The organism is Actinomadura rugatobispora, from assembly GCF_042656285.1.
Taxonomy (GTDB): domain Bacteria; phylum Actinomycetota; class Actinomycetes; order Streptosporangiales; family Streptosporangiaceae; genus Spirillospora; species Spirillospora rugatobispora.
This window is the reverse complement of the sequence record NZ_JBHSON010000049.1, coordinates 1-57,671: the sequence shown is the minus strand read 5'-3', so window position 1 is coordinate 57,671 and position 57,671 is coordinate 1. Positions and strand designations below refer to the sequence as shown.

Here is a 57,671-nt window from a genome sequence, read left to right as displayed (position 1 = left end):
GGCGATCTCGTAGCTGAGCCAGTCGCCGGAGAAGTAGACGTGGCCCTGAGCCTGGTTCAGCAGCGTGTACTCGGCGCCGCGGGACGGCCAGGAGATCCAGCCGCCCTCGATGTGCGGCTGCCGGATCCAGGCGATGGAGGCGGAGGAGGCCAGGTTGCGCCGGTACCGGTCGCCGTGGATCTTGGCGCCCTGGTCGAGGGCGCGGCGGAGCCGGTCGGCGTGCGTCATCCGGGCGTAGGCGTCGGCGTTGGCGCCGAAGTTGTAGTAGCCGACGACCAGGCCGCGCTCGGCGTGGAAGTCGTGCGAGGGGTACCAGATGGTGGACAGGTCCAGGTCGGTGTTGGTGATGCCGCCGTAGATGCGCTCCTCGTCCTCCCACCAGCGGCCCCGGTACTCCAGGCCGATCTTGCCGGTGGAGTTGGGGACGGGGGTGCCCAGGGCCGCCTGCACGCCGGCGCCGAGGTTGTGCGGGATCTTGGCGAGGATCTGCGGCGGGAGGGTGGCGATGCAGTAGTCGGCGGCGAGCTTGCGGGTGCGGCCCTCCCGCTCGTACTCGATCTCGACCCCGCCGGACTGGTTGGTGATCTTGGTGACCTTGCAGCCGGTGCGGATCTTCCCGGACCCGACCGCCTTGGCGAGCGCGCGCGGGATGGCGTCCATGCCGCCGACCGGCTGGAACATCAGCATGGCCTGGCTGTAGCCGAACTCGAAGGAGAAGTTGCGGCCCACGCCGCTGGCGAAGACGTCGGTGAGGGAGGGCACGGGGCCCAGGACCGTTCCGGCGGTGTCGGCGGCGCCGGGGTTCACCGAGTAGCCGCGCCTGCCGTCGGTGCCCCTGTAGGCGAATCCGTTGGCCTTCGATCCGATGGCGCCGAAGCCGGAGAGGAAGGAGAGCAGCCTCTCCTTGTCGGTGCCGGTGAGGCGCTGGTCGAGGGCGCCCTGGTCGGTCGCCTTGGCCAGCAGTTCGGAGATGTAGCCGTACACGTCGGCCTTGGCGGTGCGCCACCGCACCGGGGCCGTCATGCCGGCGGACTCGTTGAAGATGTAGGCGTCGGCGTTGGAGTTGGTGAAGACCTCCAGGGGGACGCCGAGTTCGCGGCAGTAGTCCATGGTGGTCATCCACTGGGCGATGCGCGCGGGCCCGGCGTTCATGTACGTGCCCTTGCCGAACTTCACCTCCTGGGTGGCGCCGCCCATCTCGGTGAGCCGGTCGCCGCCGCGCAGGGTGCGGTTGCGCCCGCCCACGCGGTCCTGGGCCTCCAGGATCGTCACGTCGTACCCGGCCTTGCCCAGCTCGTAGGCGGCGGCGAGGCCGGCCACGCCCGCGCCCAGCACGGCCACCTTCGCGGCGCCGCGGCCGCGCAGCCGGAAGTCCGAGGCGCGCGGGGGCTGGAACGGCGTGCGCGTGGCCGCCTCGGCGCTCGGGGCCAGGCCCAGCGCGCCCATGGTGGCGAACATGGCGCCCGCCCCGCCGGTGGCGCCGACGCGCGTGAGAAAGCCACGGCGGCTGACCCCGGTCCCGTTCGATTCGTCCGTCATGGCCAAGGGGGACCTCCAAGATCTCGTCGGCTGGAGTCTCGGAGCGCTCCATTTCGGCGGACGACGCGCCCGGTAAGGGCTGCGTTTCGGGCCTGCCCCGGGGGTTAGCGAATGGTTTCTAACTCCTCACCCTTAATGTCCGATACGCCGGAGTTAGCCGACCTTCACGCTCCGTACGGCCCCGCGCGGGGCGCGTACCCGCCGGTAGCGGGCCCGCGCACAGCGCTGTTGCGCGGAGATGAGATCGGCGTGACGACCCCGTTTCCGGTCCCGGACATTGTGAAATGGGCGTTAAATGCGCAACGCGACCGTTCCTTCGCAGGTCAGCGGGGGGATAGCGTCCTGAGGTGTGCTGATCACCCCACACGAGCAGGAACGCCTGCTGATCCACGTGGCCGCCCAGGTGGCCCGCGATCGCCGGGCGCGCGGGCTGCGGCTCAACCATCCCGAGGCGACCGCGATCATCGCGGTGCACATCATGGAGGGCGCCCGCGACGGGCGCACCGTGGCCGAGCTGATGGAGTCCGGACGCGCCGTCCTCACCCGTGACGACGTCATGGAGGGCGTGCCGGAGATGCTGGACTCGGTCCAGATGGAGGCGACCTTCCCCGACGGCACCAAACTCGTCACCGTCCACCGGCCGATCCCGTGACGGCCGCGGAACCGCTCGTCCCGGGGCAGATCGTACCGGGCGCGGAGCCGGTGGAGCTGAACCCGGGCCGGCCGCGCGTCACCGTGACCGTGGTCAACACCGGCGACCGGCCGGTCCAGGTCGGTTCGCACTACCACTTCGCCGTGGCCAACCCGGCGCTCGACTTCGACCGCGACGCCGCGTGGGGCCACCGGCTCGACGTCCCGGCCGGCACGGCCGTGCGGTTCGAGCCCGGCCTCACCCGCGAGGTGGACCTGGTCCCGCTGGCCGGGGCGCGCGTCGTCCCCGGCCTGCGGCTGGAGAAGAACGGACCCCTGGATGACTGAGCGGCCGCGAAGCGCCGAGCGGAGGCGAGGCAATGAGCACTGAGCTGGGGCGGGCGCGGTACGCCGGGTTGTACGGGCCGACCGCGGGCGACCGGGTGCGGCTGGCCGACACCGACCTGTTCGTCGAGGTCACCGAGGACCGCAGCCGCGGTCCGGCGGGCGCCGGGGACGAGGCGGTGTTCGGCGGCGGGAAGGTGATCCGCGAGTCGATGGGGCAGGCCCGCGCCACCCGGGCGGAGGGCGCCCTCGACCTGGTGATCACCGGGGCGGTGGTGCTCGACCACTGGGGCGTGGTCAAGGCGGACGTGGGGGTGCGGGACGGCCGGATCGTCGCGCTCGGCAAGGCCGGCAACCCCGACACCATGGACGGCGTCCATCCCGACCTGGTGATCGGGCCGTCGACCGAGGTGCTGGCGGGCAACGGGAAGATCCTCACGGCGGGGGCGGTGGACTCCCACGTCCACCTGATCTGCCCGCAGCTGCTGGACGAGGCGCTCGGCGCCGGGGTCACCACGCTCATCGGCGGCGGCACCGGCCCCGCCGAGGGCACCAAGGCCACCACCGTGACCGGCGCCTGGTACCTGCACCGGATGCTGGAGGCCCTGGACGGCCACCCCGTGAACGTGGCGCTGCTCGGCAAGGGCAACACCGTGTCCGAGGACGCGCTGTGGGAGCAGCTGCGCTGGGGCGCGTCCGGGTTCAAGCTGCACGAGGACTGGGGTTCCACGCCCGCCGCGATCGACGCGTGCCTGCGGGTGGCGGACGCGTCCGGGGTTCAGGTGGCGCTGCACACCGACACCCTGAACGAGGCCGGGTACGTGGAGTCGACGCTGGAGGCCGTGGGCGGCCGGTCGGTCCACGCATACCACACCGAGGGCGCGGGGGGCGGGCACGCGCCCGACATCATCACGGTGGCCTCGCATCCGAACGTGCTGCCCTCGTCCACGAACCCGACGCGGCCGCACACCGTGAACACGCTCGACGAGCACCTCGACATGCTGATGGTGTGCCATCACCTCAACCCGTCGGTGCCCGAGGACCTGGCGTTCGCCGAGTCCCGGATCCGGCCGACGACGATGGCGGCCGAGGACGTGCTGCACGATCTGGGCGCGATCTCGATGATCGGGTCGGACTCGCAGGCGATGGGCCGGATCGGCGAGACGGTGATCCGCACGTGGCAGACCGCGCACGCGATGAAGCGGCGGCGCGGCGCGCTGGAGGGTCCGGCCGACAACCTGCGGGCCCGCCGCTACGTCGCCAAGTACACGATCAACCCGGCGATCGCGCACGGCCTGGACGCGGAGGTCGGGTCGGTGGAGCCGGGGAAGCTGGCCGACCTGGTGCTGTGGGATCCGGCGTTCTTCGGCGTCCGGCCGCAGGTCGTGCTGAAGGGCGGGGTGATCGCGTGGGCGGCGATGGGCGACGCGAACGCCTCGATCCCGACGCCGCAGCCGGTCCTGCCGCGGCCGATGTTCGGGGCGGCGCCGCCGGTCGCGGCGGCGACGTCGCTGCACTTCGTGTCGCAGGCGGCGCTCGACGACGGCCTGGCGGAGCGGCTGGCGGTGCGGCGCGCCCTGGTCCCGGTCGGCGACACCCGGCGGCTGGGCAAGGCCGACATGCCGCTGAACGACGCGCTGCCCGCGATCGAGGTGGATCCCGACACCTTCACCGTCTCCATCGACGGTGACGTGGTCGAGCCCGCCCCGGTGGACGAGCTGCCGATGGCGCAGCGCTACTTCCTCTTCTGATGGCCGTGACGTCCCTTCCCGCGCACCTGCTGCTGCTGGCCGACTCGCGGCTCCCGGCGGGCGGGCACGCCCATTCGGGCGGGCTGGAGCCCGCGGTCGCGGCGGGGGCGGTGCGGGACGTGGACGGGCTGGCCGACTTCCTGCGCGGGCGGCTGGCGACCTCGGGCCTGGTGTCGGCCGCGCTGGCCGCCGCCGCGTGCGCGCACGCCGGGGCGACGGAGCCGTCGTCGTGGGAGTGGGTGCGGCTGGACGCGGAGGCCGACGCCCGCACCCCGTCCCCGGCTCAGCGGAGGGCGTCCCGGGCCCAGGGCAGGTCTCTGCTGCGGGCCGCGCGGCGGACGTGGCCGCATCCGGCGCTCGACGCGCTCGCCGTCCTGCGCGAGCCGCACCACCCGCTCGTCCAGGGCGCGGCGGCGTCGGCGGCGGGCGGGACGCCGGAGCAGGCCGCCGCGATCAGCGCCTACGGGGCGGTGACGGGACCGGCGTCGGCCGGGGTGCGGCTGCTCGGGCTGGACCCCCTCTCCGTGCACCGCGTTCTCGCGGACCTCGCCCCGGACATCGACGCGGTCGCGGCGGAGGCGGCCGCCGGCACCGGCGACTGGGCGGCGCTGCCCGCGCCCTCCGCGCCCGCGCTCGACCTGTACGCCGAGCTTCATCTGGGCGCCGACCTGCGCCTTTTCGAATCCTGAACCGGGAGGTACCAGAGCCATGGGCGCCGTCCACGCACACGACCACGGGCATGACCACGCGCACGACCCGTACGAGGCACCGGTGCCGGAGGGCCGGGCGCTGCGGCTGGGCATCGGCGGCCCGGTCGGCAGCGGCAAGACGGCGCTGACGGCCGCGCTGTGCCGGGCGCTGCGCGACGAGCTGGAGCTGGCGGTGGTGACCAACGACATCTACACCACCGAGGACGCCGACTTCCTGCGCCGCGAGGCGGTGCTCGCCGACGACCGGATCACCGCGGTGCGGACCGGCGCGTGCCCGCACACCGCCATCCGCGACGACATCTCGGCCAACCTCGACGCGGTCGAGGAGCTGGAGGAGCGGCACGGCGGCGCGCTCGACCTGATCATCGTGGAGAGCGGCGGCGACAACCTCACCGCCCTGTTCAGCCGGGGCCTGGCGGACCGGCAGATCTTCGTGCTGGACGTGGCGGGCGGTGACGACGTGCCGCGCAAGGGCGGGCTCGGCGTCGCCGCGGCCGACCTGCTGGTGATCAACAAGACGGATCTGGCGCCGCTGGTCGGGAGCGATCTGGACCTGATGGCCCGGGACGCGGCGCGGGTCCGGGACGGCCGGCCGGTGGCGTTCACCTCGCTGCGGCAGCGTCCCGGCGCGCCCGAGGTCGCGGAGTGGGTCCGCGGCGTCCTGGGCCGGGCGGCGCCGCGGGCCGCCGCGTCATGACCCGCGCCCGCCCCGCCCGTTCCTACACGGCGTGCGCGGCCGTCACCGCCGAGCGCGGCCCGTCCGGGGCGACCCGGTTGACCCGGCTGCGTTCGGACGGCCCGCTGGCGCTGCGCGAGACCCCCGGGGCGGTCCACATGGTGGGCGCGGCGGCGGGGCCGCTCGGCGGCGACGAGCTGGAGCTGGAGGTGCGGGTGGGACCGGGTGCGCGGCTCGTGGTCCGTTCGGTCGCCACCACGCTCGCGCTCCCCGGCGACGGGGAATCCAGGATGACGGTGCGGGCCGAGGTCGGTGAAGGCGGGCACCTGGACTACGCGCCCGAGCCGACCGTGGCCGCGGCCGGCTGCCGCCACCGGGCCCTCGCCCGCATCGATCTGGCCGAGGGGGCGACGCTGCGCTGGTACGAAGAGCTGATCCTGGGCCGTCACCGGGAACCCCCGGGCCGCCACATCAGCCGCTTCGACGTGACGGCCGCCGGCGTGCCGCTGCTCCGCCACGAGCTGCGGCTGGACGATCCGGCCGTGCACGGCAGCCGGGCCGTGCTGGCGGGCGCCCGCGCCGTGGGCAGCGTGCTGCTGGCGGGCCCGGGGTTCACCGGGACGCCGCCCCGCACGGGTGAGGGGTGGGCGGTGCTGCCCCTGGCCGGTCCCGGCGTGCTGGTCACGGCCGTCGCGCCCGACTCGGCCGCCCTGCGCCGCCGACTGCGCGCGGGGGAGAATGCCGCGACGGACGCGGATATGTCGGTTTCTGCGCTGCGGTCCGGTACGTCCTGACGCGACAATGTGCCGGTGGATCTCAACGGGGCGCGCTGGCCGGGTGAGCTGAGGCCGTACCAGGCGAAGGCGCTCGACCTGCTGGACGCCGCGTGGGACGAGGGCCGGTCGCGCGCCTGGGTGGTGCTCCCGCCCGGCACCGGCAAGACCCTGGTCGGGCTGGAGGCGGCGCGGCGGCTGGGACGGCGCACGGTCGTGCTCGTCCCCAACACCGCGATCCAGCACCAGTGGGCCGAGCACTGGCGGCGCTGCGGCGGCGAGGCGGGCACCGACCGCGACCTGCGGCATCCCGTCACCGTCCTGACCTACCAGTCGCTGGCGGTCTTCGACCCCGACGCCGAGACCGACGAGGAGGGCCGCCAGAAGAGCCGCCGCGGCGGCCTGGTGCGGCTCCTGCACGACAACGGGCGGGCGCTGGTCGCGGCGCTGCACGACGCCGGGCCGCTCACCCTCGTCCTGGACGAGTGCCACCACCTCCTGGACGTGTGGGGGCGGCTGCTCGCCGAGATCCTGGAGGAGCTGCCGGACGCCCGCGTGGTCGGGCTGACCGCCACCCCGCCCGAGTCGCTGACGCCCGAGGAGTCCAAGCTGGTGGACGCCCTGTTCGGGGTGCCGATCCTGGGCGCGTCCATTCCCGCGATGGTGCGGGAGGGCTATCTGGCGCCGTTCGCGGAGCTGGCCTGGCTGACCACCCCGACCTCGGTGGAGGCCGACTACGTCGAGGGCGAGGCGGAGCGGTTCGCGGAGCTGACCGCCGGGCTGCTCGACCCCGGGTTCACCTCGACCGGTCTGCTGGAGTGGCTGGACGCCCGCATGGTCGAACGCACGGCCGAGGCGGGCGGGGCGGTGGCGTGGGCGCGGGTGGAGACGGCCGAGCCGCGGATCGCCGCCGCCGCGCTGCGCTTCCACCACGTGGAGCTGCTGGCGCTGCCGCCCGGCGCGCGGCTGCGCGAGGAGCACCGGCACGCCCCGACCGCCGAGGACTGGGTCGCGCTGCTGAACGACTACGTGGTGCACTGCCTGCTGCCGAGCGGGCACGCCAAGGACGCGGCGGCGCTGGAGGCGATCAAGAGGGCGCTGCCCGCGGTCGGCTACCAGCTGACCAAGCGCGGGATCCGCGCCGCCCGCTCGCCGGTGGACCGGGTGCTGGCGCGCAGCGCCGCCAAGACGCTCGGCGCGGTGGAGATCGCCGCGACGGAGGCGATCTCGCTCGGCGCACGGCTGCGCTGCCTGGTGCTGTGCGACCACGAGCGCGCCGGGGCCACCCTCCCCGCCCGGCTGCGCGAGGTGCTCGACGCCGAGGCCGGGTCGGCCTGGCTGATGCTGCGCGGGCTGGTCGCCGACCCCCGCACCAGGGAGCTGGCCCCGATGCTGGTCACCGGCCGCACGGTCGCCGCCGCCGAGGAGACCGCGCGGGCGTTCGCGCTGGAGCACCACGAGCGCGGGCTGACCGTCGAGCCGGTCGGCGGCGGCGTCGCGGTCATCACCGGGTCGTGGACGTCGCGGACCTGGGTGCGGCTCATCACCGCGTTCTTCGAGTCGGGCGGCTGCCAGATCCTGGTCGGGACGCGGGGGCTGCTCGGCGAGGGCTGGGACGCCCGCGGCATCAACACCCTCATCGACCTCACCACCGCGACCACGCCCACCGCCGTCGTGCAGACCCGCGGCCGGGCGCTGCGGCTGGACCCGTCCTGGCCGGAGAAGTCGGCCAACACCTGGACCGTGGTGTGCGTGGCCGACGGGCATCCCAAGGGCGCCGCCGACTGGGACCGGTTCGTCCGCAAGCACGGCGGCTACCTGGCCGCCGCGCCGAACGGGGAGATCGTGTCGGGGGTGGCGCACGTCGACGCGTCGTTCTCGCCGTACGCGCCGCCCGATCCCGCGGACTTCGACCGGCTCAACCAGGAGATGCTGGCGCGTGCCGCGGACCGCGCGGCGACCCGCGAGGGGTGGCGGCTGGGCGAGCCGTTCCGGGACGAGCTGGTGCACACGCTGCGGATCCGCCCGGCCCGCGCGCCCGCGGTGACCGCCCCGGCCGCCGCCGCGGCGGCCGTGCCGGGCGCGCCGCTGTCGGTGCCTGCGCGTCGGCATGCCACGGGCCGTCCCGAGTTGCCGGACCTGTACGTGCCGAGGCAACTCGGCGCGCTCGGCTGGATGGGGTCGTATCTGGCCTTCTTCGCCGCCGTGACAGCGGTCGCCATCGGGGCGACACACGGCGATTTCATGATGTGGGTGGGGGGCTGGGCCGCCTGCGTGGTCCCGGCGGTGCTGGCCGCGACGACCTGGCAGGCGCGGGAGAACCGACGGCTCGCCGCCTCCAGGCGGGTCCGGGACCGGGCCGTCGAGGAGGCCGCGCGGCGGCTCGACGGGCTGGCCGGCGAACCGGCGGTCACCAGCCTCGCCTACGCCGTCGCCGACGCCCTCAAGGGCACCGGCCTGTCCCGGCGCGGCGCGGAGGGCGTCGTGGTGCGTCCGGAACCGGACGGCACCTACCGCTTCTCCCTCGCCGACGTCGACGCGGCCACGTCGCAGCGCTTCGCCGTGGCGCTGGACGAGGTCCTCGCCCCCATGGCCACGCCCCGGTACGTCGTGCCCCGCTACGTCGTCCACCCGCTCAAGGGCGAGGCTCGCCTCGAGCGCGCTCTGGCGTGGCTCGAGGACAGGCCGGGGGGCAATGGGGTCGTCTACCACTCGGTGCCCGCGCTCTTCGGGCAGAACCGCAAGCGCACCGGCGCGTTCGTCGGCGCCTGGAACACCTGGGTGTCGGCGGGAGACGCCGTGTTCATCTCCTCCCCCGAGGGGGAGGGCATCCTCGCGACCCACCGCGGCCAGGACCCGCTGGAGGCCACCACCGTCCTGCGCGTCGCCTGGGACTGAGGCGCCCACCGAACACGACGCGCACTGGACAAACCGGCGATGAGCACGGTGTGATCGGTGGCCAACGTTCCGCTCCGCTGCCAAGGTGGCCCCCGATGACGGAAGTCGTGCTGAACGGTGTCGGCAAGGTGTTCCCCGGCGACGTGCACGCCGTGCGCGACGTCCACCTGCGGATCGGCGACGGGGAGCTGTTCGTCCTGCTGGGACCGTCGGGCTGCGGCAAGTCCACCATCCTGCGGATGATCGCCGGGCTGGAGGAGGCGACGTCGGGCGAGCTGTGGCTGAACGGCGGCGTGGCCAACGACCTGTCCCCGCGCGAGCGCAACGTCGCGATGGTCTTCCAGGACGGCGCGCTGTACCCGCACCGCACCGTCGGGGGCAACATGATGTTCCCGCTGGAGGTCGCGGGCGGCGACCGGGCCGAGGCGCGGGAGAGGGTCGCCGAGCTGACCCGGGCGCTGGGCATCGGCTCCATGATCGACCGGCTGCCGGGCACGCTGTCGGGCGGGCAGCGGCAGCGCGCCGCGATCGGCCGGGCGCTGATCCGCCAGCCCTCGCTGTTCCTGATGGACGAGCCGCTGTCCAGCCTGGACGCCGGGCTGCGCACCGAGCTGCGGCTGGAGATCACCGGACTGGTCCGCTCCACCGGCACCACCACCGTGTACGTCACCCACGACCAGGTCGAGGCGATGACGATGGCGGACCGGATCGCGGTCCTGCGCGACGGGGTGCTGGAGGACGTGGGCACGCCCGAGCAGATCTACCGGGACCCGGCGACGGTGTTCGTGGCGGCGTTCCTCAGCTCGCCCCCGATCAACCTGCTGCAGGCCACCGCGTGGGCCGTCCAGGACCGGGGCGTGGTGCTGGACTTCGGCCCGCAGCAGGTCACCGTCCCGTGGAACGACGCCCGCTCCCCCGCGCTGATCAGCCATCACGGCGGGCCGGTGATCGTGGGGCTCCGGCCGGACGCGCTGACCCCGGTCGCGGCCGGGGAGGCGGGCCGCACGCTCGCCGGGCGGGTGCGGGTGCTGGAGTTCCACGGGCACGACTGGCTCGCCTACGCCGAGGCGGGCATCCCCACGGTGGACGCCGCCGCGGTCGGGCCGGGCCCGGCAAGTCCGGGCGCGGCGAGCTCCGGCACGGCGGGAGCGGGGCCTGGACGGGAACGTCCGGGGCCGGGCGGGCTCGCCGGACGGGTGCGCGGGCTGATCCGCAGGCCCGCCCCGCCCGAACCGGTCGAGGAGGAGCACGCCGGGCACCACCGCCGTTCCGACCTGGTCTTCAGCACGGGGTCGCGGCGTCCGGAGCGGGGCGCCGAGGTACGGCTGGACGTCGACCTGGACCGGATGCTGGTCTTCGGGCCGGACGGCCGCCGGATCACGGCCGTGCGGCGCTGACCTCCGCCTGCCCGTTCCGCGCCGCGGCCCCGGCCTGCGGCAGGAGCGCGGCGCATCCCCCGGCGACCTCCCGGTAGAAGCCCAGCTTGCGCTGGATCTGGCCCTGCTGGACGCGCAGCCGCTCGATCTGCTCCTCGACGCGGCGGTCGTGGGTCTGCAGCAGCTCGATCCGCTCCTGGACGGTCTCCTCGCCGGCCCGGGTCAGCTCCGAGTAGCGCAGCATCTCCGCGATCGGCATGCCCGTCTCGCGCAGGCAGCGCAGCATGTTCAGCCACGCCAGGTCGTCGTCGCTGAAGACGCGGCGGCCGGAGGCGTTGCGGGCGATGTCCGACAGCAGCCCGATCTTCTCGTAGTAGCGCAGGGTGTCGATGCTGAACCCGCTCTTCTCGGCGGTCTCCGCGGGAGAGTAGGAGGTCACCGGGCAAGGATCGCACCTGGAGCGCACTCCAGGTCAACCGGGGCGGCCGGGATGCCGGGGCGCGCCGCCGGGCATGGTCCTTGACCTGGAGCGCGCTCCAGGTCGCAGAGTGGTGCGCGCAACCCGATCACGAAGGACCACACCATGCGCATCGGACTTCAGGTACCCAGCTTCACCTTCCCCGGCGGGCCCGAGCAGATCGCCCCCACCTACGGGCGGATGGCCCGCGATGCCGACCAGGCCGGGCTGCACTCGTTCTGGGTGATGGACCACTTCTTCCAGATCTCGATGGTCGGCCCGGCCGAGGAGCCGATGCTGGAGGGCTACACCGCGCTGGCGTACGCGGCGGCGCTCACCGAGCGGATCACGCTCGGCACCATGGTCACCGGCGTCACCTACCGGCACCCCGGGATCCTGGTGAAGACGGTCACCACGCTGGACGTGCTGTCGGGCGGGCGGGCCTGGCTGGGCATCGGCGCCGCGTGGAACGACGAGGAGTCGCGCGGGCTCGGCACCCCGTTCCCGCCGACCGCCGAGCGGTTCGAGCGGCTGGAGGAGGCCCTCCAGATCGCCCACCAGATGTGGAAGGGGGACGAGAAGCCGTTCCAGGGCGAGCACTTCCAGCTCGAACGGCCGCTGAACTCGCCGCAGTCGATCCGGCGCCCGCACCCGCCGATCCTGATCGGCGGCACCGGGGAGAAGAAGACACTGCGGTTCGTGGCCAAGTACGCCGACGCCTGCAACATCTTCGACGGCGAGGAGCTGCCGCGGAAGCTGCAGGTGCTGCGCGAGCACTGCGAGCGCGAGGGCCGCGACTACGCCGACATCGAGAAGACCTCGCTGACCTTCCTCCAGACCCCCGAGCCGTCGGTGGACCAGGCGGTGGACACCGTCGGCAGGCTCGCCGAGGCGGGCGTCGACCACGTGATCTTCTCCCAGGGCACCGGGCAGGACCTCGTCGGGCTGCTGGGCGAGACGCTGGCGCAGACCGAGAAGATCGTCCCCGCGGGGCGCTGAGCGAGGCGGTGCGCGGAGCGGTGGCCGTGACCACGGCCACCGCTCCGCCGCACCTCAGTCCTCGGGCACGCGGCTCAGTCCTTGGGCATGATGGCGCGCATCCGGTTGATCTCGGCCTGCTGGCCCGCCTCCACGTCCCGGGCCAGCTCCTGCACGGTCACGTCGGTGCCCTTGTCGATCACGTCCTTGGTCATGGTGAGGGCGCCCTGGTGATGGGTGATCATCAGGGTCAGGAAGAGCCGGTCGAACTCGGCGCCGCGGGCCGCCCGTAGCCGTCCCATCTGCTCGGGGGTCGCCATCCCGGGCATCCCCGTGTGCGCGGTCGCCTGCGCCGAGGGCCCGCCGTGGCCGCCGTGCCCGCCGCCCGGGCTCCCGGTCGGCCGGCCGTTCTTGCCCAGCCACGACTGCATGGCGGCCATCTCCGCCCGCTGCCCGCCCCCGATCCGCTCCGCCAGCGACTTGATCTGCGCGGCGGCCGCCTGGCCGGGCGCCAGCCCGGCCATCTCCACGGCCTGCCGGTGGTGCGGGATCATCATCTCCACGAACCGGATCTCCGCCGCGGTCGGCGGCGCGGGCGTGGCCGGGCCGCGCACCGCGGTCTTGTTCGGCTCCCCCGGGCGCCCCGGCACCAGCACGGTGCTCTTGGGCGCCGCCTCCGACTCGTCCCCGCCGCTGCACCCGCCCAGCAGCCCCGCGGCCAGCACCGCGGCCGCCCCCGCCGCCAGCACCGCGCGCACGCTCACGGGCCCGATCCGATCCCGCATCCGACGTCCCACCACCCTCGGCCCTCCCGCCCCTCGGTCACGGCGACCGTATCCGCTGTTCGCGCCACGGTGAACGTCCGGCAGATCTCAAGAAGCTCACAGATGTGTTCAGACCTGTTCATACATATTGAAACCGTTCATACTCCGGATGATCTATGCCGTATCCATGGGGGCAGTAGCGAAGGAGTCGGAGTGGCGCCAGCGCCTGGACGAAGAACGCGAAGAACACTGTTGGGCACGCTGACGGGGATGCTCCTGGCGATCTCGACGGTCATGGTCGCCCCGGCGGCCTCGGCCGAGATCCCGGGCAAGGACGAGATCGCCAAGTCGCCCAACTTCACCCACCTGGCGAACATCCCCAAGCAGGGGCCGCTCGCCGGAGCCGGCAACCTGGGCTCCGACTGGGCGTTCAAGGGGAACTACGCCTTCGGCGGCAACTACGCGGGCTTCACGGTCTACGACATCAGCAAGCCGCAAGAGCCCAAGGTCGTCACCGTCGTGAGCTGCCCCGGGTCGCAGAACGACGTCTCACTCGCCGGGAACCTGCTGTTCCTGTCGACCGACGCCTCGATGAGCGATGACTCCTGCCAGGCCGTGCCGAAGCCGGCCACGGAGAAGTCCGCCTGGGAGGGCATCAAGATCTTCGACATCAGCGACGTGCGCAACCCGCGCTACGTCAAGGCCGTCGAGACCAAGTGCGGCTCGCACACCAACACGCTGGTCCCGGGCAAGAAGGGCACGAGCTACATCTACGTGTCCTCCTACCGCCCGGACGGGACGTTCCCCGACTGCCAGCCGCCGCACGACCTGATCTCCATCATCAAGGTGCCGCACAGCGACCCGGCCGCCGCGGCGGTCATCGCGGAGCCGAACCTGTTCCCGGACGGCGGCAACCCCGGTGACCCGGCCGGCACACCGTGGCCGAACGGCACCTCGGCGACCTCCGGCTGCCACGACCTCACGGCCTACCCGGACGAGGAGATCATGGCCGGGGCCTGCATGGGCGACGGCGTGCTGTTCGACATCTCCGACCCGGAGAAGCCGTACACCATCACCAGCGTGCGGGACGACGAGAACTTCGCGTTCTGGCACTCGGCCACGTTCAACAACAAGGCCAACAAGATCGTCTTCACCGACGAGCTGGGCGGCGGCGGCGCGGCCACCTGCAACACCACCATCGGGTCGGAGAAGGGCGCCAACGCCATCTACGACATCGTCGGCTCGGGCGACAAGCGCAAGCTCCGCTTCCGCAGCTACTACAAGATCCCGCGGCCCAACGCCGACACCGAGAACTGCGTGGCCCACAACGGCTCGCTGATCCCGGTGAAGGGCAAGGACATCATGGTCCAGGCCTGGTACCAGGGCGGCATCTCGGTCTGGGACTTCACCAACTCGCGCAAGCCGAAGGAGATCGGCTGGTTCGAGCGCGGGCCCTGGTCGGACACGCTGCAGACCGGCGGATCGTGGTCGGCGTACTACTACAACGGCTACATCTACTCCAACGACATCCAGAAGGGACTCGACGTCCTCCAGATCAAGGACGCCGCCACCGACAAGGGCGCGCGCGTGAAGCTGCCGCTGCTGAACGCGCAGACCCAGCCGGACTACTTCGACTTCGACTAGACGACGTCGTAGCGAGGAGCCCGGACGGAGGGCCCCGGTGGTCACGCAGCCCGCGTGACCACCGGGGCCCTCCCCCTTTTCGACACCGTTTCCCGGCTCAGGCGGCGGCGGGGGTGAAGACCCACTTCTTGTACGACCAGTAGCGGAACGCCGACCCCAGGCCCAGCCCCACCAGCAGCCCGGCGTTGTAGGACAGCCCGCCCTGAAGCCCGAGCGTGTAGAAGGTGACGCCGGTGCACAGCACCTGGATGGCCATCCCGATGCCGTTCAGCCCGAAGAAGATCACGACCTCCCGGCCGGACCCGTCGCTGTCGCGGTGCCGGAACGTCCAGTGCCGGTTGAGCAGGTAGGAGGTCAGGGTGGACACCACGGTCGGCACGACCACGCTGGTGACCGGGCCGCCGCCCAGCCAGTGCCGCAGCAGGTTGGCCCCGCCGATGGTGATCACGGTGCCGAGCAGCCCGACGCAGCCGAAGGTGAGCAGCTCGCGCACGAACCTGCGGTGCGGGAGGACGGCGGGCGGCAGAGCGGGCGGCGGTGCGGGCGCCGCGGCGGCCGGCTCCGGGAGTGCCGGGCGCGGCGCGGGCGGCTCCGGTTCGACCGGCTCCGTTCCGGCCGGAACCGGCCCCTGCATGGTGCTCACTCGCCCAGACCTTACCTGAAGCGGACATAAGCAGAGTTGGCCCTGGCCGAAAATCAGGGGCGGGGCGGTCAGCGGCCCGCGGTCGAGGTCGCCCCGGCCAGCGGGACGATCAGCGCCACCAGCGCCACCGGCACCGCCAGCGCCCAGCCGAGCCCGACACCCTGCGCCACGAACCCGATCACCGGGGGCCCGCCCAGCAGTCCGAGGTAGCCGACCGCCGTCACCCGCGCGATGCCGTGCGCGGCGGGCACCCCCGGCAGGTTGCCCGCGGCGCTGAAGGTGACCGGCGCCACCGGCGCCACGCCCAGCCCGAACAGCGTGAACCCGAGCACGGCCGCGGCCGGATGCCCGGCCGCCAGCCCCAGCCCGAGCCCCAGCGCGGCGATCAGCGCCCCGGCGCGCAGCACCGGGACGGGCCCGAACCGCGCCACGATCCGGTCGCCCGCCAGCCGGCCGACCGCCATCGCCACCGCGCACCCGGCGTAGCCGAGGCCCGCGACGCCCGCCCCCGTCTCCAGGGTCTCGCGCAGGTAGACCGCGCTCCAGTCGGCCATCGCGCCCTCGCCGACGAACGAGCACAGCCCGATCACGCCGAGCAGCGCCAGCGTCCAGCGTCCGGCCCGTACCGCCGCGGCGACCGTGGCCCCGGACCGCACCCGGGCGTCCGTCCGGGCCCCGCTCCCCGGACCGGGATCGGATTCGGGCCCGGCGCCCGCATCGAGCTCGTCGCCGGGCCCGTCCCCGGACTCCGCCGCCCGCTCCGCCTCCGGATCGGGCATCACGTCCGCCGAACGGTCCAGCAGCCCCCGGCAGAACAGCAGCAGCGCCGCCGCCAGCACCACGCCCGCCAGGCTCAGGTGCACCGCCGCCGGGACGTCCAGATGCGCGGCGGCCGACCCGACGAGGGCGGCACCGAGCGTCCCCACGCTGTACGCGCCGTGCAGCCCCGACATCAGCGGCCGCCCGTAGCGCCGCTCCACCGCCACGCCCTGGGCGTTCATCGCCACGTCCATCAGGCCGAGCGAACCGCCCATCAGCACCAGCGCGCAGGTCAGGGCGCCGAGGTTCCACGCCAGCCCGAGCGGCGCCAGCGACAGCGCCGCGACGGCCCCGGCCCCCAGCGTGGTGGCCCGGCTCCCCCACCGCGCCACCGTCCACCCGGCGAACCGCACCGCCAGGACCACCCCGACGGGCGCGCCCAGCAGCGCCAGCCCCAGCGAGCCCTCGCTCAGCCCCAGGTCGCGCTTGATCTGCGGGATCCGCGCCACCCAGGCCGCGCCGACCAGGCCGTGCAGGAGGAAGGCCACCGTCACGGCGGTCCGCGCGCGGCCGAGCGCGCCGATCGTCTCAGTCACCACCCGCACGACCCTACGTTCCTTACGGGTGGTCGATCACCTTTCGGACAAGGAAGGATCAGGTCGCCAGATCGGACAAGGCGACCTTCGGATCGGCCAGCCGCGCCGCGTCCACCGGCTCCCCGGACCTGATCATGGCCTGGATGTCGCCGGTCACGTCCCACACGTTGACGTTCATCCCGGCCACCACCCGGCCGCCCAGCGTCCAGAACGCCAGGAACTCCCGGCCCGGCACGTCCCCGCGGAACACCACGTCGTCGTACTCCCCGGGCGCCGCCACCCCCGACAGCTCCATGCCCAGCTCGTACTGGTCGGTGAAGAAGTAGGGGATCCGGTCGTAGCCGACCGCCTCCCCCAGCATCGCGCGGGCCGCCGCCGGGCCGCCGTTCAGCGCGTTCGCCCAGTGCTCCACCCGGATCCGCTTGCCCAGCAGCGGGTGGTAGGCGCTCGCCACGTCCCCCGCGGCGAACACGTCCGGGTCGGAGGTCCGCAGCGACTGGTCGACCAGCACCCCGTCGGACACCTCCAGCCCCGCGCTCTCGGCCAGCTCGGTGTTGGGCCGCACCCCCACGCCGACGATCACCACGTCCGCCGGGATCTCCTGGCCGCCGGAGGTGACCACGGCCGACACCTGCCCGGCGCCCCAGAACCCGGCCACCCCCTGGTCCAGCCGCAGATCGACGCCGTGCGCCCGGTGCAGGTCGGCGAACAGCCCGCCCACCTCCGGGCCCACCGCGGCGTGCAGCGGCGTCGGCTCGGGCTCGATCACCGTCACCTCGTTGCCGTACGTGCGCGCCGCCGCGGCCGTCTCCAGCCCGATCCACCCGGCCCCGGCCACCACGACCCGGCGCCCGCCGTGCTCCAGCGCCTCCCGCAGCGCCGTCGAGTCGGCCATCGACCGCAGGTAGTGGATGCCCTGCAGCGTGGAGCCGGGCACGTCCAGCCGCCGCGGGGACGACCCCGTCGCCAGCAGCAGCTTGTCGTAGCGCACCCGCTCCCCGTCGGCCAGCTCCACGCGGTGCGCCCCGCGGTCGAGCCCGGTCGCCCGCACGCCCAGCCGCAGCTCGACGTCGTGCTCGCCGTACCAGTCCGCCGGGTGGACGTGCGCCTTGTCCCGCTCCTGCTTGCCCAGCAGGAACCCCTTGGACAGCGGGGGCCGCTCGTAGGGTCGCTCGTGCTCCTCCCCGATCAGCACCACCCGCCCCCCGAACCCCTCCTCGCGCAGCGTCTCCGCCGCCTTCGCCCCCGCCAGGCTCGCGCCGACGATCACGAACGTCTCCCGGGCCTGTGGCTCCTGGGACATGGCGACCTCCTCAGGTGAGCACCGCTAGGGCCTCGCTCTTTGTTATCCCTACAGCGGCGTCATAACCAAGACAAGGCCCGTCTATTGCCATTCCGAGGCATAAACAAACCCACCCGGCAACCAAGATCGTCCAGCGGGCGCGCCCGCTACGTGCGGTTACGCACGAGATTGTGGCGGTTGATCGCCCAGGCGGCCCGGGGTCAGGGACGCGATCCGGCTACGTGCGGTTACGCAGGAGATTGTGGCGGTTGATCGCCGAGGTGTCCGTCAGCGAGGCGATCTGGTCGACGATCGCGCGGAGGCGGGCGGCGTCGTCGGGCGCCTCGACGTAGGCGGCGCGGAACGCCGGGTCGAGCGTGCCCGGGGCGCCGTCCAGCATCAGCTCGGCCAGCTCCAGGATCAGCTCGCGCTGCCGCGCCCGGATCTCCTCGTGGCTGATCCACACGTAGTGCGCGGTGATCCCCTTCAGCAGCGCGCACTCCAGCCGCTGCGCGCGCGGCACGATCAGGTCGGCCGCGTAGCGGGTGAGCGGCCGGTCGCCGTACGCCTCCCGGGTGGCCTCCTCGGCGGCCAGGCAGAACCGGCCGATCAGGGTGCTGGTGAGGTTCTTCAGCGCGGCCAGCGTGCGCGGGGTGCCGTCGTAGCGGTCCGGCCAGAACGGCTCGGCCAGCAGCGCCGCGAAGCGCTCCTCCAACTCGGGGAGGGTGGCGTCGTCGCAGTACAGCTTGATCGCGGTCTGCGCCACCAGGCGGCGCTCGGCCGGATCGGCCAGCAGCCCGAAGTCGATGTGCCCGGCGACCAGGGCGTCCTCCAGGTCGTGGACGGAGTAGGCGACATCGTCGCTCCAGTCCATGACCTGGGCCTCGAAGCAGGTCTCGCGGGGCGGGGAGTCCTCCCGGGCCCAGAGCGCGGCGTCGAGGTCGTCCTGGTAGACCCCGAATTTGCCGTTGACGGCGTCGGCCTGCGACCACGGGTACTTCATGGACGCGTCGAGGGCCGCCCGGGTGAGGTTGAGGCCGACGCTGCGGCCGTACAGCGGCGGGCCCGGGGCCGCGAACGACTTGGGCTCCAGCCGGGTCAGCACGCGCAGGCTCTGGGCGTTGCCCTCGAATCCGCCGCAGGACTGGGCGACCGCGTCCAGGGCCACCTCGCCGTTGTGCCCGAACGGAGGATGCCCGATGTCGTGGGCCAGGCAGGCGGTCTCGACCAGGTCGGGATCGCAGCCCAGGGACTGCCCCAGCTCCCGCCCCACCTGGGCGCACTCCAGCGAGTGGGTGAGCCGGGTGCGCAGGCTCTGCACGCTGCCGGGCGCGTCCGCGCCGGGCGAGGCGACCTGGGTCTTGGCCGCCAGCCGGCGCAGCGCGGCGCTGTGCAGCACCCGGGCCCGGTCGCGCTCGAAGGCGGTGCGGTCGCGCCTCTTGGGGGGCTCGGGGGCCCAGCGCTCCCTGTCTCGTTCCGAATACTCCCGCGGAAACTGCGTCATCGTTCCACCAGCGTATGCGGGGCGCCCCGGTTTCCGCTGAACCGCGGGCGTCCCCGGCGTGATCAGGGGGTGCCGGTCTGCTGCGGGACGGTCTTGATCGTCTCGCTGGGCGCCTTCACGCTCTTGCCGAACAGCACGTACGACAGGTAGCCGCCGGTCTCGCGGACGATGTAGTTGAACTGGGTCTCGCGGGTCTGCACGCTGGGGCCGCTGCGGGTGGGCGAGGCGAACGCCTTGATCCCGCTGTCCTCGGCCATCTTCTTGGAGCGCAGGCCGTGCCAGGGGTCGGTCACGATGATCCCGGTCTTCCAGCCCAGCCGGTCGTACTCGCGGCCGACCGCCCGCATGCTCTCCAGGGTGTCGTTGCCGACCGGCACCGCGACGACCTTGCTCTCCGGGACGCCGCCGCGCTCCACCAGCCAGCGCCTGCCCGCGCCGGCCTCGGTGAAGTTGTCGTCGGGCTGCTTGCCGCCGACGGTGACGATCGACCCGGCGACGCCCCTGCGGTACAGGTCGAGGGCGTGCTGCAGCCGCCACTGGAGCGTGGGCGAGGGACGGCCGTTGTACTGGGCGGCGCCCAGCACGATGATCGCGTCCGAGCGGGGCGTCTCGTCCTGGCGGGCCTGGTACCAGACCCGCCAGGACACGGTGAGCGGGGTCAGCACCGCCACCGCCACCAGCCCGAGCAGGATGATCAAAGAGATCGTGAACCAGCGTGGGCGGGCGCGCCGGCGGCGTCCGCCGTCCCCGTCCCCGTCACGCTCGTCGTCGAGCCGATCGTCACCGGGAAGGTCGTCCACCGGAGGATCGGCCCGCCTGGGCTCCGGCACATCGAATTCCAACGTCATCGCACTGGACACGTTAGTTAGATGGTTCCCGCGGCGCGTCCGGTTCACAAGTGCGCGACCGGGTTTCGGCCCATTTTCTCCCGGCCGCGCCTCGCCCGGCCGCGCTCATGCCGCCGCGGTCACCCGGTGTGGTCAGCCGATGGCGGCGCGGCCCGCCTCCAGCCGGGCGACGGGGATCCGGAACGGCGAGCAGGAGACGTAGTCCAGCCCGACCTCGTGGCAGAAGTGCACCGAGTCCGGGTCGCCGCCGTGCTCGCCGCAGATGCCCAGCTTGAGGCCGGGACGGGTGGCGCGGCCCTCCTCCGCGGCGATCCGCACCAGCCGCCCGACGCCCTCCCGGTCCAGGGTCTCGAACGGCGACACGCCGAAGATCCCCAGTTCCAGGTAGCGGGAGAAGAACGCGGCCTCCACGTCGTCCCGGGAGAAGCCCCAGGTGGTCTGGGTGAGGTCGTTGGTGCCGAAGGAGAAGAACTCGGCGGCCTCGGCGATCTGCCCGGCGGTCAGCGCCGCCCGGGGCAGCTCGATCATGGTGCCGATCAGCGCCGGGACGTCCACCCCGGTGGAGCGGGCGACCTCGGCCAGCACCTCGCGAGCCTCGTCGCGGGTGGCCTCCAGCTCCTGGACGGCGCCGACGAGCGGGATCATGATCTCGGGCCGCGGGTCGCCGCCGTCCCGCCGCCGCCGCGCCGCCGCGTCGGCGATCGCCCTCACCTGCATCGCGAAAAGGCCGGGAATCACCAAACCGAGCCGCACGCCGCGCAGTCCGAGCATAGGGTTCTGCTCGTGCAGCCGGCGGACGGCCTCCAGCAGCCTCCGGTCCTGCGGATCGGCGCCGTCACCGGCCAGGGCGACTTTGACCGAGAGCTCGGTCAGGTCAGGGAGGAATTCGTGCAGCGGGGGGTCGATCAGCCGGATCGTGACCGGCAGCCCGTCCATGGCCTCGAAGATCCCCTCGAAGTCGCCGCGCTGGAGGGGTTCGAGGGCGTCCAGGGCCGCGGTGCGCTCCTCCTCGCCCTCGGCCAGGATGAGCTTCTCCACCAGCTGCCGGCGGTCGCCGAGGAACATGTGCTCGGTGCGGCACAGCCCGATCCCGCGGGCGCCGAACCGGCGGGCGCGGGCGGAGTCCTCGGGGTTGTCGGCGTTGGCGCGGACCTTCAGGGCGGCCCGGTCGTCGGCGTGCCGCATGACCCGGTGGACGGCCTCGACCAGCTCGTCGCCGTCGCCGGCCCGCAGCCGGCCCTCGAAGTACTGCACGACCGGGGAGTCCTCGACCGGGACCTCGCCGAGGTAGACCGCGCCGCTGGTGCCGTCGATGGAGATCACCTCGCCCTCCTCGACGACCAGGCCGCCGGGGGCGGTGAAGCGGCCGGCCTTGACGTCCACGTCGAGCTCCTCGGCGCCGCAGACGCAGGTCTTGCCCATGCCGCGGGCGACCACGGCGGCGTGCGAGGTCTTGCCGCCGCGGGAGGTGAGGACGCCCTTGGCGGCGACCATGCCGGACAGGTCGTCGGGGTTGGTCTCGCGGCGGACCAGGATGACGTCCTCGCCGTTCTCGGCGGCGCGTACGGCGGCCTCGGAGGAGAAGACGGCCTTGCCGACGGCGGCGCCGGGCGAGGCGTTCATGCCCTTGGTGACGCGGCGGGCGTCGCCGAGCCGGGACTCGTCGAAGCGGGGGAACATCAGCTGGGCCAGCTGGGCGCCGGTGACCCGCCGCACGGCCTCGTCGGCGTCGATCAGCCCCTGGTCCAGCAGCTGGCAGGCGATCCGGAAGGCCGCGGCGGCGGTCCGCTTGCCCACCCGGGTCTGGAGCATCCACAGCTTGCCGCGCTCGATCGTGAACTCGATGTCGCACATGTCGAGGTAGTGGTTCTCGAGCGTCTCCATGATCTCGAGGAACCGGTCGTAGGAGCCCTTGTCGATGCGCTCCAGCTCGGTCAGCGGCACGGTGTTGCGGATGCCGGCGACCACGTCCTCGCCCTGGGCGTTCTGCAGGTAGTCGCCGTAGACGCCCTGCTGGCCGGTGGCGGGGTCGCGGGTGAACGCCACGCCGGTGCCCGAGTCCAGACCCATGTTGCCGAAGACCATCGAGCACACGTTCACGGCGGTGCCGAGGTCGACGGGGATGCGCTCCTGGCGGCGGTAGAGGATGGCGCGGGGGGCGTTCCAGGAGTCGAAGACGGCCTTGACGGCCAGGTCCATCTGCTCGCGCGGGTCGGTGGGGAACGCGCGTCCGGCCTGCTCGGCGACGATGGCCTTGAAGCGGTCGACGAGGGCGCGGAAGTCGCCGGCGTCGAGGTCGGCGTCGTCCTTGGTGCCCTTGGCCTCCTTGGCCTCCTCGATGGCGTCCTCGAACAGGTCGCCGTCGACGTCCAGGACGGTCTTGCCGAACATCTGGATCAGCCGCCGGTAGGAGTCCCAGGCGAACCGCTCATCGCCCGCCTGCTCCGCCAGGCCGTGCACGGACTCGTCGGTGAGGCCCACGTTGAGGACGGTCTCCATCATGCCGGGCATGCTGAACTTGGCCCCGGAGCGCACGCTGACCAGGAGCGGGTCGGCGGGGTCGCCCAGGCGCTTGCCCATCCGCTTCTCCAGCGCCGCCAGATGGCCGTTCACCTCGCCCTCCAGGCCGTCCGGGAGCGTCGCGTGCTCCAGGTAGTGGCGGCACGCCTCGGTGGTGATGGTGAATCCCGGCGGCACCGGCAGGCCCAGATTGGTCATCTCGGCGAGGTTGGCGCCCTTGCCCCCCAGAAGATCTTTGAGGTCCTTGTTGCCCTCGGTGAAGTCGTACACGAACTTCGGCACGGGGTGCTCCTTCATCCGAATCCGCCCGGAACCAAGACATCGGGGACTTTCGGCCGGAAAGCCCCGAGTCTTGATGGCGGGACTGTACCCGCGTATTCGTGCTTCGCTCGGCGCCCGGTGGGCGGCCCGGCGTTGGTGCAGGTCAGGGGACCTGTACTGGTCTATTCCAATAGTCGCATTCGACGTATGACACCTGTTCAGCACCCGTTGTCCATGGCGCACGCATGGCGATCGAGAGGGAATGATGGAACGTGATGGATCAGGGAGGTGAGGCTGTGAGGCCGATGGTCGCCGGTGGCCGGGCGGGGGACCCGTTCGCCCCGATCGCCGATTTCGGGTTCCTGTCGGACTGCGAGACGACCGCGCTGGTCGCCCCCAGTGGCAACATCGAGTGGATGTGCCTGCCGAAGATGGACTCGCCCAGCGTGTTCGGGTCGATCCTGGACCGCGACGCCGGCTACTTCCGGCTCGGCCCCGCGGGCGTGGAGGTCCCCGCGGCGCAGCGCTACATCCCCGGCACCATGGTCATGGAGACCACCTGGTGGGTGCACGGCGGCTGGCTGGTGGTCACCGACGCCCTGCTGATGGGCCCCTGGCACCACGAGACGGAACGTTCCCACACCCACCGCCGCGCCCCCACCGACTACGACGCCGACCACGTCCTGCTGCGCATGGTCCGGTGCGTGAACGGCCAGGCCCAGGTACGGCTCGACTGCATGCCGGTGTTCGACTACGGCCAGACCCCGGCCCGCTGGGAGCACACCGGCGTCGGCTACCACGAGGCCCTCGCCCGCGGCAACGGCGTCAACCTGCGCCTGACCACCGACATGAACGTCGGCTTCGAGGGCTCGCTGGCGACCTCCCGCACGCTGCTCAAGCAGGGCGACGCCCGCTTCGTCGCGCTGTCCTGGAGCGAGCACGAGCCGCCCCACAACTGGGAGGAGGCCCAGGAGCGCCTGGTCTGGACCGTCCACCACTGGCAGCACTGGCTCGACCGCGGCCACTTCCCCGACCACCCCTGGCGCAGCCACCTGCAGCGCAGCGCGCTCACCCTCAAGGGCCTCACCTACGCCCCGACGGGCGCGGTCGCCGCCGCCGCGACCACCTCGCTGCCGGAGAGCCCGGGCGGCGACCGGAACTGGGACTACCGCTACACCTGGATCCGCGACTCCACGATGGCGCTGTGGGCCTTCTACACCCTCGGGTACGACTGGGAGGCCAACGACTTCTTCTACTTCATCACCGACGTGGCCGAGGCCGCCGAGGGCAAGCTCCAGATCATGTACGGCCTGGACGGCCGCGAGGAGCTGCCCGAGTCGACCCTCGACCATCTCAGCGGCTACGACAACGCCCGCCCGGTGCGCATCGGCAACGAGGCGTACATGCAGGCCCAGCACGACGTGTGGGGCGCGATCATCGCCTCCATCTACCTGTTCGTGCGCAAGCGGGACCGGCTCGACGACCGGCTCTGGAAGATCATCATCAAGCAGGTCGAGGACGCGCTGGCCAACTGGCGCACCCCCGACTGCGGGATGTGGGAGGTGCGCGGCGAGCCGCAGCACTTCACCTCCTCCAAGGTGTTCTGCTGGGTGGCCGCCGACCGGGGCGCCCGGCTGGCCCGGATCCGGGGCGACGCCGAGCGGGCCCGGCGCTGGCAGGCCGCCGCCGACGAGATCCACGCCGACGTGCTGGCCAACGCCCTGGACGAGCGCGGGGTGTTCACCGCCCACTACGGCGCCGACACGCTGGACGCCTCGGCCCTGCTGATCCCGCTGCTGGGCTTCCTGCCCGCCGACGACAAGCGGGTCCGGGAGACGGTGCTGGCGATCGCCGACGAGCTGTCGGAGGACGATCTCGTCCTGCGCTACCGGGCCGCGGAGACCGACGACGGGTTCTCCTCCGAGGAGGGCACCTTCACCATCTGCTCGTTCTGGCTGGTGAGCACGCTGGTCATGATCGGCGAGGTGGAGCGGGCGCGGGCGCTGTGCGAGAAGCTGCTGTCCTACGCCAGCCCGCTGCAGCTGTACGCCGAGGAGATCGACCCGCACACCGGCCGCCACCTGGGCAACTTCCCCCAGGCGTTCACCCATCTGGCCCTGATCAACGCGGTCATGCAGGTCATCCGCGCCGAGGCCGACGAGCGCCAGACGCCCCTGGCCTGAGGGCTGATCCGTCCCCCGGCCGCCCGCTCCGGCGGCCGGGGAACCGTCCGGGCGGCCGGGCCGCGTGCGCGAAGCGGGCAAAAGGTTTACCGCACGGCAACAGCTGGCCAAAGTGCGGCGGAACCCATCATTAGTGATCTTCGCCGCTTAGCGTGACGTTCGTGACATTGCCACCGAACGCTGACGAGGCCCGGGGATCCTCGTCGGGCACCCCCGGCGACGGCTCCGCCTCGGGCTGGGCCGCCCCGGACTCCTCTCCCCCAGGCTCCTCCACCGGCACGCCCCCCGCGGGCGTGCCGGACGGCGCGCCCCCGCCCGCGTCCCCGCTCCCGCCGCCGGCCGCCGGGCAGCCCGCGCCGGCCCCGCACGAACCGCGCCGGACCAACCGGTTCGCCATCGTGGCCCTGGTCACCGGCCTGCTCGGGCTGATCCTGTTCGCCGTCGGCTTCGGGATCGCCGCCCTCGTGCAGATCGGCCGCCGCGGGGAACGCGGCAAGGGCCTGGCCATCGGCGGCCTCGTCGCCGCCGGGGCGTACCTGGTGGCGGGCTTCGCCGCCCTCGCCGTGCTGGTGGGCGCGACCGCCGCCGACGAGGCGGACGGCGGCGGCTCCTCCGCGTTCCAGCTCTACCCGAAGCCCGGCCAGTGCTTCGACTTCCACGGCCAGGGGGACACGCCGGAGACCAGGGTGGTGGCGTGCCAGCGGCCGCACGACGCCGAGATGGTCCTGACGTTCACGTTCCCCAAGGGCGACTGGCCGGGCGAGCAGGAGGTGTCCCGGCGCGCGACGGAGGGCTGCGCCCAGCGCGTCCAGGCCCGCTTCAGCACCCACTCGCCGGTCGAGAACGGCGAGGTCAACGCCCTCTACCCGCGGCAGTTCTCCTGGCGGGTGGGCGACCGCCGGGTGCACTGCGCGATCGCCGCCGTCCAGGGCCAGAAGCTCACCGGGCCGCTGGGCTCGCACGTCCGGCAGACCCGCGCGCTGGACGAGCTCAAGCCCGGGGACTGCTTCGACGAGCCCGGGGAGCGGGAGACCACGGTCAAGCTCATCCCGTGCGACCGGCCGCACGACGCCCAGATCACCCACCTGTTCGAGATGCGGGAGACCTCCTACCCGGGGGACGCGGCCGTGGAGAAGATCGCCACCGACGGCTGCGACTCCCGCTGGGAGCGGATGTTCGGCAAGAACCCCTCGCCGGTCCGGCTGGAGCAGTGGTACATGCCGCCGAACAAGGAGTCCTGGGACCTGGGGGACCGCACGATCATGTGCTACGCCACCGACGCCAAGAAGCGCCCCCTCACCCGCTCCGTCGTCCCCCGCTGAGCTTGGCGGATTCCGGGGGTTCTTTTTACGCCCGCCCGCGCGCCTTTCGGGGGCCGGGCGGGCGCGCACCGGACATCATGTCGGGTCGATTCCATCCTCCCTGCCGGCCGGCCGGCACCTCACCGGAGGGGACCCGTGCACGATTCCGAACCGGATTCCGCACTGCGCGCCGGGGCCGCGTACCAGGCCCGCCGTTCGCGACGGCACTTCCTGGCCCTGTCGGGCGCCGCGATGGCGCTGGCCGTGACCACGCGCCGGGCGAGCGCCCACACCAGGGCGGCGCCCGCCCCGCCCCGGTCGGCCGACCCGCTGTTCGGCCTCGGCGTCGCCTCCGGTGACCCGCTGCCGGCCGGGGTCGTCCTGTGGACGCGGCTGGCGCCCCGTCCGCTCGAGCCGAGGGGCGGCCTGGACGACCGGCGCTACCGGGTCGCCTGGGAGGTCGCCGCGGACGAGCGGTTCGCCCGCGTCGTGCGCCGCGGGGAGACCTGGGCGGTGCCGGAGTACGCCCACTCGGTCCACGTGGACGTGCGCGGCCTGGATCCGGGCCGCGAGTACTTCTACCGGTTCCGGTCCGGGCGCGAGATGAGCCCCGCGGGCCGGACCAGGACCGCGCCCGACCCGCGCCGCCGCCTCGACCGCATGACCTTCGCGTTCGCCTCCTGCCAGGCGTGGCCGGACGGCCACTACCCCGGCTACCGGCACATGACCGCCGAGGACCTCGACCTGATCGTCCACCTGGGCGACTACCTCTACGAGTACGGGGTGCCGGCCGACGGCGGCGTCCGGCGGACGGCGGTGCACGACGGCCTGCGGTTCCGGTGCGACACCCTGGACCGCTACCGCCTCCAGTACGGGCTCTACAAGAGCGACCCGGACCTGCGGGCCGCGCACGCCCACGCCCCGTGGCTGGTCACCTGGGACGACCACGAGGTGCAGAACAACTACGCCGGGGCGATCTCCGACGAGAGCGTCTCCAGCGTGGCCGACTTCCTGGTGTGGCGGGCCAACGCGTACCGGGCCTTCTGGGAGCACATGCCGCTGCGCCGCCGCCGCGCCCCGGCGGGCCCGGACATGCGGCTGCACCGCCGGGTCGGCTACGGGGACCTGGTGCAGTTCGACATGCTGGACGGCCGCCAGCACCGCTCCGACCAGGCGTGCGGGGACGGCACCCGGAGCGACTGCGCGACCCGGCTCGACCCGTCCCGCAGCATGCTCGGCCCCGCCCAGGAGAAGTGGCTGATCGACGGGCTGTCCGGCGCGGCGGCGCGGTGGAAGGTGCTGGGCAACCAGGTGGTGATGGCCCAGGACGACTTCGGCTCCGAGCCCGGCACCCGGCTGTTCTCGATGGACTTCTGGGACGGTTACACGGCGTCCCGCGACCGGCTCTTCCGCGGCATCGCCGAGCGCCGGGTGGACAACGTCGTGGTGATCACCGGTGACGCGCACCGCGGCCAGGCCGCCGATCTCAAGCTGGACTTCGAGGATCCGGAGTCGCCGACGGTGGGCTCGGAGTTCCTCGGCACGTCGATCAGCAGCGGCGGGGACGGGGATCCGTCGTCCGGGCTGCCGCCGGGAGACAGCGATCCGGCCAATCCGCACATCATCTACCAGAACGACCAGCGCGGCTACGTGACCTGCACGGTCACGCCGGGCGAGTACCGGGCGGAGTACCGGGTCACGCCGCTGGTGAGCAGCCCCGGCTCGCCGGTGGAGACCGGGGCCCGGTTCGTGATCGAGGACGGCCGTCCCGGACTGAACGTGGCGGCCGCCCGATGAGCGCCCCGCGCCGCCGGAGCGACCGCCGCCGCGACCGCGTGCTCGTGGCCGGGCTCGCCGTCGCCGCGTGCGCGGCGGCCGGGGTCCCGCTGGCCGCCGACGGCTCGCCCGGCCGCGCGCCGGGCGATCCCGAACCCGCCCCCACGCCCACCTGGACGCCCGGCACGCTGGCCTACCCGCCCCCGCCCGACAACCCGAAGCACGCCACCATGCGCCACGTGGACCCCGACGCGCTGCCCGCCGCCGCACGCGGGAAGATCACGCCGATCGCCGACCGGGAGCGGTTCAGGATCGTCCGGTCGGCGGACCCGCGCTGCCGGAACGGCTGGATGACGATCGGGATGCGCAACGCCACCCACCGGGCCGTCTACGGCGGCCTGACCGCGGAGGCCGGGGCGCTGCGGGTGTCGCGCCCGGTGTTCGCCACCTACCTGCCGCCCGCGTACGAGGCCCGGATCCAGTTCCGGATCACCGCGCCGCCGGAGGCCGCGGCGGGCGGGCACCGGCTCGTCCTGCGGGCCGGGAAGGAACGGCTGACCGTCCCGGTCGCGCTGGACGAGCCCGGCCCCGGCGAGGACAACCTGGCGTGCGGCCGCCCCGTGGCGGCGTCCTCGGCGAACACCTCGGGCCGCCCGGACCGCTACCCCGCCGCCAGCGTCACCGACGGCAACCTCAACGCCGAGGAGTTCGGCGTCGGCAACGGCTGGAACGACTCGACCGCGCGCCGGTGGCCCGACACCCTGGAGGTGGACCTGGGCGGGACGCGGCGGGTCGCCAGGGTCGTGGTGCACACCCTGGCGAGCAACCGCTACCCCCCGTCCCGCTACGGCCTGCGGGACTGGGACGTGCAGGCCCGGGCGGACGGCGCGTGGACGACCGTCGCCCGGTCCCGCGCCAACACCGCCGGCCGGGTCGAGCACTCCTTCGCCCCGGTGGAGGCGGACGCCCTGCGGATCGTGTGCCTGGGCTCCAACGACCGCCGGTTCTCCCGGATCATCGAGCTGGAGGCCTTCGGCCCGGCTAGATGACCGCGCCCGAGTCGCCGGGCTTGCGCTCGGCGGGGCGGCGCAGCCGTTTCGGCCGCGGCGCCGGCGCCTTGGCGTGCCGTTCCAGCAGGATCGCCAGCGGCGTCGCGGTGAACACGCTGGAGTAGGTGCCGACCAGGATCCCGATCAGCAGCGCGATCGCGAAGTCGGTCAGCGACTCGCCGCCCAGCACCGCCAGCGCGGCCAGGATGAAGAGCGCGCCCATGCCGGTGTTGACGGTCCTCGGCACGGTCTGGATCGCGCCCAGGTTGGCCACGTCGGCGAAGCGGTCCTTGGGGCGGGCGCCCCACAGCTCCCGGATGCGGTCGAACACCACCACCGAGTCGTTCACCGAGTAGCCGATGATGGTGAGCAGCGCGGCCAGGAAGACCCCGTCGACGGTCTTGCCGAGCCAGGCGAACACGCCGACGACGATGACCACGTCGTGGAACATGGCGAGCACCGCCCCGACCGCGAACGTCCAGCGGAACCGCAGCGCCAGGTAGCCCAGCTGCACCAGCAGCGCGACGCCGAGCGCGATCAGCGCCTTGACGCGCAGTTCCTCGCCCAGGCTGGGCCCGATCAGCTCGTCCCGCTGCTTGGTGACCTGGCCGCCGCCCTTGGCGGCCAGGGCGTCCCGGATCGACTGCACCTCGGCGTTGGTGAGCTTCTCGGTGCGGACGGAGATGTCCTTGCCGCCCGACTCCTGGACGACGGCGCGCGGGAAGCCGGCGTCGGCGACGGCGGAGCGGGCGGTGTCGATGTTCAGCGACTGACTGGTGGAGTACTCGACGATCCGGCCGCCGGTGAACTCCACGCCGAAGTTGATGCCGCGGACGAAGATCCCCGTGATCGCCAGCACGACCGCCAGCCCGGAGATGCTCAGCCAGAGCCGGCGCCGCCGCATCAGGTCGGGCCTGCGCCGCTCCAGCCAGTCGCGGACCCGTCCGGTGGAGCTCAGGCCGGTCAGCCGCGGGCGGCGGGCGACGGCGCGGCGGGACAGCACCGCGTCGGTGAGGACGCGGCTGAGCAGCATCGCCGACACCAGCGAGCCCAGCACGCCGATGGACAGCGTGACGCCGAAGCCCCGCACCGGGCCGGAGGCCAGGAAGAACAGCAGCCCGGCGGCCAGCAGCGTGGTGATGTTGGAGTCGGCGATCGCCGACCACGCCTTGTCGAAGCCGGTGGACAGCGCGCTGCGCACGCCGCGTCTGGGCACGGCCGCGTACTCCTCCCGGGCCCGTTCGAACGCCAGCACGTTGGCGTCGATCGCCATCCCGATCGCGAGCACGAACCCGGCCAGGCCGGGCAGGGTGAGCGTCGCCCCGATCGCGACGAGGGCCGCGTACGAGATCAGCGCGTAGCAGGCCAGCGCCACCGCGGCCAGGGCGCCCACCAGCCGGTAGACGACGATGATGAACAGGCCGGTGAGCAGCACCCCGATGATCGCGGCCTGGGCGCTGGCCTCGATGGCCGCCGCGCCCAGCGTGGGCCCGACCACCCGCTGCTCGATGATGTGGACGGGGACGGGCAGCGAGCCGCCCTGGATGAGGGCGGCCAGGTCCTTGGCCTGGGTGGCGGTGAAGCTCCCGGTGATCTGGGTGGTGCCGCCGGTGATGCCGATGTTGCAGGGCACCTCGGGGGTGACCGCCGGGGAGGAGATCACCGCGCCGTCCAGGACGAAGGCGATCCGGCGCTCGTCGCCGGCGGCGCAGGCGGCCTTGGCGGTGGCCTTCTCCCAGGCCTTCCCGCCGCCGCCGCGGAAGTCGACGGTGACGTACCAGCCGCCGACGTTCTGCTGGTCGAAGCCGGCCGAGGCGGAGCCGATGCCGTCCCCGGTGAGGATCGGCGGGCCGAGCAGGACGGGCCGCCCCTGCTCGTCCTTCAGGACCTGCTGGCCGGGCGCCGGCGGGCCGCCGGGGGCGAGGACGGGGTGGGCGGTGAGCTGCGCGGTCTTGCCGATCACCTCGGTGGCGCGGGTGGGGTCCTGGACGTCGGGCAGCTCGATGATGATGCGCCGCTCGCCGGACCGGGTGATCGAGGACTCGGACACCCCGAGCGCGTCGATGCGGCGCTGGAGCACCTCCTTGGCGCGGTCGGTGGCCTCGGGACCGGCCTTGACCGTCGGGGAGTTCCGGGTCTCCAGGACGATCTGGGTCCCGCCGCGCAGGTCGAGGCCGAGGCGGGCGGGTGTCGTCAGTGCGAAGAAGAGCGAGGTGGCGAGCACGGCCAGGGCCAGCAACGCCCGCACCACGTTGGCGCGAGTCAACGGACAGACCTCCACGAGGATGCCGGCGCCTCGCGGCGCCGGGGAGACGCCGGAACCCGGGCCGCACGCGCGTGACCACGCACGTGATCATCGTTGCCCGCGGGCCGTGCACCGGCCGGACGTCGTCGTCAGATCGTCAGATCCGGGTGGAGGGCGGCGGTGCTCGGCCCCGGGGCGGGCCGTCGGGGGCGGTGGAGGGGTGCCGGAGGGCCGGGCAGGGCCGGGCGGCCGGGACGAGGGGGACGTGGAGCTCGGCGCCGGGCGGGGGCGGTGCGGCGGCCGGCAGCGGGGCGGGCGCCTCGCCGGGCTGCCGCGCCGCGGTGATCGCCGCGGTCGCGCGGTCGGTGCAGGCGGGAGGGAGCGTGCGCTGCCGGGCCCGCTCTCCGGACCGCTCTGCTGAGCAGGCGGCGGAGCAGCCCCGGGACGAGACAGCGGCCGCGCTCCCCTGCGCGGCCCTGGACGCGGCGGCTCGGGACGCCGCACCGGACGGGCCCTTGGACGGACGGGCGCCCGCGGCGGCAGGCGCGGAGAGCGGCGCCCCGGCACTGACTCCCGAGGCGGCCCTGGCGCCGGGCGCACCGGCGCCCGCCGCGGTCCAGGCGGCGGGCGCCGCCACGAAGCCGATCAGGCCCAGCGCGATGATGAGCAACCGGGCGAGCCGCCCGCGCTCGTCGCCGGGGCCCGGGCCGGAGCCGGGGCCAGGTCCGGGTCCGGGTCCGGGGGCGGGCACGGTGGCGGGCAGGTCCGGTCGCCGAAGGTCGCGCACGCGCTCCCTCCCGTCGGCGGCCGTCGTTTCCGCCACCGTAGCCCATCGGCCCGGCGATCAGGAGCGTACGGGCTCCTTCGCGGGCGGCGTGGCGGGCGCCGCCGTCGGGAAGAGCCGTTCGGGCAGCAGCCGCCCGAGCCGCTCGGACTGCGTGACCGCCAATGGCCCGGCCACCGCCAGCACCAGGACGTATCCGGCGATGAACGGCGCCAGCCTGGAGTCCAGCCCGGCCGCGGCCGCCATGGACGCCAGCACCAGCGCGAACTCGCCGCGCGACAGCACGGTCAGCGCCACGTTGGCCGACGGGACGCGGCCGTACCCGTGGATCCGCCCGGCCAGCAGTCCGGCCGACAGGTTCAGCACGACCGTGAGCAGCACCGCCAGCGTCACCGGGACGGCCACCGAGGCCAGGTCGCCCGGGTCGATCTGCAGCCCGAAGGCGAAGAAGAACAGCGCGGCGAAGGCGTCCCGCAGCGGGTGCACCAGCGTCTGGATCCGCTTCGCGGACTTGGTGGCGCCCAGGATGAGCCCGATCATGAACGCGCCGATGGCGTCGGAGACGCCGAACTCCTCGGCGATCCCGGCGGTCAGCACGGCCAGGCCGACGAAGGTGACCACCAGCAGTTCGTCGTCCTTGATGTCGACGAGCTTGCCGACCCAGCGGGCGCCCCAGCGGGCCACGCTCGCCAGCACGAGCAGCAGCGCGAACGCCTTGCCGAACTCGACCGCGGCCTCGCCGAAGCCGCTGGCGCCGGCCAGGATGGGCTGCAGCAGGGCCAGGTAGAGGGCGAGGAAGACGTCCTCGACCACGATGATTCCGAGGATCAGCCGGCTCTCGGGGTTGCCGAGCCGGCCCATGTCCATGAGGACTTTGGTGACGATGGCCGAGGAGGAGATCCCGATGACCCCGGCCAGCACGAACGCCTCGCGGCCGCCCCAGCCGAGCAGGAACCCGAAGGCCAGGCCGCCGCCGACGTTGAGCAGGAGGTAGAGCCCCCCGGCCGTGAGCAGCCGGCCGCCACCGGAGACCAGGTCGTCGAGGTGGAACTCCAGCCCCAGGTAGAAGAGCAGGAACACCAGGCCGAGGGCGGACAACAGCTTGAGGTCGGCGGGATCTTCGAAGAGGGCGAGGCCGGGGGTGTGCGGCCCGAAGAGGATGCCGGCGAGCATGAACAGGGGGATGGTCGGCAGGCCGATCCGCACGCCGGCACGGGCCAGGAGCCCGGCGACGACGAACGCTCCGCCAAGAGCGATGAGGGCTTCGGCGATGTGAATGAGAGAACCTCCAGCAGGAGCACCGCGCGGCGGGGGGCCGGGGCGCGCGGTCCCGTGGCGGGGACGGCGGGCACGGCGGGCCGCAGGCGGCGACCGGCGGCCGAAAAGGGCCACCGGGACGACAGGACGTCAGGAACCTGCGGAGGCCGGAGGTGCGCGGGCACGCCCCGTCTCGGCGTGCGGATCCGCGGAGGGCGGCGGGTCGGAGGCGCGCGGCGTGAGAGGGCCGCGGGGCGCGTACGGCGCGGCCGACCGGGGCGGGAGCGCCAGGTGGGAGGCCGGGTGGTCGCCGGCCGCGGCGGCCTGGGCGTGGTTGGCCAGGAACGCCGGGTCGCCGCCGGTCTCGTGCGCCGGCGCGTGCGGCGCGGCGTCCGGGACGACCGGACCGGCGAGGGCGGCCGCGGCGCTGGCGCCGTCGGCGCGGAGGGCGGGGGCGCCGGGCTCGTAGATCAGTCCGAACAGGCACAGGACGAACGCCAGCAGCGGCAGAACCGCCCGGCTTCGCACCTGCACACTCCGCCCTCTCATCCGTCCATATCAGAACAATCCACTACGAGACTATCCGACGGATCGGTTATCTCCAAACGCGCGAGGGCCGCCCCGCCCCCGTTCGGGGGAGGGACGGCCCTCGGCGAACCCGTCTCCGGACGCGCTCCAGTGAACCGCGAGAGGCGTCAGCAGCCCAGCAGCTGGGCGGCGAGGAAGGCCTCCACCTGCCCGATCGCGATGCGCTCCTGGCTCATCGTGTCGCGCTCCCGCACGGTCACCGCGTCGTCCTCCAGCGTGTCGAAGTCCACAGTGACGCAGAACGGGGTGCCGACCTCGTCCTGGCGGCGGTAGCGGCGGCCGATCGCGCCCGCGTCGTCGAACTCGACGTTCCAGTTGCGGCGCAGCCGGGCCGCCAGGTCGCGGGCCTTCGGCGACAGGTCGGCGTTGCGCGACAGCGGCAGCACCGCCACCTTGATCGGCGCCAGCCGCCGGTCGAGCCGCATCACCGTGCGCTTCTCCATCTTGCCCTTGGCGTTGGGCGCCTCGTCCTCGGCGTAGGCGTCCATCATGAACGTCAGCGTGGCACGGTCGACGCCCGCCGCCGGCTCGATCACGTAGGGGACGAACCGCTCCCCCGCCTCCTGGTCGAAGAACGACAGGTCGGCGCCCGACGCCTTGGCGTGCGTGGTGAGGTCGTAGTCGGTGCGGTTGGCGACGCCCTCCAGCTCGCCCCACTCGCCGCCCGCGAAGTCGAACCGGTACTCGATGTCGACGGTCCGCTTGGAGTAGTGCGACAGCTTCTCCTGCGGGTGCTCGAACACGCGCAGGTTCTCCTTGCGGATGCCCAGGTCGGTGTACCAGCGCATGCGCTCGTCGATCCAGTACTGGTGCCACTCCTCGTCCGAGCCCGGCCGGACGAAGAACTCCATCTCCATCTGCTCGAACTCGCGGGTGCGGAAGATGAAGTTGCCCGGCGTGATCTCGTTCCGGAACGACTTGCCGACCTGGCCGATGCCGAACGGCACCTTGCGCCGCGCCGACTGCTGCACGTTGAGGTAGTTGATGAAGATGCCCTGCGCGGTCTCCGGCCGCAGGTACGCCAGGCCGGACTCGTCCTCGACCGGGCCCAGGTAGGTCTTGAGCAGGCCGTTGAACATCCGCGGCTCGGTGAAGGAGCCCTTCACCCCGCAGTTGGGGCAGCCGAGGTCGGCCAGGCCGCCCGCCGGGGGCTTGCCGTGCTTCTCCTCGTACGCCTCCTCCAGGTGGTCGGCCCGGAACCGCTTGTGGCAGGACTGGCACTCGGTCAGCGGGTCGACGAACGCCTGGACGTGCCCGCTGGCCTCCCACACCTCGCGCGCCAGGATGACGCACGAGTCGAGGCCGACGACGTCCTCCCGGCCCTGCACCATGGTCTTCCACCACTGGCGTTTGACGTTGTTCTTCAGCTCCACGCCCAAGGGGCCGTAGTCCCAGGAGGCGCGCAGCCCGCCGTAGATCTCGCTCGACGGGTAGACCAGGCCCCGGCGCTTGGCAAGGTTGACGATCGTGTCCAACACGTCGGAACGGCGTGCCATCAGCATTCTCCATCCAACTGGCGGTCGGCGGGATTTATCCGTACTGCGCCCCGCCGCCGGCGAACGGACGGCCGGCGGGCCGCGGTGAGTGTGATCCCCGGGTGTCGTACCGCTGCGGCGGAGCGCGACATCCCCGGCGCCCCGCGAGCGACCCCCAGCTTAGAGCACGTGCGCCACCGGCCGTACGCCACACAAAAGTACGCGAAAGCCCAGGAAGACCGGCGAAACCCGGTTCGGGCCACATGCGTCCGGACGGTCTCAGTAGACCCGTCCGTCCACATGGTTGCTGTCGATGTTGATCGTGACACCGCCGTGGGTCTCCTTGTGGCCGCCCCGGTACTGCTTGATGCGGCGGTGCGGATGCCACATCGCGTCCGGGATGTGGGGATGGCCGTACAGCCGCGGGATCCCGTCCCAGTGCGCGAACCAGAGCGCGCTCGGCCGGGTGAACCCCTTGGACAGGACGAGGTCGCGCACGACCGAGCCCACGCTGCCGTAGACCCCGGGCACGTAGCGGTGGACCTTCATCTGCTTGGTCCAGTGGTGCAGGAACGTCAGGACGGCCTCGCGGCACGAGGCGTCGTCCTGCCGGTAGGCCTCCATGTCGAAGTAGATCGGCTTGCTGTGCGGGATGCCCAGGGCCTTGGCCTCGCGGACGGCGTCCGTGGCGGCCCTCCTGCCCTCCGCCGCGGCGTTCCCGGCCGTGAACCTCGTGCGGTACCTGCCGCAGGGCGCCTGGAGGCCGACGTAGGTGGGGACGAGCCGGTAGCCCATGCTGCGGACCGACTTCACCCATGCGCGGTTCAGCCTGGGCTGGGCGCATCCGCGCGCGGCGCCGCCGATGTAGATGTTGCTGACCTTGAACGCGCCGCGCCAGGCGCGCATGGACGCCAGGGACGGGGCCGTGCAGGTGTCGAAGCCCTTGCCGACCGTCCAGTTCTGCTGCCGGCCGGAGGGCGGGTTCTTCTTCGGCTTCGCCTTGGGTTTCGATTTCGGTTTCGCCTTGGGCTTCGGCTTCGGTTCCGCCTTGGGCTTCGGCTTCGGCGGGGCCGTGCTCCTGGGCTCGTCGTCGCCGCCGAAGGGCCCCAGGTCGAAGAAGGGCAGGCCGGACGGGTGCTTGGGGTGCTTGTGCTTGGGCCGGTAGTCGCGGTCGTAGTGGTACTTGTCGCGGTCGTCGCGGTCGTCCTCGTCCTCGTCCCGGTCGTCGCCGCGCGCCGGACGGGCCGGGGCGATCGTCGCGGACCGGATGACCCGCTGGACCTGCGAGGGGTCCTTCCCGTACATGCCGCTGATCACGACTCCGGCCTCCCGGAGCGGCACCCGCACCCTGTGGTCCACCGAGGGCGCCACCGTGTACCGGGCGAGCGCGGCCGACCTGTCCGGACGGCCCGTCCGGCGGGCGCCGTCCCGGCTCGGCGAGGGCTCGGGGCCGCGCACCCGCGGCGGCGGCCCGAGCGGCTCCACGTGCAGGGCGTCCTCGCCGCCGATCACCCTGGACGGGCAGTCGGGCCGGTCGCCCTGGCGGCCGAGGTAGATCGCGCGCCGGTCGAACCGGACGCAGCGGGTGGGGTCGCGGTCGAGGTCGTGCACCTCCCAGCCCTCGGGGACGGGGATCCGCACGCCCCGGTAGGCCGCCACGCGCACCGCCGCGCGCCCGTGCCGGTGCCGCGCACCGGCCCGGTCACCGGCCCGATCACCGATCCGAGCACCGGTCCGGCCGGGTTCCGCGGTGTCCTCCGCGGCGACCCTCAGCGCGGCGGCCGGGTCGCCCGCGGACCACGCGGCGGGCGCGCCGGCGCCGGAGACGAGGGGTGAGAGCGCGACCACCCCGAGCAGTCCGCCGAGTACGGGCACATGACGCATCACAACTCCCCGCGACCGTGATCATGACGCGGCGTTGATCACCGTCGGCGGGCCACCCGAAACCGCGCGTCAGGGGTTCTTGTACGGCTGTTGACCAGGCGTGTTCCCGGGGGCGGTGCGGGTCGCCAGGATCTCGTAGGCGCCCGGTTCGTCCAGCGCCAGCGCGGCGAGCGGCATGAACTCCAGCCGCACCTCGTAGGCGCCCAGCGCGCGGCGGTAGTGGCCGGCGCCGTCCCACTCGGTGACCAGCGCCCACAGCGAGGGGTCGTCGACGGTGCGGGCCAGCCGTCCCGAACGGTAGCCGGGGCTGGCCGCGAGCCGGTCGAGCACGGCGGTCATCCGCTCGGCGAATCCGCCGGCCTCGGGGTCCGGCACGCGGTACCGGGTAATCGCAATCACGTATCCATCCTGGCACCGGGCGCCCGCACGCCGTCCCCCGGCGTACGTTGGGGCACGTGAACCCACGGAACGCACGAGGCGGATCGGCACCGGACGGATCGAGCGGGCTGCGCACCGCGATCGAGGCCCGGAGCGCGGCGCCGCTGGTGCTGCTGAGCCGGACGCCGCGCTGGGTGCTGCTGGCCGTGGTCTTCGGGCTGCTGGTGATCGGCATGGCGGGTTCGGGCTGGGTCGGCGCCTCCGGGCTGCTGGTGCTGCTGGTGGTGCTGGCCTGGTTCGCCTACCTCAACTGGCCCTCGCTGGACCTTCCGGGACGAATCCTGCGCCTGGCGGCGTTGGTGGTGCTGGCGGTGTTCGCCGTGGGGCACCTGTGGTGACGGAGACCGCGGCGAAACGTCGGTTTTGACAACCGTTTTCATCTTCGTCCACACTTGGGGTGTGTTCATCTCTCGCAGGCCCTTTCGCACCCTCCCGATCGCCGTGCTGGCCGTCGCCGGCCTGACCGGCCTCGCCGCGTGCGGAGGGGGCGGCGGCGCAGGAGCCGGCAGGTCCGGCACGACCGAGATCGTCGCCTCCTTCTACCCGGTCGCCTGGCTGGCCGGGAAGGTCGGAGGGCCGGACGCCGAGGTCCGGACGCTGACCAAGCCGGGCGCCGAGCCGCACGACCTGGAGCTCACCGCCCGGCAGATCGCCGACGTCGGCAAGGCCGACTACGCGATCTACGTCAAGGGCGTGCAGCCCGCGATGGACGACGCCGTGCGCAAGCACGCGAACGACAAGGCGTTGGACGTGGCGAGCGTCGTCAAGACGATCCCGGCGCCGACCGGCGACGACGGACACGGGCACGACCACGGCCACGAGCACGAGGGCGAGGAAGGGCACGGCCAGGAGAAGCAGGCCGACGCCGCCCAGGACCCGCACGTCTGGCTCGACCCCAGCCGGATGGCCACCATCGCCACCGCGTTCGGTGAGCGGCTCGCCGCCGCCGACTCCGCGCACGCCTCCGGTTACAAGTCCCGCGCCGCCGCGCTGGCCGCCGAGCTCAACGCGCTCGACCAGGCGTACAAGGCCGGCCTGACGTCCTGCAAGCAGAAGACGATCGTCACCGCGCACGCCGCGTTCGGCTACCTCGCCGACCGGTACGGCCTCAAGCAGGTCTCCATCGCCGGCGTGGACCCCTCCAGCGAGCCCTCGCCCAAGCGGCTGGCCGAGCTGACGCACGAGGTCAAGGACGCCGGCGCCACCACGGTCTTCACCGAGACGCTGGTCAGCCCCAGGGTCGCCGAGTCGCTGGCCCGTTCGGCCGGGGTGCGGACCGCGGTGCTCGACCCGGTCGAAGGCGTCCGGGAGGGCTCCTCCGAGGACTACCTTTCGATCATGCGCAAGAACCTGGAAACGCTGAAACCCGCACTTGGATGCTCATGAAACCGACTTCCCCGCACCCGTCCGGCCCGCCGTTCGCGATGAGCGGCGGGCATGTCCGCCTCGACGGCCGCGAGGTGCTGCGCGGCGTCGACCTGGTCGTCGAGCCGGGCGACCTGCTGGCCGTGCTCGGTCCCAACGGGGCGGGGAAGTCCACCCTGGTCAAGGCGCTGCTGGGGCTGCGTCCGCTGGCCGCCGGACGAACCGAGATCTTCGGCCGCCCGGCCGCCCGGTTCCGTGACTGGAAGCGGGTCGGGTACGTCCCGCAGCGGCTGCCGATGGGCGGCGGGGTGCCCGCGACGGTGCGGGAGGTCGTGGCGTCGGGCCGGGTGGCGCGGCAGTCGCGCTGGCGGCCGTCCTCGGCCGCCGACCGGGCCGCGGTGGAGCGCGCCCTCGATGCGGTGGGGCTGGCCGGCCGGGCCCGCGACTCGGCGCACCTGCTGTCGGGCGGCCAGCAGCAGCGCGTGCTCATCGCGCGCGCCCTGGCGGGCGAGCCCGAGGTCTTCGTGATGGACGAGCCGACCGCCGGCGTCGACGCGGCCAGCCAGGCCGCCCTGGCCGGCACGCTGCGCGGGCTCGCCGAGGAGGGCCGCACCGTCGTGCTGGTGGCGCACGAGCTCGGCCCGCTGGAGCCGCTGATCACCCGCACCGTCGTGCTGGAGCACGGCCGCGTCGCGGACGAGACCCGCCGCACCGCGCCCGCCCCGTCCCTGGCCGCCACCCGCGAGAGCAGGGAGAGCGCGGCGTGAGGCGAACGGGGGGCACCGCGTGATGAGAGAGCCGGAGGGGCGCGGCGGCGCCTGGACTGACGAGCGAGGAACGAGCGAGGAGGGAAGGCGCCGCCGTAAGGCGCCCCGGAGGCGAACGGGGGGCACAGCGTGATCTTCGAGATGCTCGAGTACGACTTCATGCGCATCGCGCTGGTCATGGCGGTGCTCATCGGGCTGACCGCGCCCGCGGTCGGGACGTTCATCGTGCAGCGCAGGCTGTCGCTGCTCGGCGACGGGATCGGGCACATCGCGCTGACCGGGATCGGCCTGGGGCTGCTGACCGGGACCTCCCCGGTCATGGGCGCGCTGGTGGTGTCGGTGCTCGGCGCGGTCGCCATCGAGGTGCTGCGCGAACGCAGCCGCAGCGGCGCGGACGTGGCGCTGGCGCTGCTGTTCTACGGCGGGCTGGCGGGCGGGGTGATCCTCACCAACGCCGAGGGCGGAGGCGCGAACCTGCAGTCCTACCTGTTCGGGTCGATCAGCAGCGTGTCGGTCTCGGACCTGTACGTGGTCGCGGCGCTGGCGGTGGCGGTGCTGGCGATCGTGGCCCTCTTCGGGCGCGAGCTGTTCCTGCTGTGCCAGGACGAGGAGGTGGCGCGGGCGTCGGGCCTGCCCACCCGCTTCCTGAGCATCCTGATCGCGGCGACCGCCGCGGTCACCGTGGTGATCGCGATGCGCGCGATCGGGCTGCTGCTGGTCAGCGCCCTGATGATCGTCCCGGTGGCGGCGGCGCAGCAGCTGACGCGGGGCTTCCGCGCCACGATGCTGCTGGCGATGGCCGTCGGTGTACTGTCGGCGGTGTCGGGGCTCGCGGGGTCGTTCCAGTACGATCTCCCACCGGGACCCTCGATCGTGCTGCTGGCCCTGGCGGTGTTCATGGTCGCGGTGATCGGGGGCGCGGTGACGCGACGCAGGCGCACGGTGACGGCCGCGGCCCGGGCAGGTGTGGACGCCGAGGCGGAGGTACTACGGGGATGACGACGACCCGCCGCAACGCGGTACGGCAGGCGCTGGCCGGATGCGAGGGCTTCCGCAGCGCCCAGGACATCTACGCCGACCTGCGGGCGGACGGCTCCAAGATCGGCCTCACCACGGTCTACCGGGCGCTGCAGGCGCTCAGCGACTCCGGCGAGGTCGACGTGCTGCGCACCGACGACGGCGAGGCGGTCTACCGCGCCTGCCGCACCGAGGAGCACCACCACCACCTGGTGTGCCGGGCGTGCGGGCGCACCGTCGAGGTCGGCGGGCCCGCCGTGGAGAAGTGGGCCGACGCGATCGCCGCCGAGCACGGTTTCGTGGACATCACGCACACCGTCGAGGTCTTCGGCACCTGCGCCGACTGCGCCAAGGCCGGCTCCTGACCCCACGCCGGCACGGGAGAGTTCCCGGCCGGCGCTCTTTTCTCTGAATCGCCGCGCGCCGTTCACGGTGGTGAGCTGCGCCACACCCGCGCGACCTGGGACGACGCGAGGACTCGCCGTACATCGCCCGAATCTTTGTGAACTTGCCACAAGTGCGCAATCTCTTCGGACATGACATAAATGTGCGGACGAGCCATCCCCCTCCCACCCCTCGGAAACGCCCCGCCCAGCCAGGGCGGGGCGTTTCTGATGCGTTCCAAGTCCTCGCCCCTCCGGATCGCGCGACGGGCCCATGCGCAAGAATCGGCACATGGCTACGACACGAACCGCGAACGCGCACTGGGAAGGGCCGCTGATGGGCGGCCAGGGCAAGGTCTCGCTCGACTCGTCCAAGGTCGGCTCCTTCGAGGTGACCTGGCCGTCGCGCGCCGAGGAGCCGGACGGCCGCACCAGCCCCGAGGAGCTCATCGCGGCCGCCCACTCCACCTGCTACTCGATGGCCCTCTCGCACGGGCTGGCCGGGGCCGGCACCCCGCCCGAGAAGGTCGACACCAAGGCGGAGGTCACCTTCCAGCCCGGCGAGGGCATCACCGGGATCCACCTGACCGTGCGGGCGAGCGTCCCCGGGCTGTCGGCGGCCGACTTCGAGAAGGCCGCGCAGAACGCCAAGGAGAACTGCCCGGTCAGCAAGGCCCTCACCGGCACCAAGATCACCCTCGACGCCGCGCTCGCTTAATCATCGGATCACCCGATCACCGGCCTGGACGCTGAGGGGCGGGTGTGGTCTGGGGCCTTCCCCAGACCACACACCGTCAGGTGGCCGGGACCTGGTTGGGGATGGCGCCGCCGTAGCGGCGGTCGCGGGACGCGTACAACTCGCAGGCGTGCCACAGGTGGCGCCGGTCGAAGTCGGGCCAGAGCGTGTCGAGGAAGACCATCTCCGCGTACGCCGACTGCCAGATCAGGAAGTTGGAGGTGCGCTGCTCCCCCGACGAGCGCAGGAACAGGTCCACGTCCGGGATGGACGGCTCGTCCAGGTAGCGGGCGAACACCTTCTCGTTGATCTTGTCGGGGTTGAGCTTCCCGTCCCGCACGTCCCGGGCGATGGCGGCCGCCGCGTCGGCGATCTCGGCCCGGCCGCCGTAGTTCACGCAGAACTGCAGGGTCAGCACGTCGTTGTCGCGGGTCATCTCCTCGGCCGTCTCCAGCTCGGAGATCACGCTGCGCCACAGCCGGGGCCGGCGGCCCGCCCAGCGCACCCGGACGCCCATCGCGTGGAGCTGGTCGCGGCGGCGCCGGATCACCTCGCGGTTGAAGCCCATGAGGAAGCGGACCTCGTCGGGCGAGCGCTTCCAGTTCTCGGTGGAGAAGGCGTAGGCCGACAGGTACGGCACGCCGAGCTCGATCGCGCCCATGATCACGTCGAAGAGGGAGTCCTCCCCCATCCTGTGGCCCTCGGTGCGGGGCAGCCCGCGCTCCTTGGCCCAGCGCCCGTTGCCGTCCATGACGATGGCGACGTGCCGGGGCACCAGGTCGGCGGGGATCGCGGGCGGGCGGGCCCCGGTCCTGTGCGGTTCCGGGGGCTGAACGGCCCTTCTCAAACTCGCTCCCTGTCGGTGGTGTCGGGGGTGTCGCGGCCGGGGTCGCCGCCTGTGTCGCTGGTCGTGAAGTCCATGCCGGTTGGACGGGACGGGCCGTCCTCGGGCTCCACATGCCGCAGGGACCGGATGCCGTGCTCCAGATGCCACTGCAGGTAGGCCGCCACGAGGCCGCTGCACTCTACCCGGTGGCGCGGCTCACTCCCGTCGGCGTACTCCCAGTCGCCCCGCAGCAGCGCCAGCATCAGCGCGAACGTCGGCGGCGCCGGAGTGGCCGCGCCGGGCCGGCGGCAGCGCGCGCAGACCGCGCCGCCCGCGGCGATCGCGAACCCGCGCAGCCCGCCGCGGTCGCCGCACCCGCAGCACTCGTCGATGGCCGGCGCCCAGCCCGCCACCGACAGCGACCGCAGCAGGAAGGCGTCCAGCACCAGACGGGGGTCGTGGCCGCGCTCGGCCAGCGTCCGCAGCCCGCCCACCAGCAGCAGGAACTGGCGCAGCGCCGGCTCGCCCTCCTCGGCGGTGAGCTTCTCGGCGGTCTCCAGCATCGCCGTCCCGGCGGTGTAGCGGGGGTAGTCGGTGACCAGCCGCTCCCCGTACGGCCGCAGCGTCTCGGCCTGGGTGATGAGGTCGAGCGAGCGCCGCTCGTACAGCTGCAGGTCGACGTGGGTGAACGGCTCCAGCCGCGCCCCGAACCGCGACTTGGTCTTGCGCACGCCCTTGGCCGCCGCGCGGATCCGCCCGGTGCGCCGGGTGAGGACCGTGACGATGCGGTCGGCCTCGCCCAGTTTCTGGGTGCGCAGGACGATGCCTTCATCGCGGTAGAGGGTCACGGGACCATTGTCCCGCACCCCGCCCGCTGTCCCGAACCTGCCCGCGCGCCGCGAACGGCGGCCCCGGGCCGCACCCGAACGCCAGCCTTCCATCACGTTCCGTGACCGGATTAGGCCGTGAGAGTTGCCCGAAACCTGTGGCTCGAATCACATCGAGCTGGCAGCGTTGTGCCATGAGATGCACCATCGTGCCCCCGCATATGCTGGAACGGGTCGCCGAAGCCGCCGATGATCCGGCGCTCCGCGACTCCGCACGCCGCTCCCTGGCTCTCAGCTCGGCGCAGCGCGAGGCCCGTCTCGCGTTCCCCGCCGGGGCCCCCGATCCCACCGAGGACTTCGTCCCGAACCGGACGATCCACGACGCCAAGAACGAGGAGACGCTCCCCGGAGCCAAGGCCCGCGGCGAGGGCGACCCCGCCACGGGCGACGAGATCGTCGACCAGGCCTACGACTGGCTGGGCGTCACCTTCGACTTCTTCGAGGCCGCCTACCGGCGCAACTCCATCGACGGCGCGGGGCTCGCGCTGGTCTCCACCGTCCACTACGGCCGCGACTACGACAACGCCTTCTGGGACGGCGAGCAGATGGTCTACGGCGACGGCGACGGGACGCTGTTCCGCGCGTTCACCGGTCCGCTCGACGTCACCGGCCACGAGCTGGTGCACGGCGTCACCCAGTACACCGCCAACCTCGAGTACCGAAACCAGCCGGGCGCGCTGAACGAGTCGGTCTCCGACGTGTTCGGCTCCCTCGTCAAGCAGTGGCATCTCGGCCACACCGCCGACCAGGCCGACTGGCTCATCGGGCAGGGCCTGCTCGCCGAGGGCGTCAACGGCGTGGCCCTGCGCTCCATGAAGGAGCCCGGCACCGCCTACGACGACCCGCGGCTGGGCAAGGACCCGCAGCCCGGCCACATGGACGACTACAACCCCACCCGCGGCGACAACGGCGGCGTCCACATCAACTCCGGCATCCCCAACCGCGCCTTCTACCTGGCCTCCGTCGCCATCGGCGGCCACGCGTGGGAGAAGGCGGGGCGGATCTGGTACGACACGCTCACCGGCGGGCAGCTCTCGGCGACCGTCGACTTCGCCGGGTTCGCCGCCGCGACGCTCGACAGCGCCACCCGGCTCTACGGCGCCGAAGCCGCCGAAACCGGTGCGGTACGAGAGGCATGGACGGGGGTAGGCGTCTCCGTATGAAAAACGCCGTGGCAGGAGGCGCTCCGACGAGCGGCCCTGTGCGGGGGGCGCGGCCACGCGCCGTCCCCCCGGCGGTGCGATGAAAGGCGGCGCGACGGGGACGGCCTTGCGGGGCCGTCCCCGTCCGGCGATCCGGACGCCGGTGGAGCGGGCGGCCGGAGCGCGGGCGCGCCGCGGCGACGAGACGAGGAGCCGCGCGGGGGGCGGCGCGGAGGCGAGCGGGAGAGACGGTGAAGGTGACAGTGGTCCGCAGCGGGGGGTTCGCGGGGATCGAGCAGCGCGGGCAGTCCGACAGCGCCACCGATCCCATGCTGACCCGGCTGGTCGACCGGGTGGATCTGGCGTCGGTGCCGCCGCCCGGCCGGAGGCCGGACCAGTTCCTGTACGAGATCGACATCGACGGCGACACGGCCACCGTGGGTGAGGCCCAGCTGAACGGGCCGCTCCGGGAACTGGTCCATCACGTCCTCGGCCAGGGCCGCTGAGAGGCGGGAGACGGGCCAGGGAAGGCGACGGGCCCCGGCCGTGAGATCGTCACGGCCGGGGCCCGGGGCATCGATCACACGCGTGGATCACAACGGCGTGACCGGGTCGATTCCGCCCGCGCCCCCGCGCGGGCACGGGCGGAAACTCTGGGGCTCGCGGCGCCCGCGGCTCGTGGCCATGGCTCGCGCGCCCGGGGCGGGCCCGGCCGCGCACGGCGGCCGGGCGGCCCTGCGAGGTGCTGAGGGCCCTGCAATGGACTGAGGAGAGTGCGGGGCCGAGGGGTCAGGCGCGGGCGCGGGCCACGCGGTTGACCGCCGACAGGATGGCCTTCAGCGAGGCGGTGACGATGTTGCCGTCGATGCCCACGCCCCACACCGAGGTGCCGTCCACGTCGCACTCCACGTACGCGGCCGCGCGGGCGTCGCCGCCGGCGCTCAGCGCGTGCTCGGTGTAGTCGAGCACCCGTACGTGCACGCCGACCGTGGCCAGCGCCGCCTCGAACGCCGACACCGGGCCGTTGCCCACGCCCTCGATCTCACGGATCTCCCCGTCGACCCGGATGTCGCAGCCGAGCACGTCCTTCTCGTCCACCCGCGAGGTCGTGCGGTGCGCCAGCAGCCCCACCCGGGGGCCGTTGGCCAGGAACTCGCCCTGGAAGATCTCCCACATCCGCTCCGGGGTGACCTCGCCGCCCTCGGAGTCGGTGTGCGCCTGCACCACCCGCGAGAACTCGATCTGCAGCCGCCGCGGCAGCTCCAGGGAGTGCTCGGTCTTCATCACGTACGCGACGCCGCCCTTGCCGGACTGGCTGTTGACCCGGATGACCGCCTCGTAGGTGCGGCCGACGTCCTTGGGGTCGATCGGCAGGTACGGGACCTCCCAGCGGAAGCCGTCCACCGGCACCCCGGCCGCCTCGGCGTCCAGCCGGAGGTGGTCGAAGCCCTTGTTGATCGCGTCCTGGTGGGAGCCGGAGAAGGCGGTGTAGACCAGGTCGCCGCCGTAGGGGTGCCGCTCGTGCACCGGCAGCTGGTTGCAGTACTCGACGGTGCGGCGGATCTCGTCGATGTCGGAGAAGTCGATCTGCGGGTCCACGCCCTGGGTGAACAGGTTCAGCCCCAGCGTGACCAGGCACACGTTGCCGGTGCGCTCGCCGTTGCCGAACAGGCAGCCCTCGATCCGGTCGGCCCCGGCCATGTAGCCCAGCTCGGCCGCGGCCACGGCGGTGCCCCGGTCGTTGTGCGGGTGCAGCGAGAGGATCACCGAGTCCCGGTAGGCCAGGTTGCGGTTCATCCACTCGATCTGGTCGGCGTAGACGTTGGGCGTGGCCATCTCCACGGTGGCCGGCAGGTTGACGATGACCTTCCGGTCGGGCGTCGGCCTCCACACGTCGTTGACGGCGTTGCAGACCTCGACCGCGTACTCCAGCTCGGTGCCGGTGAACGACTCCGGCGAGTACTGGAAGAAGATCTCGGTGTCGCCCATGTCCTCGGCCAGCTTGGCGCACAGCTTGGCGCCCTCCACCGCGATCGCGGTGATGCCGTCGCGGTCCTGCCCGAACACCACGCGGCGCTGCAGCGTGCTGGTGGAGTTGTAGAGGTGGACGATCGCCTGCTTGGCGCCGCGCACCGACTCGAAGGTGCGCTCGATCAGCTCCGGCCGCGCCTGGGTCAGCACCTGGATCACCACGTCGTCGGGGATCAGGCCGTCCTCGATGATCTGCCGGACGAAGTCGAAGTCGGTCTGGCTCGCGGCCGGGAACCCGACCTCGATCTCCTTGTAGCCCATCCGCACCAGCAGCTCGAACATCTTCAGCTTGCGGTGCGCGTCCATCGGGTCGATCAGCGCCTGGTTGCCGTCCCGCAGGTCCACCGCGCACCATCGCGGCGCCTCGGTGATCACCGCGTTCGGCCAGGTGCGGTCGGTCAGGGCGATCGGGGCGAACGGGCGGTAGCGCTCGAAGGGCATGCCCGAAGGGTTCTGTTGCGGATACATCGGGAAGGGGTTTCCTCTGCTCGGATCCAGCGGCCGACGTCCACGACGAACTCCCGCAACGGGGGAGCCAGCCGGTTACAGGCCCCCGCTGCGGCCGCTAAGGAGGAGCAGCTCACGCAACACGCCCGCCAAGCTAACAGATGACGGCCGTGTTGCGGAAACCAGGCCCGCCATTTGAGACGGGGCCCACACTTCCTTCACCGCCCGTTCAGACGGCGAGCATGCTCTTCACCCGGTCGTCGTGCAGGTCCTCGGCGGTGCCGGAGTGCCGCACCACCCCGCCCTCGATGATCACGAACCCGTCGGCCAGCCGCAGCGCCAGCTCCAGGTACTGCTCCACCAGCAGCACCGCCAGCCCCTTCTCCCGGTGCAGGCGCTCCACGGCCGCCTCGATCTCGGCCACGATCGAGGGCTGGATGCCCTCGGTCGGCTCGTCCAGGATCAGCATCCGGGGCCGCGTGACCAGCGCCCGCGCGATCGCGAGCTGCTGCTGCTGGCCGCCCGACAGGAACCCGGCCCGCCGCCCCAGCAGCTCCTTGAGCCGGGGGAAGACCTCCAGCGCCTCCTCGATCGCGCCCTTGTCGCGATGCCGGGACGCCTCCAGCGTGACCCGCAGGTTCTCCGCCACGGTGAGCTGCGGGAACGTCTCGTGCCCCTGCGGGACGTACCCCATGCCGCGGCGCACCCGCTCGTAGGTGGGCAGCCTGGTCACGTCCTCGCCGTCGAACTCCACCGTCCCGGCGGACGGCGGCAGCACGCCCATGATCGCGTTCAGCAGGGTGGTCTTGCCGACGCCGTTGCGGCCCATCACGCACATCAGCGTCCCGGCCGCGACCTCGACGTCCACGCCGAACAGCACCCGGGCCCGCCCGTACGCCGCCTCGACCCCCGACACCCGCAGCAGCGGCCCGTCCTTCGCCGTCCGCTCGCTCACGCCGCCTCCTCCCTCGAACGGCCCAGGTAGACCTCCTGGACGCGAGGGTCGGCCTGGACGGCGGCCACGTCGCCCTCCACCAGCACGCGGCCCTCGTGCAGGACGGTGACCTGCGACGCGTACCGGCGCAGGAACTCCATGTCGTGCTCCACCACGACCACCGTGTGGTCCCTGGCGATCTGGGTGAGCAGCTCGCCGGTGCGCTCCCGCTCGTCCTGGCTCATCCCGGCCACCGGTTCGTCGAGCAGCAGCAGCCGGGGCCGCTGCGCGATCAGCATGCCGATCTCCAGCCACTGCCGCTGGCCGTGCGAGAGCACCCCGGCGGGCCGGTCGCCCAGGTCGCCCAGGCCGATGGTGTCGAGCGCCTCGGCGACCGTCCCGGACACCCCGCGCCGCTGCCGCAGCAGGGTCGGGAGCGGGCGGCGGAACCCGGCGGCCAGGTCGAGGTTCTCGACCACGGTCAGCTCCTCGAACACCACCGAGGTCTGGAACGTGCGGCCGATGCCCAGCCGCACGATCCGGTGCTCCTTGCGCCCGGTCAGCTCCGTCCCGGCGAACCGCACCGAGCCCGCGGCCGGACGGGTCAGTCCCGTGATCACGTCGATCAGCGTGGTCTTCCCGGCGCCGTTCGGGCCGATCAGGAACCGCAGCTCACCCTGCCGGACGGTCAGGTCGACGCCGTCGATGGCCCGGAATCCGTCGAACACGACCTCCAGCCCCCGGATCTCCAGCAGCGCCCCGTCGTCACTCATGCCGGGACCTCCTCCTTCACCTTCGGCGCCGCCGCGGCCGGGTCGGGGACGGCGCGGCGCCGGGCCACGGCGTCGCGGACCTGCTCCCACACCCCCACCGCGCCCTTCGGCGCCAGCGTCATGACCAGGATGAACAGCGCGCCCTGCAGGTAGAGCCAGCCGCCCGCCCACTCCTCGCTGAACGAGGTCTTGGCGTAGTTCATGACCACGGCGCCGAGGATCGCCCCGGCCAGCGCGTACCGGCCGCCGACCGCGACCGCCACCACCAGTTCCAGCGACGGGACCACGCCCAGCAGGGACGGCGAGATGATGCCGACCACCGGCACGAACAGCGCGCCGGCCAGCCCGGCCATGCCCGCCGAGATCGCGAACGTGATCGTCTTGACCGTGGCCGGGTTGTAGCCGAGGAACCGGACCCGGTCCTCGCCGTCCCGCACCGCCACCAGCAGCCGCCCGAACCGGCTCTTCACCAGCTGCCGGGCGCCCAGGTAGAGGACGCCCAGCACGATCGCGGTGACGAAGTACATCGTCCGCTGGGTGCTCTCGGCCTCGGCGTCCTGGCCGAAGAACTCGTAGAAGTTGGTCATGCCGTTGGTGCCGCCGGTGAGGCCCTGCTGCCCCACCAGCAGGATCACGAACGCCGCCGCCAGCGCCTGGGTGAGGATCGCGAAGTACGCGCCGCGCACCCGCTGCCGGAACACCAGCGTCCCCAGCACGACCGCGATCGCGACCGGCACGACGATCACCGCCGCCACCGCCACCACCGGGCTGCCGAACGGCTTCCACAGCGCGGGCAGCTCCTCCACGCCGCTCCACACCATGAAGTCGGGGAGGTCGCCGCCGGCGTCCTGCAGCTTGAGGTACATCGCCATCGCGTAGCCGCCGAGGCCGAAGAACACCCCCTGGCCCAGGGTCAGCATGCCGCCCTGGCCCCAGGCGAGGCCGATGCCGAGGGCGGCGATCGCGAAGCACAGGTACTTGGCCAGCTCGTCCAGCCGGAAGGCGGGCAGCGCCAGCGGCGCCACCACCAGCAGCAGCACGGCGACCAGGCCGAACACCGCGTACCCGCGCAGCCGGGACCGCACGGCCGCCCCTCCGGGTGCGCGCCCGCGCACGGCCGCCGCCTCCTTCTCCGGCGCGCTCATGTCAGCGCCCTCGACCGCAGCACGAACATCCCCTGCGGGCGGACCTGCAGGAACGCGATGATCACGGCGAAGACGATGACCTTGGCCAGGCTGGCGTCCGTCCAGAACTCGGCGAAGGAGTTCAGCATGCCCAGCGCCACCGCGGCGATCACCGCGCCGCGCAGCTGGCCGAGCCCGCCGGCGACGACCACCAGGAACGCGTCCACGATGTAGTACGTCCCGAGGGACGGTCCGACCGGGCCGATCAGCGTCAGCGCGACCCCGGCGACCCCGGCCAGGCCCGAGCCGATGAAGAAGGTGAGCTGGTCGACGCGGGGCGTGGCCACGCCGCTGCACGCGGCCAGCTCGCGGTTCTGCATCACCGCCCGCATCCGGCGGCCCTGCCGGGACCGGTCGAGGTACGCCCAGACCCCGATCACGCAGGCGATGGCCAGGGCCATGATGAACAGCCGCGAGTACGGCAGGCTGCCGCCCAGCACCTCCACCCGCCCGGTCAGCCAGCCCGGCGCCACCACCTGGACGTTGGGGGCGCCGAAGATGTCCCGCGCGGCCTGCTGGAGGACGAGGCTGACGCCCCAGGTCAGCAGGAGGGTGTCGAGCGGGCGGCCGTAGAAGTGCCGGATCGCGGTCCGCTCCAGGATCCAGCCGAGCGCCCCGGCGAGCAGGAACGCGACCGGCAGCGCCACCAGCACCGCCTGCTTGCCGGTCCAGTCCTGCAGCATGTACGCGGTGTACGCCCCGGCCATGATGAACTCGCCGTGCGCCATGTTGATGACGCCCATCTGGCCGAAGGTGAAGGTGAGCCCGAGCGCGATCAGCAGCAGCACCGCGCCGATGCTGAGCCCGATCGGCAGTTGGTTGAGCAACGATTGCACTGCGCGTCCCCGGTTCTGGTCGGCGTCAGGACAGGCCGGTGGCCCAGGGGTAGGACTTCAGGTACGGGTCGGGCTTGATCGGCTCCCTGGAGCTCCACACCTCCTTGATCAGGCCGTCGGGCTGGACCACCCCGATCCGGGCGGTCTTGTAGACGTGCTGGGTGGGGCCGTCGATGGTGACCTTGCCCTCCGGCAGCTCCAGGGACAGGCCCGCGGCGGCCTTCTTCACGGCGGCGACGTCGGTCGTCCCGGCCCGCTTGACCGCCTCGGCCCACAGGTGCACCGCGTTGTAGCCGGCCTCCATCGGGTCGGAGGTCACCGCGCCCTGGTGCTTGGCCTGGAACGCCTTGACGAACTTCTCGTTCGCCGCGCCCTTGGTGGTCTGGTAGTAGTTCCAGGCCACCGGCTGGCCGGCGATGTTGTCGACGCCGATGCCCTTGACCTCCTCCTCGGCGATGCTCACCGACATGACCGGCAGCCGGTCCGCGCCGAAACCGGCGCTCTTCAGCTGCTTGAAAAAGGCCACGTTGCTGTCGCCGTTGAGGGTGTTGAAGACCGCGTCCGGCTTGGCCTGGCTGATTTTATTGACCAGGGTGCTGTATTCGGTGTGCCCGAGCGGGGTGTACTCCTCGCCCAGGATCTGCATTCCGTTGGCCGCCGCGTACGCCTTGATGATTTTGTTCGCGGTGCGCGGGAAGACATAGTCGCTGCCCACCAGATAGATCTTCTTCTTGCCCTTTTCCTTGAGATAGTCGAGGCCGGGCACGATCTGCTGGTTGGTGGTGGCGCCGGTGTAGAAGATGTAGGGCGAACTCTCCAGTCCCTCGTACTGGACCGGGTACCACAGCAGCGCCTTGTTGCGCTCGAACACCGGCAGCATCGCCTTGCGGCTGGCCGAGGTCCAGCCGCCGAAGACGGTCGCGACCTTGTCCTTCCTGATGAGCTTCTGGGCCTTCTGGGCGAAGGTCGGCCAGTCGGAGGCGCCGTCCTCCACCACCGGCTCCAGCTTCTTGCCCAGCACGCCGCCCTTGGCGTTGATCTCCTCGATGGCCAGCGTCTCGGAGTTCTTGACCGTCACCTCGCTGATGGCCATGGTGCCGCTGAGCGAGTGCAGGATGCCGACCTTGATGGTGTTCCCGCCGCCTCCGCCGCTTCCCCCATTCGCTTCGTCACCGGATTCTCCACCGCATGCGGTGAGGAACGCGGCCGGCAGCAGGAGCGCCGCGGCCAATGGCCGCAAGAATGGTTTCCGCAACGATCGACTCCTCACAGACCGGCCCAGGGGCCACCGTTTTCTGTGACAAGTCTCCGGAAATAGATTTCTCCCTGGCGACCGTCGTGTTACAAGCGCTTTACGAAAGTCTCACTGGTCTGGCCGGGGCATGGTGCGGTCACGCAGCGGCGACGGAGGCGCGGAAACGCTCAGAGAATGCCCGGGACCAGCACCGAAAGGCAGGTGACGCACCCTTCCAGCGCCTCGAACTCGCTGATGTCGACCACCGTGACCCGCCACCCGTCGGCCGCCAGCAGCTCGGCCGTGCGCGGCGCGGACGCCGCCATCAGCAGATGCTCGGGGCCGAGCCGCACCACGTGCGCCCCCGACGGCTCCGGCACCACCCGCAGGCACGGCAGGACGGAGGTGTCGACATGCTGCGGCAGCCCGATCAGCGACCCGTCCGGCAGCGCCGCCATCACCGACTTCAGGTGCAGCGTCCCGTCCGTCGCCACCGGCACGACCCGGCGCCCGCCCATGAGGTGCGCCAGCTGGCAGACGCCCTCCTCGTTGGTGCGCGCGCCGCGGCCCACGTACACGGTGTCGCCGACCTGCAGCACGTCGCCGCCGTCCAGGGTGCCGGGCTCCTTGATCCGCGAGAGCCGCAGGCCCAGGTCGAGCGCCGCCCGCTCCGCGCCCTCCAGCTCCGCGCGCCGCCCGAGCGCCCCGGAGCGGCACAGCACCGCCGTGTCGCCCGCGACCACCAGGGCGTCCTCCACGAACACCGCGTCCGGGCAGCGGTCGGCCGGGGCCACCGCCCGCACCCGCCAGCCCGCTGCGCGCAGCGCGTCCACGTACGCCCCGTGCTGCCGCGCGGCCAGCCCGGTGTCCACCGGGCGGCGCTCCACATGGGTGACGATGCCGTCCGCGAGCCGCGGCCCGGGCGCCCTCACCAGCGCCGTTCCGGTCTCCAGCCGTCCCGCCCGCCGCCCGCTCCACTCGCCCATCGCAAGGCTCCACTCAGCAAGGGCCGTTCCGCCACGGCCACTCTGGCCCCGCGAGGACGCGGCCCGCAAGTTTCCTCACAAGGTTCAGCGAGCGGCGCCCTCGGTGGTGACGATCACGCCGAGGGCGTGCGCCCGGGACATCCCCAGCAGGTCGGCGACGCGGTGCAGCACGGCCCGCTCGGCGTCGCTGAGGGGCCCGTCGGCCAGCGCGACCCGGGCCGCCTGCGCCAGGAACCACTCCTTGGCCTCCATCGCCAGCTGCGCGCCCGCGCCGGCGACCTCCTGCTCCAGGAACGGCTCGGCCAGCCGCAGATCGGCCTCCACGGCCGCGTCGTCGTACCGGGCCTCGCCGTATCCCTGGACGGCCTCCGCCGCCCGCGCCCGCGCCGCCGGGTGCCCCGCCCCGCCCGCGCGCAGCACCAGCGCGGCGGCGGCCCGCATCCCGGCGGGCAGTGCCGCGGCCATCTGCCCCGCGGTCGGCTGGCGGAGGGCGCCGACGTCGAACCGGGTCCGGCAGGTGCGGCACTCGACGACCTCGCCCACCTGGTTGAGCGGGACCACGGGCAGGAAGAAGAGGGTGAACCAGCGTCTCCCCACCCGCTGCCGGTAGGACCGGTCGCCGCCGCAGCGCGGGCAGTGGAACGTGCCCTCGCCCACCGTGCGGAAGAACACCGACAGGCCGAAGATCAGGAACACCGGGACTCCCCTCCCATAACGGGCTCCCCACCAACCTACCGATCACCCGGCCCCGCCGTGCCCCGCGCCGTCCGCGCGCACCTGCCCCTTACGCTGGGTCCATGACTGGTGACCAGGCCTTTGGCGGGGATCCCGCGCGTTCCCAGGACCCGCCCGAGCCCCGCCCGCCCGAGGCCCGCCCGGACGCCGCGCACCCGTCCGCCCCGGACGCGGCCGGCACCGGCCCGTCCGACACCGGCTCGTCCGACACGGGCACGTCCGACACGGGCACGTCCGACACGGGCACGTCCGGTGCGGAGGGCGTGGGTGCGGGTGACGTGCGGAGCGGGGAGGCGCGGCCGGCGTTCCTGCCGCCCATGGACGGCCACCCGCCGCACCCGTTCCCGGCCTATCCGCCGCCGCCGTACGACCCGGCCTCCCAGGGCGCGGTCTGGAACGTCGCCGTGATCCTCGCGGGCTCGCTGCTGCTGGTCTCGGCGTTCCTGCCCTGGGCGGAGGCGCGCATCGTGGTCGACATCTTCGGCCGCACCCTCACCCGGGAGCTGGGCTCGATCGTGGGCGTCGAGGCCGACACCGTGGTCGCCGCGGTGCCCGTGCTGGCGACGGTCGCGATCGCCATGGCGTTCTGGGGCCTCATCGGACGCGACGTGCGCGTCTCCGCGCTCGGCGCCGTGCCGGGCATGCTGTCGCTGCTGGTCTGCGGGGTGTTCGTGCTGCGCCTGGACGACCTCAAGGACCGGCTGGCGGCGACGGAGCTGTCGGTCGGGTACGAGGTCGCGGCGGTGATCGGCTGGTATCTGGCGGTGGCGATGTCGCTGCTGGTCATCGGGTTCAGCCTGGCCCGTCCCGTCGCCGCGCGGATCGGCGCCGCCCGCCACGAGCGGTCCGGCGCTGAGCAGTACCCCTCCACGCCGCCCCAGGAGGCGGGCGCGGCCTGGCCGCAGCAGTCGGAGTTCGCGCAGCCGGAAGGCCCGCAGTGGTGGCCGACGCAGCCGATGCAGGCGCAGCCCGCGGAGGCCCCGCAGGGCGGCGAGGCGGAGGCGCCGGCCGGGCAGCCGCAGCAGCGGCCCGTCACGGGCGACTCCTCCTGGCAGAAGCCCGACTGACCGGCACCCGGAGCGGAGCGCCGGCGGAGTGGAGGGTGACGGTCAGTCCTGCTCTTGCCGGGGAGTCTGAGGGGTCGCCCCCTCAGAGTGTTACTGACGGCGCGCGTCAGTCGAAACCGAGCCTGCGCAGCTGCTTGGGGTCGCGCTGCCAGTCCTTGGCGACCTTGATCCGCAGGTCGAGGAAGACCTTGGTGCCCAGCAGCGCCTCGATCTGCCGGCGGGCCTGGGTGCCGACCTCGCGCAGCCGGGCGCCCTTGCCGCCGATGACGATGGCCTTCTGGCTCGGCCGCTCGACGAACAGGTGCGCGTACACGTCGATGAGGTCGTCGCGGCCCTCGCGGGGCGCCATCTCGTCCACGACCACGGCGATCGAGTGCGGCAGCTCGTCGCGGACGCCCTCCAGGGCGGCCTCGCGGATCAGCTCGCCGACCAGCACCGCCTCGGGCTCGTCGGTCAGGTCACCCTCGGGGTAGAGCGGCGGCCCCTCGGGCAGCCGCCGGATCAGCAGGTCGCCGACCAGCCCGACCTGGAAGCCGTCCCGCGCCGAGCAGGGCACGATGTCGGCGAACGGGACGCCCGCGGCGTCGCCCGTCGCGGCCACCGCGGTCAGCTGCTCGGCGACCCGCTCCGGCGGGACGAGGTCGGTCTTGGTGACGATCGCGACGACCGGGGTCTTCTTCACGTTCGCCAGCTCCCGCGCGATGAACCGGTCGCCGGGGCCCACGGCCTGGTCGGCGGGCACGCAGAAGCCGATCGCGTCGACCTCGGTGAGGGTGGAGCGCACCAGGCTGTCCAGCCGTTCCCCCAGCAGGGTGCGGGGCTTGTGCAGGCCGGGGGTGTCGACCACCACGAGCTGGGCGTCGGGACGGTGCACGATGCCGCGGATCGCCCTGCGGGTGGTCTGCGGACGGCTGCTGGTGATCGCCACCTTGGAGCCGACCAGGGCGTTCATCAGGGTCGACTTGCCCACGTTGGGCCGCCCGATGAAGCAGGCGAACCCGGATCGGTGGCCCTTGGCCGTGGTCTCTCCCAGCATCGTCACGCTGTCAATTGTCGCCTACCCCGGGCGCCGATCGTCCAGCGGCCGCAGCCCCTCGCGGTGGTCAGGCGGCGGGAGGGGCGTCCAGGCTGCGCAGCGCGTTGTGGGCGAGGCCGGTCCAGTACGCGGTGCCGGCCCGTTCGGCGACCTCGGCGGCGCGGCGGTAGTGGGCGGCGGCCTCGGCCGGGCGGTCCAGGAAGACGGCCAGTTCGCCGAGGGTCTGCCCGACCGGGCCGAGCGTGACGGCGCCGCAGGCGCCGCCGACGAGCCGGTCCTGGTACGGCAGCAGCTCCCGGTACGCCTCGGCGGCCGCCGCGCGCTGCCCCAGCGCGATCGCGCGCCGCCCCCGCAGGCACATGGTCAGGTCGAAGAAGTAGTCGTGGCGGGGCGGAGGGGCGTCCTGGACGACCCTCCGGGCCTCGGCGGCACGGCCCGCGGCGATGAGGGCCAGCGCGTGGATCTCGGCGGTGCCGCCGACGTGCCGCCACCGCTCCCACAGCCACCGGGACTCCTCCACCAGCTCGCCCTCGCGGCCCTGGGCGAACCGCACGCAGAAGACCCCGACGTGGGCTATGCCGCGCTCGATGTTCCAGGTGCCGGACATGGCGCAGGCGTCGGCGATCTCCGCGTAGGTGCGCGCGGCCTCGTCGAACCTGGCGTCGAGGGCGAGGCCGAGAGCGTCCAGCCAGGCGGCGATCATGCCCAGCAGCGGGAGCCCGAACCGCTCGGCCAGCCGGGTCCCGGCGTCCCGGTGCCGCCGGGCGGCGGCCAGGTCCACCGCGGCGATGGCGGCCTGCTGGAGCTGGAGGTGGGCCAGCACCCGGTACAGCCCCAGGCCGTGCTCGGTGGCCAGGTCGAGCAGCTCGGCGGCCAGCGCGCGGCGCTCGGTGAGCCCCTCGGCGGCGCGGTAGGCGTTGATGTACCGGCCGTTGATCGCGACGGCGAGCAGTTCGGGGCGGCCGAGTTCGCGGGCGATCCGCATCGCCTCCGCGGACGCCGCCACGCCGCGCCCGTCCCGCTCGCCCTCCAGCTCGATGGCCAGGCTGGCGAGCAGCCTGGCCCGCAGTTCGGGGTCGGTGACGCCGGCCAGGGCCTCCTCGGTGGCGTCGACGGCGTCCTGCTCGAAGGTGCCGTACTCGCGGGCGGTCCACAGCGTCGGCACGTCGAAGCCGACGATGACGCGGGCGAGCAGGCCGGCGTCGCCGAGGGAGCGGGCCGCGCCCAGCGCCCGGCCGCGGCGCGCGCGGGCCTCGAAGACGTCGCCCGCCAGCGCGCCGGAGCGGATGGCGCGGGCCTCCAGCTCCAGGCGGTCGCGGACGGCGCGGTCGCCGCGGGCGGGCAGCGCCGC

The 57,671-nt window shown here is 73.0% G+C and carries 50 protein-coding genes and 1 pseudogene (1 of these 51 running past the window's edge); 23 read left to right on the top strand and 28 right to left on the bottom strand.

The genetic code is table 11. The features are described 5' to 3' along the window. Nucleotides 1–1,539: the 5' portion of a flavin monoamine oxidase family protein gene (locus tag ACFPZN_RS31130; RefSeq protein WP_378285826.1), read on the bottom strand. It extends 72 nt beyond the left edge of the window; only the first 1,539 of its 1,611 coding nucleotides appear in the window; its start codon is at nt 1,537–1,539; its stop codon lies off the left edge, out of view. A 349-nt stretch (nt 1,540–1,888) separates the two neighbouring features. Between ACFPZN_RS31130 and ACFPZN_RS31125 the strand changes: the two genes are divergently transcribed. The 8 genes from ACFPZN_RS31125 (at nt 1,889) to ACFPZN_RS31090 (ending at nt 10,719) form a co-directional block, all read left to right on the top strand. Further along, nucleotides 1,889–2,191, top strand: coding sequence for an urease subunit gamma (locus ACFPZN_RS31125; protein WP_378285825.1), 303 nt, complete (start codon nt 1,889–1,891; stop codon nt 2,189–2,191). Beyond that, nucleotides 2,188–2,517 carry an urease subunit beta gene (locus ACFPZN_RS31120; protein WP_378285824.1) on the top strand — a complete coding sequence of 110 codons (330 nt, stop codon included), beginning with the start codon at nt 2,188–2,190 and terminating at the stop codon, nt 2,515–2,517. Before ACFPZN_RS31125 ends, ACFPZN_RS31120 begins: the two co-directional genes overlap by 4 nt. Before the next feature lie 32 nt (nt 2,518–2,549). Next, a complete protein-coding gene (locus ACFPZN_RS31115) occupies nt 2,550–4,265 on the top strand; it encodes an urease subunit alpha (RefSeq protein WP_378285823.1) in 1,716 nt (571 codons plus the stop codon). Next, nucleotides 4,265–4,954 (top strand): urease accessory protein UreF, encoded by a 690-nt coding sequence (locus ACFPZN_RS31110; protein WP_378285822.1) that lies wholly within the window; start codon nt 4,265–4,267, stop codon nt 4,952–4,954. Before ACFPZN_RS31115 ends, ACFPZN_RS31110 begins: the two co-directional genes overlap by 1 nt. Before the next feature lie 19 nt (nt 4,955–4,973). Next, nucleotides 4,974–5,672, top strand: a complete 699-nt coding sequence (ureG, locus tag ACFPZN_RS31105) for an urease accessory protein UreG (protein WP_378285821.1) — start codon at nt 4,974–4,976, stop codon at nt 5,670–5,672. Next, nucleotides 5,621–6,445 carry an urease accessory protein UreD gene (locus tag ACFPZN_RS31100; protein ID WP_378285820.1) on the top strand — a complete coding sequence of 275 codons (825 nt, stop codon included), beginning with the start codon at nt 5,621–5,623 and terminating at the stop codon, nt 6,443–6,445. Before ureG ends, ACFPZN_RS31100 begins: the two co-directional genes overlap by 52 nt. A gap of 15 nt (nt 6,446–6,460) precedes the next feature. Continuing rightward, on the top strand, nt 6,461–9,322 hold the full coding sequence (locus tag ACFPZN_RS31095) for a DEAD/DEAH box helicase family protein (RefSeq protein ID WP_378285819.1): 2,862 nt from the start codon (nt 6,461–6,463) through the stop codon (nt 9,320–9,322). 95 nt (nt 9,323–9,417) lie between these two features. Beyond that, a complete protein-coding gene (locus tag ACFPZN_RS31090; RefSeq protein ID WP_378285818.1) occupies nt 9,418–10,719 on the top strand; it encodes an ABC transporter ATP-binding protein in 1,302 nt (433 codons plus the stop codon). On the opposite strand, the gene ACFPZN_RS31085 is transcribed toward ACFPZN_RS31090, so the two are convergent. Continuing rightward, nucleotides 10,700–11,137, bottom strand: a complete 438-nt coding sequence (locus tag ACFPZN_RS31085) for a MerR family transcriptional regulator (RefSeq protein ID WP_378285817.1) — start codon at nt 11,135–11,137, stop codon at nt 10,700–10,702. The genes ACFPZN_RS31090 and ACFPZN_RS31085 overlap by 20 nt on opposite strands. 144 nt (nt 11,138–11,281) lie before the next feature. On the opposite strand from ACFPZN_RS31085, the gene ACFPZN_RS31080 reads away from it, so the two are divergent. Continuing rightward, nucleotides 11,282–12,154, top strand: a complete 873-nt coding sequence (locus ACFPZN_RS31080; protein ID WP_378285816.1) for an LLM class F420-dependent oxidoreductase — start codon at nt 11,282–11,284, stop codon at nt 12,152–12,154. Nucleotides 12,155–12,228: 74 nt separating this feature from the next. Here the strand turns inward: ACFPZN_RS31080 and ACFPZN_RS31075 are convergent, their stop codons facing one another. Further along, on the bottom strand, nt 12,229–12,897 hold the full coding sequence (locus ACFPZN_RS31075) for a DUF305 domain-containing protein (RefSeq protein ID WP_378285815.1): 669 nt from the start codon (nt 12,895–12,897) through the stop codon (nt 12,229–12,231). A 270-nt stretch (nt 12,898–13,167) separates the two neighbouring features. On the opposite strand from ACFPZN_RS31075, the gene ACFPZN_RS31070 reads away from it, so the two are divergent. Next, nucleotides 13,168–14,541, top strand: coding sequence for an LVIVD repeat-containing protein (locus ACFPZN_RS31070; RefSeq protein ID WP_378285854.1), 1,374 nt, complete (start codon nt 13,168–13,170; stop codon nt 14,539–14,541). A 97-nt stretch (nt 14,542–14,638) separates the two neighbouring features. Here the strand turns inward: ACFPZN_RS31070 and ACFPZN_RS31065 are convergent, their stop codons facing one another. From ACFPZN_RS31065 to ppdK, 6 genes are all read right to left on the bottom strand, one after another. Next, on the bottom strand, nt 14,639–15,175 hold the full coding sequence (locus ACFPZN_RS31065; protein ID WP_378285853.1) for a GtrA family protein: 537 nt from the start codon (nt 15,173–15,175) through the stop codon (nt 14,639–14,641). A gap of 77 nt (nt 15,176–15,252) precedes the next feature. Then, a complete protein-coding gene (locus ACFPZN_RS31060) occupies nt 15,253–16,542 on the bottom strand; it encodes an MFS transporter (RefSeq protein ID WP_378285814.1) in 1,290 nt (429 codons plus the stop codon). A gap of 55 nt (nt 16,543–16,597) precedes the next feature. Beyond that, on the bottom strand, nt 16,598–17,842 hold the full coding sequence (locus tag ACFPZN_RS31055; RefSeq protein WP_378285813.1) for an NAD(P)/FAD-dependent oxidoreductase: 1,245 nt from the start codon (nt 17,840–17,842) through the stop codon (nt 16,598–16,600). 217 nt (nt 17,843–18,059) lie between these two features. After that, nucleotides 18,060–19,325: a deoxyguanosinetriphosphate triphosphohydrolase gene (locus tag ACFPZN_RS31050; RefSeq protein WP_378285812.1), complete on the bottom strand. Its 1,266-nt coding sequence runs from the start codon at nt 19,323–19,325 to the stop codon at nt 18,060–18,062. Nucleotides 19,326–19,387: 62 nt separating this feature from the next. Next, nucleotides 19,388–20,173, bottom strand: coding sequence for a YdcF family protein (locus tag ACFPZN_RS31045; protein ID WP_378285811.1), 786 nt, complete (start codon nt 20,171–20,173; stop codon nt 19,388–19,390). A gap of 132 nt (nt 20,174–20,305) precedes the next feature. Further along, entirely contained in the window at nt 20,306–22,975 is a 2,670-nt protein-coding gene (ppdK, locus tag ACFPZN_RS31040) for a pyruvate, phosphate dikinase (protein WP_378285810.1), read from the bottom strand. A 284-nt stretch (nt 22,976–23,259) separates the two neighbouring features. Here ppdK and ACFPZN_RS31035 point away from each other — a divergent pair, with 284 nt between their 5' ends. From ACFPZN_RS31035 to ACFPZN_RS31020, 4 genes are all read left to right on the top strand, one after another. Continuing rightward, nucleotides 23,260–25,137: a glycoside hydrolase family 15 protein gene (locus tag ACFPZN_RS31035; protein WP_378285852.1), complete on the top strand. Its 1,878-nt coding sequence runs from the start codon at nt 23,260–23,262 to the stop codon at nt 25,135–25,137. A 161-nt stretch (nt 25,138–25,298) separates the two neighbouring features. After that, complete coding sequence (locus ACFPZN_RS31030) at nt 25,299–26,459, top strand: DUF4190 domain-containing protein (protein ID WP_378285809.1); 1,161 nt, start codon at nt 25,299–25,301, stop codon at nt 26,457–26,459. Between the two features lie 135 nt (nt 26,460–26,594). Next, a complete protein-coding gene (locus ACFPZN_RS31025) occupies nt 26,595–28,235 on the top strand; it encodes an alkaline phosphatase D family protein (RefSeq protein ID WP_378285808.1) in 1,641 nt (546 codons plus the stop codon). Further along, on the top strand, nt 28,232–29,263 hold the full coding sequence (locus ACFPZN_RS31020; RefSeq protein ID WP_378285807.1) for a discoidin domain-containing protein: 1,032 nt from the start codon (nt 28,232–28,234) through the stop codon (nt 29,261–29,263). The genes ACFPZN_RS31025 and ACFPZN_RS31020 overlap by 4 nt, the downstream gene beginning before the upstream one ends. Here the strand turns inward: ACFPZN_RS31020 and secD are convergent. The 7 genes from secD to ACFPZN_RS30985 all read right to left on the bottom strand — a co-directional run bounded on the left by secD (nt 29,256) and on the right by ACFPZN_RS30985 (nt 37,895). Continuing rightward, nucleotides 29,256–31,529 carry a protein translocase subunit SecD gene (gene secD, locus ACFPZN_RS31015; protein ID WP_378285806.1) on the bottom strand — a complete coding sequence of 758 codons (2,274 nt, stop codon included), beginning with the start codon at nt 31,527–31,529 and terminating at the stop codon, nt 29,256–29,258. The two genes, ACFPZN_RS31020 and secD, sit on opposite strands and share 8 nt — an antisense overlap. 136 nt (nt 31,530–31,665) lie before the next feature. Then, a complete protein-coding gene (locus tag ACFPZN_RS31010) occupies nt 31,666–32,295 on the bottom strand; it encodes a hypothetical protein (protein ID WP_378285805.1) in 630 nt (209 codons plus the stop codon). A 57-nt stretch (nt 32,296–32,352) separates the two neighbouring features. Continuing rightward, nucleotides 32,353–33,498 carry a cation:proton antiporter gene (locus tag ACFPZN_RS31005; protein WP_378285804.1) on the bottom strand — a complete coding sequence of 382 codons (1,146 nt, stop codon included), beginning with the start codon at nt 33,496–33,498 and terminating at the stop codon, nt 32,353–32,355. Between the two features lie 201 nt (nt 33,499–33,699). Continuing rightward, nucleotides 33,700–34,077, bottom strand: a complete 378-nt coding sequence (locus ACFPZN_RS31000) for a hypothetical protein (RefSeq protein ID WP_378285803.1) — start codon at nt 34,075–34,077, stop codon at nt 33,700–33,702. A 167-nt stretch (nt 34,078–34,244) separates the two neighbouring features. Then, nucleotides 34,245–35,633, bottom strand: a complete 1,389-nt coding sequence (locus ACFPZN_RS30995) for a glycine--tRNA ligase (protein WP_378285802.1) — start codon at nt 35,631–35,633, stop codon at nt 34,245–34,247. Between the two features lie 258 nt (nt 35,634–35,891). Next, the gene (locus ACFPZN_RS30990) at nt 35,892–37,496 is read right to left on the bottom strand and encodes a DUF1906 domain-containing protein (RefSeq protein ID WP_378285801.1); all 1,605 of its coding nucleotides are present in this window, start codon (nt 37,494–37,496) and stop codon (nt 35,892–35,894) included. A 69-nt stretch (nt 37,497–37,565) separates the two neighbouring features. Beyond that, the gene (locus ACFPZN_RS30985; protein WP_378285800.1) at nt 37,566–37,895 is read right to left on the bottom strand and encodes an antibiotic biosynthesis monooxygenase family protein; all 330 of its coding nucleotides are present in this window, start codon (nt 37,893–37,895) and stop codon (nt 37,566–37,568) included. 56 nt (nt 37,896–37,951) lie between these two features. Here ACFPZN_RS30985 and ACFPZN_RS30980 point away from each other — a divergent pair, with 56 nt between their 5' ends. The 6 genes from ACFPZN_RS30980 (at nt 37,952) to ACFPZN_RS30955 (ending at nt 42,184) form a co-directional block, all read left to right on the top strand. Beyond that, nucleotides 37,952–38,272: a DUF6703 family protein gene (locus ACFPZN_RS30980; RefSeq protein WP_378285799.1), complete on the top strand. Its 321-nt coding sequence runs from the start codon at nt 37,952–37,954 to the stop codon at nt 38,270–38,272. Between the two features lie 61 nt (nt 38,273–38,333). Next, nucleotides 38,334–39,320, top strand: a complete 987-nt coding sequence (locus ACFPZN_RS30975; RefSeq protein WP_378285798.1) for a metal ABC transporter substrate-binding protein — start codon at nt 38,334–38,336, stop codon at nt 39,318–39,320. Then, a complete protein-coding gene (locus ACFPZN_RS30970; RefSeq protein WP_378285797.1) occupies nt 39,317–40,066 on the top strand; it encodes a metal ABC transporter ATP-binding protein in 750 nt (249 codons plus the stop codon). Before ACFPZN_RS30975 ends, ACFPZN_RS30970 begins: the two co-directional genes overlap by 4 nt. 132 nt (nt 40,067–40,198) lie before the next feature. After that, nucleotides 40,199–41,065, top strand: coding sequence for a metal ABC transporter permease (locus ACFPZN_RS30965; RefSeq protein WP_378285851.1), 867 nt, complete (start codon nt 40,199–40,201; stop codon nt 41,063–41,065). Continuing rightward, on the top strand, nt 41,062–41,448 hold the full coding sequence (locus ACFPZN_RS30960; protein WP_378285796.1) for a Fur family transcriptional regulator: 387 nt from the start codon (nt 41,062–41,064) through the stop codon (nt 41,446–41,448). The genes ACFPZN_RS30965 and ACFPZN_RS30960 overlap by 4 nt, the downstream gene beginning before the upstream one ends. 310 nt (nt 41,449–41,758) lie before the next feature. After that, entirely contained in the window at nt 41,759–42,184 is a 426-nt protein-coding gene (locus tag ACFPZN_RS30955; RefSeq protein ID WP_378285795.1) for an OsmC family protein, read from the top strand. Between the two features lie 76 nt (nt 42,185–42,260). Here the strand turns inward: ACFPZN_RS30955 and ACFPZN_RS30950 are convergent, their stop codons facing one another. Next, entirely contained in the window at nt 42,261–43,049 is a 789-nt protein-coding gene (locus tag ACFPZN_RS30950) for an isoprenyl transferase (RefSeq protein ID WP_378285794.1), read from the bottom strand. Beyond that, nucleotides 43,046–43,876: a DNA repair protein RecO gene (gene recO, locus ACFPZN_RS30945; RefSeq protein WP_378285792.1), complete on the bottom strand. Its 831-nt coding sequence runs from the start codon at nt 43,874–43,876 to the stop codon at nt 43,046–43,048. The genes ACFPZN_RS30950 and recO overlap by 4 nt, the downstream gene beginning before the upstream one ends. Before the next feature lie 173 nt (nt 43,877–44,049). Between recO and ACFPZN_RS30940 the strand changes: the two genes are divergently transcribed. Together ACFPZN_RS30940 and ACFPZN_RS30935 are read left to right on the top strand one after the other, a co-directional pair. Further along, the gene (locus ACFPZN_RS30940) at nt 44,050–45,078 is read left to right on the top strand and encodes a M4 family metallopeptidase (RefSeq protein WP_378285790.1); all 1,029 of its coding nucleotides are present in this window, start codon (nt 44,050–44,052) and stop codon (nt 45,076–45,078) included. A gap of 230 nt (nt 45,079–45,308) precedes the next feature. Next, nucleotides 45,309–45,563: a protealysin inhibitor emfourin gene (locus tag ACFPZN_RS30935; protein WP_378285789.1), complete on the top strand. Its 255-nt coding sequence runs from the start codon at nt 45,309–45,311 to the stop codon at nt 45,561–45,563. 283 nt (nt 45,564–45,846) lie between these two features. Here ACFPZN_RS30935 and leuA read toward each other — a convergent pair whose 3' ends face one another. The 8 genes from leuA to ACFPZN_RS30895 form a co-directional block, all read right to left on the bottom strand. After that, a complete protein-coding gene (leuA, locus tag ACFPZN_RS30930; RefSeq protein WP_378285788.1) occupies nt 45,847–47,556 on the bottom strand; it encodes a 2-isopropylmalate synthase in 1,710 nt (569 codons plus the stop codon). A 208-nt stretch (nt 47,557–47,764) separates the two neighbouring features. Next, nucleotides 47,765–48,490, bottom strand: a complete 726-nt coding sequence (gene urtE, locus ACFPZN_RS30925; protein WP_378285787.1) for an urea ABC transporter ATP-binding subunit UrtE — start codon at nt 48,488–48,490, stop codon at nt 47,765–47,767. Beyond that, a complete protein-coding gene (gene urtD / locus ACFPZN_RS30920; protein WP_378285786.1) occupies nt 48,487–49,242 on the bottom strand; it encodes an urea ABC transporter ATP-binding protein UrtD in 756 nt (251 codons plus the stop codon). Before urtD ends, urtE begins: the two co-directional genes overlap by 4 nt. Continuing rightward, nucleotides 49,239–50,387 carry an urea ABC transporter permease subunit UrtC gene (urtC, locus tag ACFPZN_RS30915; RefSeq protein WP_378285785.1) on the bottom strand — a complete coding sequence of 383 codons (1,149 nt, stop codon included), beginning with the start codon at nt 50,385–50,387 and terminating at the stop codon, nt 49,239–49,241. Before urtC ends, urtD begins: the two co-directional genes overlap by 4 nt. Beyond that, a complete protein-coding gene (urtB, locus tag ACFPZN_RS30910; RefSeq protein ID WP_378285784.1) occupies nt 50,384–51,262 on the bottom strand; it encodes an urea ABC transporter permease subunit UrtB in 879 nt (292 codons plus the stop codon). Before urtB ends, urtC begins: the two co-directional genes overlap by 4 nt. A 25-nt stretch (nt 51,263–51,287) precedes the next feature. Continuing rightward, nucleotides 51,288–52,517 carry an urea ABC transporter substrate-binding protein gene (gene urtA, locus ACFPZN_RS30905; RefSeq protein ID WP_378285783.1) on the bottom strand — a complete coding sequence of 410 codons (1,230 nt, stop codon included), beginning with the start codon at nt 52,515–52,517 and terminating at the stop codon, nt 51,288–51,290. A 167-nt stretch (nt 52,518–52,684) separates the two neighbouring features. Beyond that, complete coding sequence (ddaH, locus tag ACFPZN_RS30900) at nt 52,685–53,482, bottom strand: dimethylargininase (RefSeq protein WP_378285782.1); 798 nt, start codon at nt 53,480–53,482, stop codon at nt 52,685–52,687. An 84-nt stretch (nt 53,483–53,566) separates the two neighbouring features. Further along, nucleotides 53,567–54,178: a tellurite resistance TerB family protein gene (locus tag ACFPZN_RS30895; protein WP_378285781.1), complete on the bottom strand. Its 612-nt coding sequence runs from the start codon at nt 54,176–54,178 to the stop codon at nt 53,567–53,569. A gap of 101 nt (nt 54,179–54,279) precedes the next feature. Between ACFPZN_RS30895 and ACFPZN_RS30890 the strand changes: the two genes are divergently transcribed. Next, the gene (locus ACFPZN_RS30890; protein ID WP_378285780.1) at nt 54,280–55,284 is read left to right on the top strand and encodes a hypothetical protein; all 1,005 of its coding nucleotides are present in this window, start codon (nt 54,280–54,282) and stop codon (nt 55,282–55,284) included. A gap of 106 nt (nt 55,285–55,390) precedes the next feature. On the opposite strand, the gene era is transcribed toward ACFPZN_RS30890, so the two are convergent. Further along, nucleotides 55,391–56,320, bottom strand: coding sequence for a GTPase Era (gene era / locus ACFPZN_RS30885; RefSeq protein ID WP_378285850.1), 930 nt, complete (start codon nt 56,318–56,320; stop codon nt 55,391–55,393). 67 nt (nt 56,321–56,387) lie between these two features. Then, nucleotides 56,388–57,671, bottom strand: a pseudogene (locus ACFPZN_RS30880) (hypothetical protein); the annotation flags it as partial.

Excerpts from the sequence above, each read along its gene's own strand:
- ACFPZN_RS31115 (WP_378285823.1), top strand. The coding sequence starts at position 2,550 with ATGAGCACTGAGCTGGGGCGGGCGCGGTACGCCGGGTTGTACGGGCCG.
- ACFPZN_RS31110 (WP_378285822.1), top strand. The coding sequence starts at position 4,265 with ATGGCCGTGACGTCCCTTCCCGCGCACCTGCTGCTGCTGGCCGACTCG.
- ureG (WP_378285821.1), top strand. The coding sequence starts at position 4,974 with ATGGGCGCCGTCCACGCACACGACCACGGGCATGACCACGCGCACGAC.
- ACFPZN_RS31090 (WP_378285818.1), top strand. The coding sequence starts at position 9,418 with ATGACGGAAGTCGTGCTGAACGGTGTCGGCAAGGTGTTCCCCGGCGAC.
- ACFPZN_RS31080 (WP_378285816.1), top strand. The coding sequence starts at position 11,282 with ATGCGCATCGGACTTCAGGTACCCAGCTTCACCTTCCCCGGCGGGCCC.
- ACFPZN_RS31070 (WP_378285854.1), top strand. The coding sequence starts at position 13,168 with ATGCTCCTGGCGATCTCGACGGTCATGGTCGCCCCGGCGGCCTCGGCC.
- ACFPZN_RS31065 (WP_378285853.1), bottom strand. The coding sequence starts at position 15,175 with ATGCAGGGGCCGGTTCCGGCCGGAACGGAGCCGGTCGAACCGGAGCCG.
- ACFPZN_RS31055 (WP_378285813.1), bottom strand. The coding sequence starts at position 17,842 with ATGTCCCAGGAGCCACAGGCCCGGGAGACGTTCGTGATCGTCGGCGCG.
- ACFPZN_RS31050 (WP_378285812.1), bottom strand. The coding sequence starts at position 19,325 with ATGACGCAGTTTCCGCGGGAGTATTCGGAACGAGACAGGGAGCGCTGG.
- ACFPZN_RS31045 (WP_378285811.1), bottom strand. The coding sequence starts at position 20,173 with ATGACGTTGGAATTCGATGTGCCGGAGCCCAGGCGGGCCGATCCTCCG.
- ACFPZN_RS31035 (WP_378285852.1), top strand. The coding sequence starts at position 23,260 with ATGGTCGCCGGTGGCCGGGCGGGGGACCCGTTCGCCCCGATCGCCGAT.
- ACFPZN_RS31020 (WP_378285807.1), top strand. The coding sequence starts at position 28,232 with ATGAGCGCCCCGCGCCGCCGGAGCGACCGCCGCCGCGACCGCGTGCTC.
- ACFPZN_RS30995 (WP_378285802.1), bottom strand. The coding sequence starts at position 35,633 with ATGGCACGCCGTTCCGACGTGTTGGACACGATCGTCAACCTTGCCAAG.
- ACFPZN_RS30990 (WP_378285801.1), bottom strand. The coding sequence starts at position 37,496 with ATGCGTCATGTGCCCGTACTCGGCGGACTGCTCGGGGTGGTCGCGCTC.
- ACFPZN_RS30970 (WP_378285797.1), top strand. The coding sequence starts at position 39,317 with ATGAAACCGACTTCCCCGCACCCGTCCGGCCCGCCGTTCGCGATGAGC.
- ACFPZN_RS30960 (WP_378285796.1), top strand. The coding sequence starts at position 41,062 with ATGACGACGACCCGCCGCAACGCGGTACGGCAGGCGCTGGCCGGATGC.
- ACFPZN_RS30955 (WP_378285795.1), top strand. The coding sequence starts at position 41,759 with ATGGCTACGACACGAACCGCGAACGCGCACTGGGAAGGGCCGCTGATG.
- ACFPZN_RS30940 (WP_378285790.1), top strand. The coding sequence starts at position 44,050 with ATGAGATGCACCATCGTGCCCCCGCATATGCTGGAACGGGTCGCCGAA.
- leuA (WP_378285788.1), bottom strand. The coding sequence starts at position 47,556 with ATGTATCCGCAACAGAACCCTTCGGGCATGCCCTTCGAGCGCTACCGC.
- urtD (WP_378285786.1), bottom strand. The coding sequence starts at position 49,242 with ATGAGTGACGACGGGGCGCTGCTGGAGATCCGGGGGCTGGAGGTCGTG.
- urtC (WP_378285785.1), bottom strand. The coding sequence starts at position 50,387 with ATGAGCGCGCCGGAGAAGGAGGCGGCGGCCGTGCGCGGGCGCGCACCC.
- ddaH (WP_378285782.1), bottom strand. The coding sequence starts at position 53,482 with ATGGGCGAGTGGAGCGGGCGGCGGGCGGGACGGCTGGAGACCGGAACG.
- ACFPZN_RS30890 (WP_378285780.1), top strand. The coding sequence starts at position 54,280 with ATGACTGGTGACCAGGCCTTTGGCGGGGATCCCGCGCGTTCCCAGGAC.
- era (WP_378285850.1), bottom strand. The coding sequence starts at position 56,320 with ATGCTGGGAGAGACCACGGCCAAGGGCCACCGATCCGGGTTCGCCTGC.